Source organism: Aquibacillus albus, from assembly GCF_016908325.1.
Taxonomy (GTDB): Bacteria; Bacillota; Bacilli; order Bacillales; family Amphibacillaceae; genus Aquibacillus_A; species Aquibacillus_A albus.
On the sequence record NZ_JAFBDR010000021.1, the window covers coordinates 1 to 57671 of the forward strand.

At 37.3% G+C, this 57671-nt stretch carries 50 protein-coding genes and 3 riboswitches (1 of these 53 running past the window's edge); of the genes, 39 read left to right on the forward strand and 11 right to left on the reverse strand.

Going from position 1 to position 57671, the window contains the following annotated elements; genetic code table 11:
- Nucleotides 1-137 precede the first annotated feature (137 nt).
- Both JOC48_RS15970 and cudC read right to left on the reverse strand, forming a co-directional pair.
- Nucleotides 138-1037 (reverse strand): glycine betaine ABC transporter substrate-binding protein, encoded by a 900-nt coding sequence (locus tag JOC48_RS15970; protein ID WP_204501364.1) that lies wholly within the window; start codon nucleotides 1035-1037, stop codon nucleotides 138-140.
- 182 nt (nucleotides 1038-1219) lie between these two features.
- Entirely contained in the window at nucleotides 1220-1771 is a 552-nt protein-coding gene (gene cudC / locus JOC48_RS15975; RefSeq protein WP_204501365.1) for a choline uptake/conversion transcriptional regulator CudC, read from the reverse strand.
- Nucleotides 1772-2060: 289 nt separating this feature from the next.
- On the opposite strand from cudC, the gene betB reads away from it, so the two are divergent.
- The gene (gene betB, locus JOC48_RS15980; protein WP_204501366.1) at nucleotides 2061-3533 is read left to right on the forward strand and encodes a betaine-aldehyde dehydrogenase; all 1473 of its coding nucleotides are present in this window, start codon (nucleotides 2061-2063) and stop codon (nucleotides 3531-3533) included.
- A 272-nt stretch (nucleotides 3534-3805) separates the two neighbouring features.
- Here the strand turns inward: betB and JOC48_RS15985 are convergent, their stop codons facing one another.
- The gene (locus JOC48_RS15985) at nucleotides 3806-5137 is read right to left on the reverse strand and encodes a multi antimicrobial extrusion protein MatE (protein WP_204501367.1); all 1332 of its coding nucleotides are present in this window, start codon (nucleotides 5135-5137) and stop codon (nucleotides 3806-3808) included.
- A gap of 285 nt (nucleotides 5138-5422) precedes the next feature.
- Here JOC48_RS15985 and JOC48_RS15990 point away from each other — a divergent pair, with 285 nt between their 5' ends.
- From JOC48_RS15990 to JOC48_RS16000, 3 genes are all read left to right on the forward strand, one after another.
- Nucleotides 5423-8074, forward strand: a complete 2652-nt coding sequence (locus tag JOC48_RS15990; protein WP_204501368.1) for a DEAD/DEAH box helicase — start codon at nucleotides 5423-5425, stop codon at nucleotides 8072-8074.
- Nucleotides 8075-8084: 10 nt separating this feature from the next.
- A complete protein-coding gene (locus tag JOC48_RS15995; protein ID WP_204501370.1) occupies nucleotides 8085-10160 on the forward strand; it encodes an ATP-dependent helicase in 2076 nt (691 codons plus the stop codon).
- A gap of 145 nt (nucleotides 10161-10305) precedes the next feature.
- Nucleotides 10306-10779, forward strand: coding sequence for a hypothetical protein (locus JOC48_RS16000; RefSeq protein WP_204501371.1), 474 nt, complete (start codon nucleotides 10306-10308; stop codon nucleotides 10777-10779).
- 85 nt (nucleotides 10780-10864) lie between these two features.
- Here JOC48_RS16000 and JOC48_RS16005 read toward each other — a convergent pair whose 3' ends face one another.
- Together JOC48_RS16005 and JOC48_RS16010 are read right to left on the reverse strand one after the other, a co-directional pair.
- The gene (locus JOC48_RS16005; protein ID WP_204501372.1) at nucleotides 10865-11713 is read right to left on the reverse strand and encodes a family 1 encapsulin nanocompartment shell protein; all 849 of its coding nucleotides are present in this window, start codon (nucleotides 11711-11713) and stop codon (nucleotides 10865-10867) included.
- 23 nt (nucleotides 11714-11736) lie between these two features.
- Nucleotides 11737-12345 (reverse strand): IMEF encapsulin system ferritin-like cargo protein, encoded by a 609-nt coding sequence (locus JOC48_RS16010; protein WP_204501373.1) that lies wholly within the window; start codon nucleotides 12343-12345, stop codon nucleotides 11737-11739.
- A gap of 245 nt (nucleotides 12346-12590) precedes the next feature.
- Between JOC48_RS16010 and JOC48_RS16015 the strand changes: the two genes are divergently transcribed.
- From JOC48_RS16015 to JOC48_RS16025, 3 genes are all read left to right on the forward strand, one after another.
- Entirely contained in the window at nucleotides 12591-13640 is a 1050-nt protein-coding gene (locus JOC48_RS16015) for an ABC transporter substrate-binding protein (RefSeq protein WP_204501374.1), read from the forward strand.
- Nucleotides 13641-13804: 164 nt separating this feature from the next.
- The gene (locus tag JOC48_RS16020) at nucleotides 13805-14821 is read left to right on the forward strand and encodes a FecCD family ABC transporter permease (RefSeq protein ID WP_204501375.1); all 1017 of its coding nucleotides are present in this window, start codon (nucleotides 13805-13807) and stop codon (nucleotides 14819-14821) included.
- On the forward strand, nucleotides 14814-15854 hold the full coding sequence (locus tag JOC48_RS16025) for a FecCD family ABC transporter permease (protein WP_204501376.1): 1041 nt from the start codon (nucleotides 14814-14816) through the stop codon (nucleotides 15852-15854). Before JOC48_RS16020 ends, JOC48_RS16025 begins: the two co-directional genes overlap by 8 nt.
- A 276-nt stretch (nucleotides 15855-16130) precedes the next feature.
- Here JOC48_RS16025 and JOC48_RS16030 read toward each other — a convergent pair whose 3' ends face one another.
- Nucleotides 16131-17180, reverse strand: a complete 1050-nt coding sequence (locus tag JOC48_RS16030) for an NAD(P)/FAD-dependent oxidoreductase (RefSeq protein WP_204501377.1) — start codon at nucleotides 17178-17180, stop codon at nucleotides 16131-16133.
- 136 nt (nucleotides 17181-17316) lie between these two features.
- Between JOC48_RS16030 and JOC48_RS16035 the strand changes: the two genes are divergently transcribed.
- The 4 genes from JOC48_RS16035 to JOC48_RS16050 all read left to right on the forward strand — a co-directional run bounded on the left by JOC48_RS16035 (nucleotide 17317) and on the right by JOC48_RS16050 (nucleotide 21258).
- Nucleotides 17317-18162 (forward strand): ABC transporter ATP-binding protein, encoded by an 846-nt coding sequence (locus tag JOC48_RS16035; RefSeq protein ID WP_204501379.1) that lies wholly within the window; start codon nucleotides 17317-17319, stop codon nucleotides 18160-18162.
- Nucleotides 18113-19111, forward strand: a complete 999-nt coding sequence (locus JOC48_RS16040) for an iron-hydroxamate ABC transporter substrate-binding protein (RefSeq protein ID WP_204501381.1) — start codon at nucleotides 18113-18115, stop codon at nucleotides 19109-19111. Before JOC48_RS16035 ends, JOC48_RS16040 begins: the two co-directional genes overlap by 50 nt.
- Nucleotides 19112-19243: 132 nt before the next feature.
- A complete protein-coding gene (locus JOC48_RS16045) occupies nucleotides 19244-20251 on the forward strand; it encodes a FecCD family ABC transporter permease (protein WP_204501383.1) in 1008 nt (335 codons plus the stop codon).
- Nucleotides 20248-21258, forward strand: coding sequence for a FecCD family ABC transporter permease (locus JOC48_RS16050; RefSeq protein ID WP_204501385.1), 1011 nt, complete (start codon nucleotides 20248-20250; stop codon nucleotides 21256-21258). Before JOC48_RS16045 ends, JOC48_RS16050 begins: the two co-directional genes overlap by 4 nt.
- 138 nt (nucleotides 21259-21396) lie before the next feature.
- Here JOC48_RS16050 and ymzB read toward each other — a convergent pair whose 3' ends face one another.
- Nucleotides 21397-21753 (reverse strand): protein YmzB, encoded by a 357-nt coding sequence (gene ymzB, locus JOC48_RS16055; RefSeq protein ID WP_204501387.1) that lies wholly within the window; start codon nucleotides 21751-21753, stop codon nucleotides 21397-21399.
- Nucleotides 21754-21893: 140 nt separating this feature from the next.
- Here ymzB and JOC48_RS16060 point away from each other — a divergent pair, with 140 nt between their 5' ends.
- Nucleotides 21894-23111: a hemolysin family protein gene (locus tag JOC48_RS16060; RefSeq protein ID WP_204501394.1), complete on the forward strand. Its 1218-nt coding sequence runs from the start codon at nucleotides 21894-21896 to the stop codon at nucleotides 23109-23111.
- Nucleotides 23112-23252: 141 nt separating this feature from the next.
- On the forward strand, nucleotides 23253-24620 hold the full coding sequence (locus tag JOC48_RS16065; RefSeq protein WP_204501396.1) for a TrkH family potassium uptake protein: 1368 nt from the start codon (nucleotides 23253-23255) through the stop codon (nucleotides 24618-24620).
- Between the two features lie 114 nt (nucleotides 24621-24734).
- Here JOC48_RS16065 and JOC48_RS16070 read toward each other — a convergent pair whose 3' ends face one another.
- Complete coding sequence (locus JOC48_RS16070; RefSeq protein WP_204501398.1) at nucleotides 24735-25463, reverse strand: MOSC domain-containing protein; 729 nt, start codon at nucleotides 25461-25463, stop codon at nucleotides 24735-24737.
- A 172-nt stretch (nucleotides 25464-25635) separates the two neighbouring features.
- Between JOC48_RS16070 and JOC48_RS16075 the strand changes: the two genes are divergently transcribed.
- The 9 genes from JOC48_RS16075 to JOC48_RS16115 all read left to right on the forward strand — a co-directional run bounded on the left by JOC48_RS16075 (nucleotide 25636) and on the right by JOC48_RS16115 (nucleotide 38375).
- A complete protein-coding gene (locus JOC48_RS16075; RefSeq protein ID WP_204501400.1) occupies nucleotides 25636-26835 on the forward strand; it encodes a betaine/proline/choline family ABC transporter ATP-binding protein in 1200 nt (399 codons plus the stop codon).
- Complete coding sequence (locus JOC48_RS16080) at nucleotides 26828-27679, forward strand: ABC transporter permease (protein ID WP_204501402.1); 852 nt, start codon at nucleotides 26828-26830, stop codon at nucleotides 27677-27679. The genes JOC48_RS16075 and JOC48_RS16080 overlap by 8 nt, the downstream gene beginning before the upstream one ends.
- A 109-nt stretch (nucleotides 27680-27788) precedes the next feature.
- A complete protein-coding gene (locus JOC48_RS16085) occupies nucleotides 27789-28721 on the forward strand; it encodes a glycine betaine ABC transporter substrate-binding protein (RefSeq protein WP_204501403.1) in 933 nt (310 codons plus the stop codon).
- Between the two features lie 236 nt (nucleotides 28722-28957).
- Nucleotides 28958-29920 carry an AAA family ATPase gene (locus JOC48_RS16090; RefSeq protein ID WP_204501404.1) on the forward strand — a complete coding sequence of 321 codons (963 nt, stop codon included), beginning with the start codon at nucleotides 28958-28960 and terminating at the stop codon, nucleotides 29918-29920.
- A gap of 17 nt (nucleotides 29921-29937) precedes the next feature.
- Entirely contained in the window at nucleotides 29938-31185 is a 1248-nt protein-coding gene (locus JOC48_RS16095; protein WP_204501407.1) for a DUF58 domain-containing protein, read from the forward strand.
- On the forward strand, nucleotides 31185-33383 hold the full coding sequence (locus tag JOC48_RS16100) for a DUF4129 domain-containing transglutaminase family protein (protein WP_204501409.1): 2199 nt from the start codon (nucleotides 31185-31187) through the stop codon (nucleotides 33381-33383). The genes JOC48_RS16095 and JOC48_RS16100 overlap by 1 nt, the downstream gene beginning before the upstream one ends.
- A gap of 75 nt (nucleotides 33384-33458) precedes the next feature.
- A riboswitch (purine riboswitch) is annotated at nucleotides 33459-33560 on the forward strand.
- A gap of 54 nt (nucleotides 33561-33614) precedes the next feature.
- A complete protein-coding gene (gene guaA, locus JOC48_RS16105; RefSeq protein WP_204501411.1) occupies nucleotides 33615-35162 on the forward strand; it encodes a glutamine-hydrolyzing GMP synthase in 1548 nt (515 codons plus the stop codon).
- A gap of 192 nt (nucleotides 35163-35354) precedes the next feature.
- Nucleotides 35355-35456: riboswitch (purine riboswitch) on the forward strand.
- 81 nt (nucleotides 35457-35537) lie between these two features.
- Entirely contained in the window at nucleotides 35538-36851 is a 1314-nt protein-coding gene (locus JOC48_RS16110; RefSeq protein WP_204501413.1) for a solute carrier family 23 protein, read from the forward strand.
- A 303-nt stretch (nucleotides 36852-37154) separates the two neighbouring features.
- Entirely contained in the window at nucleotides 37155-38375 is a 1221-nt protein-coding gene (locus tag JOC48_RS16115) for a dicarboxylate/amino acid:cation symporter (protein WP_204501415.1), read from the forward strand.
- 101 nt (nucleotides 38376-38476) lie between these two features.
- Here JOC48_RS16115 and JOC48_RS16120 read toward each other — a convergent pair whose 3' ends face one another.
- Complete coding sequence (locus JOC48_RS16120) at nucleotides 38477-38914, reverse strand: Hsp20/alpha crystallin family protein (RefSeq protein WP_204501417.1); 438 nt, start codon at nucleotides 38912-38914, stop codon at nucleotides 38477-38479.
- Between the two features lie 185 nt (nucleotides 38915-39099).
- On the opposite strand from JOC48_RS16120, the gene JOC48_RS16125 reads away from it, so the two are divergent.
- The 16 genes from JOC48_RS16125 to JOC48_RS16200 all read left to right on the forward strand — a co-directional run bounded on the left by JOC48_RS16125 (nucleotide 39100) and on the right by JOC48_RS16200 (nucleotide 54528).
- Nucleotides 39100-39711, forward strand: coding sequence for a DUF2179 domain-containing protein (locus JOC48_RS16125; RefSeq protein ID WP_204501419.1), 612 nt, complete (start codon nucleotides 39100-39102; stop codon nucleotides 39709-39711).
- Entirely contained in the window at nucleotides 39641-39868 is a 228-nt protein-coding gene (locus tag JOC48_RS16130; protein WP_204501421.1) for an NETI motif-containing protein, read from the forward strand. Before JOC48_RS16125 ends, JOC48_RS16130 begins: the two co-directional genes overlap by 71 nt.
- 94 nt (nucleotides 39869-39962) lie before the next feature.
- A riboswitch (purine riboswitch) is annotated at nucleotides 39963-40062 on the forward strand.
- Nucleotides 40063-40372: 310 nt separating this feature from the next.
- Nucleotides 40373-40864, forward strand: coding sequence for a 5-(carboxyamino)imidazole ribonucleotide mutase (gene purE / locus JOC48_RS16135; RefSeq protein ID WP_204501422.1), 492 nt, complete (start codon nucleotides 40373-40375; stop codon nucleotides 40862-40864).
- Complete coding sequence (gene purK / locus JOC48_RS16140; RefSeq protein ID WP_204501424.1) at nucleotides 40851-41993, forward strand: 5-(carboxyamino)imidazole ribonucleotide synthase; 1143 nt, start codon at nucleotides 40851-40853, stop codon at nucleotides 41991-41993. Before purE ends, purK begins: the two co-directional genes overlap by 14 nt.
- A 22-nt stretch (nucleotides 41994-42015) precedes the next feature.
- Nucleotides 42016-43308, forward strand: coding sequence for an adenylosuccinate lyase (purB, locus tag JOC48_RS16145; protein ID WP_204501432.1), 1293 nt, complete (start codon nucleotides 42016-42018; stop codon nucleotides 43306-43308).
- Nucleotides 43309-43425: 117 nt separating this feature from the next.
- Complete coding sequence (gene purC / locus JOC48_RS16150; protein WP_239584426.1) at nucleotides 43426-44139, forward strand: phosphoribosylaminoimidazolesuccinocarboxamide synthase; 714 nt, start codon at nucleotides 43426-43428, stop codon at nucleotides 44137-44139.
- A complete protein-coding gene (gene purS, locus JOC48_RS16155; RefSeq protein WP_204501441.1) occupies nucleotides 44136-44387 on the forward strand; it encodes a phosphoribosylformylglycinamidine synthase subunit PurS in 252 nt (83 codons plus the stop codon). The genes purC and purS overlap by 4 nt, the downstream gene beginning before the upstream one ends.
- Nucleotides 44384-45067 carry a phosphoribosylformylglycinamidine synthase subunit PurQ gene (gene purQ / locus JOC48_RS16160; protein WP_204501446.1) on the forward strand — a complete coding sequence of 228 codons (684 nt, stop codon included), beginning with the start codon at nucleotides 44384-44386 and terminating at the stop codon, nucleotides 45065-45067. The genes purS and purQ overlap by 4 nt, the downstream gene beginning before the upstream one ends.
- The gene (gene purL / locus JOC48_RS16165; protein ID WP_204501453.1) at nucleotides 45051-47276 is read left to right on the forward strand and encodes a phosphoribosylformylglycinamidine synthase subunit PurL; all 2226 of its coding nucleotides are present in this window, start codon (nucleotides 45051-45053) and stop codon (nucleotides 47274-47276) included. The genes purQ and purL overlap by 17 nt, the downstream gene beginning before the upstream one ends.
- Nucleotides 47252-48664: an amidophosphoribosyltransferase gene (purF, locus tag JOC48_RS16170; RefSeq protein WP_204501456.1), complete on the forward strand. Its 1413-nt coding sequence runs from the start codon at nucleotides 47252-47254 to the stop codon at nucleotides 48662-48664. Before purL ends, purF begins: the two co-directional genes overlap by 25 nt.
- A gap of 27 nt (nucleotides 48665-48691) precedes the next feature.
- Nucleotides 48692-49714 carry a phosphoribosylformylglycinamidine cyclo-ligase gene (gene purM / locus JOC48_RS16175; protein ID WP_204501457.1) on the forward strand — a complete coding sequence of 341 codons (1023 nt, stop codon included), beginning with the start codon at nucleotides 48692-48694 and terminating at the stop codon, nucleotides 49712-49714.
- Nucleotides 49714-50298, forward strand: coding sequence for a phosphoribosylglycinamide formyltransferase (gene purN, locus JOC48_RS16180; RefSeq protein WP_204501458.1), 585 nt, complete (start codon nucleotides 49714-49716; stop codon nucleotides 50296-50298). Before purM ends, purN begins: the two co-directional genes overlap by 1 nt.
- A gap of 26 nt (nucleotides 50299-50324) precedes the next feature.
- Nucleotides 50325-51857: a bifunctional phosphoribosylaminoimidazolecarboxamide formyltransferase/IMP cyclohydrolase gene (gene purH, locus JOC48_RS16185; RefSeq protein WP_204501459.1), complete on the forward strand. Its 1533-nt coding sequence runs from the start codon at nucleotides 50325-50327 to the stop codon at nucleotides 51855-51857.
- A 71-nt stretch (nucleotides 51858-51928) separates the two neighbouring features.
- On the forward strand, nucleotides 51929-53185 hold the full coding sequence (purD, locus tag JOC48_RS16190) for a phosphoribosylamine--glycine ligase (RefSeq protein ID WP_204501460.1): 1257 nt from the start codon (nucleotides 51929-51931) through the stop codon (nucleotides 53183-53185).
- Nucleotides 53186-53312: 127 nt separating this feature from the next.
- Complete coding sequence (locus tag JOC48_RS16195) at nucleotides 53313-54224, forward strand: NERD domain-containing protein (RefSeq protein ID WP_204501461.1); 912 nt, start codon at nucleotides 53313-53315, stop codon at nucleotides 54222-54224.
- A gap of 49 nt (nucleotides 54225-54273) precedes the next feature.
- Entirely contained in the window at nucleotides 54274-54528 is a 255-nt protein-coding gene (locus JOC48_RS16200; RefSeq protein WP_204501462.1) for a hypothetical protein, read from the forward strand.
- Nucleotides 54529-54617: 89 nt separating this feature from the next.
- Here the strand turns inward: JOC48_RS16200 and JOC48_RS16205 are convergent, their stop codons facing one another.
- Nucleotides 54618-55682, reverse strand: a complete 1065-nt coding sequence (locus JOC48_RS16205) for a DmpA family aminopeptidase (RefSeq protein ID WP_204501463.1) — start codon at nucleotides 55680-55682, stop codon at nucleotides 54618-54620.
- 152 nt (nucleotides 55683-55834) lie between these two features.
- Complete coding sequence (locus JOC48_RS16210) at nucleotides 55835-56047, reverse strand: YgaP family membrane protein (RefSeq protein ID WP_239584427.1); 213 nt, start codon at nucleotides 56045-56047, stop codon at nucleotides 55835-55837.
- Nucleotides 56048-56135: 88 nt separating this feature from the next.
- Between JOC48_RS16210 and JOC48_RS16215 the strand changes: the two genes are divergently transcribed.
- Nucleotides 56136-57671 carry the 5' portion of an adenine deaminase C-terminal domain-containing protein gene (locus JOC48_RS16215; RefSeq protein WP_204501465.1) on the forward strand. It continues 207 nt past the right edge of the window, so only the first 1536 of its 1743 coding nucleotides appear in the window; it begins with the start codon at nucleotides 56136-56138; its stop codon lies off the right edge, out of view.

A 57671-nucleotide genomic window follows, 5' to 3' on the forward strand; every position in this document is an offset into this window, starting at 1 on the left:
TATGTCGTATCTCCTCCTTACCGGAAGAATACGCTATTAATTATTAAAATTTAAGGCCTTTTTTTAAAAGTGTCCTTGACATAGGGACCACTTTACTCTAAAAGTGAGACACTAGCTTCTTTATTTCTTGCAACTATTTACTTTACCCATTCACCAATTAACTCTTCGTTTTCATCGATCCACTTCTTAGCCCCATCAAGAGGGTCTTCTGCACTTTCTACATAGTCGATAAGCTGGCCAATTTGCTGATCATCCATCTTCCAATTTTTAAACCACTCGCTCACTTCTGGATAATCTTCTTCAAATCCATGTCTTGTAGCATGGTGAATTTTTTCTACACCACCGAATGTGTTTTGCGGATCTTCTAGGAATTTCAAGTCATATTTGGAGAATACCCAGTGTGGGCTCCAAAGTGGTGCCACGATTGGTTCTTCATTTTTAACAGCTTCTCCAATTCCCGCTAACATTGCAGGTTCAGAGCTTGGAAGTAGTTCAAACTCAAGATTATAATCTTCAATTAATTGTTCAGTTACTTCCATCGTACCTGCACCAGGGTCAAAGCCAAAAATTTCACCATCAAACAATTCTTTATGTTCATTTAAGTCTTCTACACTATTAACTTCTTCTAAATAGGTTGGAACAACAAGTCCTACTTTTGCATTATCAAACCAAGTAGCTTCTGAGAAATTAACAGTATCTTGATATTCTTCCAAATAATTGGAATCTTGGACCGGTAACCATATTTCTAAACTAGCATCTAGCTCGCCACTTTCTAAAGCCTTCATCGTAGTACCCATATTCAATACACTTAACTTCACGTTATAACCTTTATCTTCTAAAATTGCTTTCCACATATTTGTTACTGCAATATTTTCAGCCCAGTTAATTTGGCCGATCGTTAATTCTTCATCACTTACCTCTGTTTCTGCACCTGCTTGTTCACTGTTTGTTTCCCCACTAGCGCTTCCGCATGCTGTCAGTACAGCAACCATTAGCAGCGCTAAGATAATACTAAGTTCTTTTTTCCAGTTGTTCATGTTGAAAAACTCTCCTTTGTTTAATATTTTAATTTAAAACATTCCAAACGTTAAATGTATTAAGAAATATTTTAACGATAACACAAAACGAAGCCATCTCTTATTTAAAGAGATAGTGTAACATTCATATACAGGGTAGTCTATAGCTATCTTTCTATAGACTACCTGGTAACTTCTTCAAATTAATCTTGCTGATCTTTAGGTAAAAACTCAAATATCTTACCACTCCTTATACTTGCAACTAAGTCTTCTAACCAGTGATAGTATGTTTTAGATTCTTCTAATTGATCATAGTATTTTTTTGCCTCTGCAACAATTCCTGGTGTGCTAGAGGAATCTTTTATAACATCAATTAAATCTTCTTGTGCTTCCTCAATTGCTTCCATATTCATTTTTATTTCTCGTTCCCACATTTGACAATAAAACACCATAAAGGAACGGAAGAAATTTTTCTCAGCTACATAGGTATGTTTCCTAGAACCGCGTGTAAATGTTTTTTTCACCATTTCTATTTCTTGGAGCCTACGGACACTAGTACTCATACTTGGTTTACTCATTTCGAGCTCCTTACGCATTTCATCAAGAGTCATCTGATCTTTAAAGTACATCGTAGCGTATAAATTTGCTGCAGCTGGTGTTACACCATATAAATCCATTGTCTCTGCAATGGCACCAATGACTTTATCTTTTGCTTCTTCTATTTTACTTATGGATCGTTCAGTAGATTCACTCATAAAGTCGCTCCTTTAATATAAAGTAAAGCGTGTTAAATATTTTTTAAATCTTCTTTACATACTTTATGTTACCGTGTTCAGATAAAATGTCAAATGGAAAAACGTGATTTTAACCAATTGCAAATGGCTCTAACCTAGTTATAACAACCATTCTAGTTAATTTTAATTCTTTCTAAACTTTTCTGTTTTCAATAATTTTTGACAGCTGTAATAAGACATGTTACCATCTTCAAAACGTTAAATATATTTTTAATAAAATTAATTTATAGGGAAATTGGAGTTGATAGATTTGAGTCTAAAACTACAACAATACATTCATGGTACATGGGTGAATGCGAAATCGGGTAATACACGTGATATTATTAATCCATTTAACCAGGAAGTTATTGCTACTGTTCCTGAAGGTGATGAGGCAGATGCAAAAGCAGCAATTGCTGCAGCAAGAGCAGCATTTGATAACGGAGAATGGTCTTCTACTCCAGCAACAGAGCGAGGGGCTATCGTAAGGAAAATTGCTGAATTAATAGAAAGAGATAAAGATGAACTTGCTAGATTAGAATCATTAGATACTGGAAAAACAGTAGAAGAAAGCCGTGGAGACATGGATGATATCGCTGGAGTATTTCGCTATTATGCAGAGATTGCGGATAAAGATGGCGGGGAATTGATTGATTCTCCAGTACCAAACTCTACTAGTAGAGTCGTTCGTGAACCAATTGGTGTATGTGGTCAAATCACACCGTGGAATTACCCATTACTTCAAGCATCTTGGAAACTAGCTCCAGCGCTTGTGACTGGAAATACTTTAATAATGAAGCCAAGTGAAATTACACCACTTACTACGATTAAAGTATTCGAACTAATGGAAGAGGCAGGAGTTCCTGCTGGTGTTGCTAACCTAGTACTTGGTGCTGGTAATACAGTTGGAGCAGAGCTATCTAGTAACATTGATGTGGATCTCATTTCCTTTACAGGTGGAATTGTAACTGGAAAGAAAATTATGCAAGCGGCAAGCGTTAATGTGAAGAAGCTTGCCCTTGAACTTGGTGGGAAAAACCCAAACATCATCTTTGGAGATGCTGATTTCGAGACAGCAGTTGACCAAGCATTAAACGGGGTATTCTTCCACGCAGGACAAATCTGTTCCGCTGGTACAAGACTGATTGTCGAAGAAAGTATTCACGATGCGTTCGTTAACGCACTTGTTGAGCGAGTTAAAAAATTTAAACTAGGAAGCGGATTTGAAGAAAATACACAAATGGGGCCACTTATTTCAGCTGAGCACCGTGAGAAGGTAGAAAAGTATGTAGAAACGGGTATTAAAGAAGGTGCTACATTAGCAGCTGGTGGCAGTCGTCCAGAAGATCCAGAACTACAAAATGGTTTTTTCTATCTACCTACAATTTTCACAGACTGCACAACAGATATGAGCATTGTTCAAGATGAAGCTTTTGGTCCTGTTATCACGGTTGAGAAATTCCGTGCAGAAGAGGAAGCAGTAAAGCTTGCTAATGACTCTATCTACGGACTTGCTGGTGGCGTTTGGACAAACGATATTGTGAAAGCTGAACGTTGTGTAGCAAAGATGCGAATGGGTACTGTTTGGATTAATGAATTCAACCTTTATTTCCCACATGCACCATGGGGGGGATTTAAGCAGTCTGGTATTGGACGCGAATTAGGACGATTAGGTATGGAAGAATATACAGAAACAAAGCATATATTCCAAAACCTTAAACCTGAACCAATCAATTGGTTCTAACTACTATTATTCATTTACTGTAGAGCTTGAATGACAAGTTCATCTACAACCATTTTTTAGGCTTATTGCAAAAAGTAAAAAAGTGCCATACCCATGGGAAAACGTACGCATAGGGTATGGCACTTTTTTTGTTGTCTTTCCTACTGCATTAATCTATTCTTCTTTATCCTTCTTTTTATTTATTGGAATAAAATCTAAAATTTCCTTTGTTTCACTCCTTGGAAATAGGAACAAGAACTCCCTTTTGCCTAGAAAAAAATCTTAAGCATAATCTATCTTTCATAAGGATAGATTCTTGTAAAAAGTGATGTTTTCTCTTCTTCACTTGGCGCATTTCCCATTCTTTTAAATACAATGATGACAACGATTAAACCAATAACTTCCCCTAACGAAGATGCAACAGATCCATTTAAACCGTTCCACTCCGGAAAATAATTAACAAGAAGTAGTAACGCAATGATTACCGTAGTAAGATTTAGGATTTGTGCGATAAGTATTTTGTTTGTTTTTCTTCGTAACATGAAAAAACCAGTCATAAAATCCACCCAAGGAAAAACAATTGCTTTAACAATAAAAATTTGTAGTACATTTATCGTCGCTCCTGCTAAGGCCTCATCCGCGCCCATTACGACACCCATAAACCAGGATCCAATAGGAGTAAAACAGAGAATGCTAAGTAATAGGCATGGTATAAAACTTATAACGATGGTAAATCTGGTTACTTTTCTTCCATATTTCTCATAAAATTGTAGTACTAATTGATGTGTATAGGAAAAAAAACTTAATACCATTCCAATTATGCTAATAGCAAGAGCAAAGGAGGCTATCGCCATATCCTTATCACTTGTTTTGGATAAAAAGACATAAATGACTGGAATTAAGAAGGTTTGAGAAATAAAGTAAAATAATAATGGGAAATAAAACCGAGTAATTCCCTTCATATTCAGTTTTGAACGGCTACTTTTTTTTCCATTTAGCAAGGACTGTCCTTTCCAAACACTAATAATGGATTCTACAGCCATTCCAATTAAAAAAATCATTGCTCCAGTAAGACTTGTTATGTACCCAGAAACAACAAATAAATAAGAAGCAATAAACATTGTCGCAAGTCTTACGACAACCATAATGGTTAGCCACTTTGTTTTCTGCTCCCTAATAATTATTCCTTCGTATATCCCTCTAATTCCAGAGAGTACCATAACTATCGATAGTATTTTAAACGTATTTGACACAGTTTCAACCATATTAGATTCAGCATTAAACCAATGAACAAACACCCAATCACCAATTGGTGTGAATCCTAAAATAAAACAGACTAGTAAAACAGCAGCCACAACATATAGTAAAAATAGGAAAAGCACTTTAAACGACTTTTTATTCTTAACCAATGCAGAGCATGTTTGTCTAAAGATGATTAACGGCTTTTCTATGATGCCAAAAATGGACATAGCAACAGCATAACTAGCGATAATAAAGGCCGCATTTTCCCCTCTGCTCATCGTCCCATTTATAATTACATGTGTAATGGCAGTTAAACTTGCTGAAAATCCTAAAGGAATAAAGAATGCTAAAAGATGTTTATAGGAAAGCCCCTCACTTCGCAACGTATCTTCCGCCTTTCGACTTAACTCTTTTATTACCCAGCGTTAAGAAGTTATTGTACTTCATGTCCTATTTTTTATACCTTTCTCATTGGGTGTCTGAAGATATTTATAGCGAGAGTCGTTGATTGCATCGTACAAGCACTTAAATTAGTAGAAATAAACTTCCTTTCTATAGCATATTATGATAAAATAAGAACAAATGTTCGAATTAAAAAAGTGAATCGTGAATTAAAGGATAAATAATTGATCAAACATCCTCTATAACGGTATGAAGGAGAAATGTTCATGAACGACTTCAATCAATTTGAAAATCGAATCATTGCAAAAAAAATAGCACCAGAGCGAAAAGCTAACTATAGAAATTTTCCAGACAGACTATTAAATAGTTTACAAGGTTATCTGAAAGAAAATAAAATTAAGCAATTGTATAGTCACCAGGCGGAGATGTTCGAGAAAGCGTTGGATGGGAAAAACATTGTCATTACTACGTCAACAGCAAGTGGTAAAACACTAAGTTTTTTATTGCCAGTCGTACAAGAAATATTGAAAAATCCCATGACACGAGCAATCTTTGTCTATCCCACAAAAGCACTAGCAAATGATCAATACCGCAATATCCAGCCTCTTTTAGATTACTTTGGGAAAAATAAAATACAAGCAGGAGTCTATGATGGAGATACTCCTGTCAATGAACGAAGTAGGATAAGAAATAGTGCAAATATTATTCTAACGAATCCTGAGATGATCAATACCGCATTTTTACCAAATCATAATAACTTTGGGTTTAACTTTATCTTTTCAAACTTGAAATACGTGGTCATAGATGAACTACACACGTACAGAGGCACCTTTGGCTCGCACTTGTCCAATTTAATCAAACGTTTAAACAGAATCTGTACCTATTATCATGCGTCACCTCAATATTTGTGCAGCTCTGCAACAATAGCAAATCCAGTTGAATTAGCAGAGAAGATTACTGGTAAACGTTTTTCACTAATAGATCAGGATGGTTCGCCGGCACCAGAAAAGCATTATTACATATGGCAGCCACCGATGATTAAAGGAACAGATTACCCTGTAAGTCCTGCTCAAGAAGCTACGGAATTGTTACCTGAACTAGTGATGCAGGATAACAGCTTTATTGCTTTTTGCAAAGCGCGTAAAACAGTCGAAGTGGTACTAAAGGAAGCGAGAGATAAATTAAAGTATGACGGAACAAAAGTACAGGACTATTCTCATTTAATTTCTGGTTATCGAGGCGGGTATAAACCTAAAGAACGAAAAGAAATAGAGAATAATATGGTGAACGGTAATTTGAAAGGGCTTGTTTCAACCAATGCTTTGGAACTTGGCATTGATATCGGTAGTGTTGAATCGACTGTTTTAGTAGGGTTTCCAGGTACAAGGGCTTCGTTTTGGCAACAATCTGGACGTGCAGGGCGTAGTGGCGTAGGCTCATCTACTTTTTTACTTTTAGATAATCTTCCATTTGATCAATACATCGGGATTAATCCGGAATGGCTTTTTTCAAACGGAAGTGAAAATGCCGTTGTCGATACCAACAACTTATTTATTCAACTCGCCCATGTTCGAGCTGGTGCAGCTGAAATTCCACTTTCATTAGATGATATATCTATCTTTCCACAGCTTGGAGAAATCGTTCCTGTTTTAATCAAAGCCGGGGAGCTCAGAAGTGAAAATGGGAAGTTCACTTGGATCGGACCTTCATTTCCAGCAGGGGACTATAGCTTAAGAAATATGGATAAAGAAAGATATAAACTGGTAAATAAAATCGATGCAACGGTTCTTACTGAAATGGACGAACTACAAGCGTATAAGGAAATCCACCAAGGTGCGATTTATTTGCATGATGGGTTGCTTTACCAAGTTGAGAATTTAGATGTGGAAAATAGAGTAGCATACGCCGTTCCGATGGATGCCAATTACTATACCGCATCACATAGTGGCACAGCAGTTGCTAAAATAAAGGATTTTAAGGACGATGACATCGGAAGAACGAAGGAATATTTTGGCGATGCCAAAGTGACGGAATCCGTAACGGGTTATAAAAGGATTCAATTTCATAACCATCAAAATTTAGGCTATGAAGAGCTTACCAAACCTTTATCAAAAGCGTTTGAAACAGAAGGTGTTCGGTTACTCATACCTAAAAATGTGGATGCCCTTTTTAGGAAATTAGTACCTAATACGGGGATAGACATACCAACTCAGTTTTGGAAGACTTATTTTGGTGGGATGAGTTATGCACTATTAAATGCGACATTGATGTTAACGATGGCTACCAAGGAAGATGTAGGTACTTCTATGTTAGAAGAAGCGATTAATGATGAGCGCACAACCTCCATCTGTATTTATGATCGATATATCGGTGGATTGGGGTATGCGGAAAAGGCATTTGATCATATTTCGGAAATTATTGATAATGCGGTAAAAATGGTAAGCGGATGTAAGTGTAACGAAGGATGTCCGGCTTGTATCGGAGATTATAATCTCGATAAGTCAATTGTTCTATGGGGGTTAAATAATTTATATGAACAATTGGCTCCACCGAAGGGTATGAAAGTACCAGTAGCTGCTCCACAAGTAGTTGTAGAAAAGAAATTTGATTTCCTGGAATTGCAAGACGAGTGGAGCAAGTTTACCAGCTTCATGAAAGAAACTGGAGAATATTTATCAGAATTTCTATCGAGTGTACAAGCTGTAAAAATAGAAGGCTCTACATTATTTCTTATCCTAGATAATCCTTTTTATAAAGAGTGGATGAATGAGAGCGATAATAAAGGCAAGCTGAAAAATATGATTAACCATTATGTCAACACACCAAAGGATTTTGCCATTGACTTTAAAACTGCACCGAAGGGAAATGTAACAACTAGAGACAAAATTTCAAGACGATATTCAGATTTAACAAGATAGGCGGGGTTCTATGATTAAAACGGATACGATGCTTCGTAAACTAAATAATTATCAAAAAGATGCTGTTTTAGATAATAGTCCTGCACTGCTTCTAAATGCTCATGTCGGAAGCGGAAAAACAACCGTTCTCATATCAAAAGTGATGTACCTCCGTTTCGTAAAAGCGATTGATTTAAAGGATATGGTCGTTCTCACGTTTACGAATAAAGCTGCCAAGGAAATCAAGGATCGAATCAAAACGGAAAACTCAGAAATAAAAGATAAAGACATGCCTTATTTTGGCACGTTTCATCATGTTGCGTCTAAATTGTTGTCTCAATCCTTGCCTGTTGAAGATATTGGTTATACCAGTGATTTCACCATTATGGACCCAGATGAATTAATGGAAATGGCGTATCGATTAATGATTGAACATCGATTTAACATTAAATTTAAGAATAAACTCCCAAATCGGATTGAAGCAATAAAGAACGGAATTACGTTGTATGGAAATATGAAACGAGAAGATGATATGGCAGCATTATGGGAGTGTATGGTAGAAGAAAAACAAAAGCAAAATAAAATGGATTTCGATGATTTAATTATTAATGCAACGAAACTATTGAAAATAGGATTATTTACACCGAAGTGGATTATTATAGATGAATTCCAGGATTGTAATGCGGCCCAGTTAGCATTCATGAAAGAAATGTGTGGAACTGACACGAAGCTGTTCGTCGTCGGCGACCCTAATCAGATTATTTACTCGTGGCGGGGGAGCGAGAAAAATATATTTACGACTTTTAAACAAACCTATGATGCCAAGGAAATGACGCTACCGATTAACTATCGATCAAGCTCCACGATCCTTGATGCAGCTAAGCAGTTTTTAGCAGATAGCTCAGAGCTAGAAGGGGTACGAGAGGAAGGGAACAAAATCGTCGTTAAAAATCACTATAATCCGTTTAATGAAGCCAAATATTTGTGTGATCAAATAAAAAACCTACAAAGAGAGGCTGCTGTAAACTATAGAGATATTGCCATCTTTTACCGTACCCAAAGACAATCAAAGACGATTGAAGATGCACTGGTCAAAGAAAGAATACCAGTAGAGGTTTCCATGAAAAAGTCATTAAAAGATGTTCCTGTTCTCAGGTGGTTTGTCAGTTTGCTGAAGGCATCGATCAATAGCAATGATAAGAACAATATCATTACTGCGTTAAATAATAAGGAGTTCGGTGAAGGTCTTTCTTTTGCGAAAATAAGAGGGTTATGGAAGTCGGAGGATTCGTCTGTTTTACTTGATAAAATAATTGGCTTTGAAGCATGGTGCAATCCTACGAAAGTAGAAAATATTTCAGAGATCTATGATTACTTTGAACTGGATAATTACCTTTCACCAACATCATCCACTTATCTAGAAAATAAAACATTTATTTTAGATTTCATCGATAGTATGAAGCATTATATCGACGATAAAAAGCTAGCTCTAACCGAAGGAATGCTGGAATATCTCAATTCATCTACATTGTATGGCTTAAATATCTTGAAAGATTCAATCGATGTAGAGGATGATAGTGTCAAACTGATGACATTACATGCCTGCAAGGGATTGGAATTCAATCATGTCTTTATCGTTGGCGCTAATGATGGATTAATTCCATTGCGTAGTTCTTCAACTGAGGCGTATGAAGAGGAAAAGCGGTTATTTTTTGTAGGAATCACGAGAGCTAAAGATGATTTGGAAATCTCCTATTATACCAATCCGGACAATTATCGCGTGCTGGAAGGGCCAAGTGATTTTGTTTATATGCTGCCAAGTCATTTGGTTGCTAAAGAAGAAAGTAAGGCCCGTCTTGTGGATCTACAATCGATTAGAAAAGAGATCCAAGAAAATCAAGTGAAAAGTGCCCAAATTCAAGAGAGTACGCCGATAGAGGGAGATGATCCAGAAGAGAAATCTAGTGACGAAAAACGTGTGAAGCATGAAAAATATGGAGAGGGAATCATTGAGTCAGAAGATGCAGATTCCATCACAGTTATATTTGATGCTTATGGCAGCAAAACATTCTCTAAGTTTTTTACTACGTTAGAGTATTTGTCGTAAATGAAAGTACAAGCCCGTTTAGTTCCGAACGATTTATATTAAAATCAAATTCTTAGTTGTCCACAGTACTTATATTTCAAGCACACGAATAAAATGCAGTAAGTGAGATTCGTTCTCATTAATTCTCTTTTATGGAGGGCGGAAAATGGGGCATTCGATTAACGGCTATCATGATTTTTTCACAGTTATTTCGAATGAACGGAAAATTGGCGGGGTAATTGAGGCAGAGGAAATTCGACTTCGTTCAGGAGAAAAATTCCAATCTCCGGTTTTTACTCATATTGACTATTCAGGCTCAACGTTTTATACAATTTGTTTTATTACTAATACGGGCACAAAAATCATAACTCATGTAGATGATATAAGTACAATCAAATCACCTGTTCACAAACGAGTACAAGATATAAATAATGAGTACTATAGAGAAATAAAAGTGAAAGAAAAACTAAAATACTTGAAACGATTATGTCAAGTAGACCAAGGTGCTTATATGAAGCCATTTGTTGAGGAAGCTATGCTTATTATTAATGACATAGGTTATAAAAATGTGAAGCAATTAAATGATTTAAATATTGAACGATTGTCAAATGAGAAATGTAAAGACTCTAAAATAGCATAAATACTTATATATCAAAGGTATAAGAGCCAGAACCGAAGGGCTATCTAGTTATTCGCCCTGTGGTTCCGGCTCTTATTTTTGTTCTTTAGTCATTTGGATTTTCTAATGTACATATGGCACTCGGACGTTTAATTCTTGGCACGATACACTCATAGATTCTAAATAAGTAGTTCATATTTTCGCTATCCATAAAAGCTGTTTCAATATCTTCCGCAATGGCAAGATCAAGATTGTGTCTTCCAGTTGCAATTAATAGTCCGGTCTGTCCCTTTAGAACTGGTGATTGGAAAACACCATCGGTTACTAATTCACGAACATGTTCGATTTCAAGAACATTTGTCCCTTGATGAACACGGTGAAGTAGTGCATAGAGATCAGGAGATAATACTAAAGCATATGGTCCGCTATGTCCCATTTGAAGTAATTTATTTCTTGCCTCAACAATGTCATTAAATGCGTTTCCAGATTTCATCCAATCAGAACGAATATGAGATAAATGTCCTTTTACGTTGGAAAGACCGGATATATTAAATTCGGTTGAACCATTAAAGATTAGATCATCTTCTAATAGTGCACATTGTGTAACAGCATTTGCAGCTTGCGAAAAATCAACTGGAATGTCTAATGCTCTTGCTTGCTCTAAATCACGCCAAAATAAATTAAAATCTTTATATAGCAATGGAATGGTTAAGTGAATACGTTTGGTTGAGTTAGATGTTTCTAAATCTTCTCCATGAAAACTTAGCTGCCCTTTCCCTGTTTCATCAAAAACATCATTGATAACAGATTGTACCCCTTGTCCTAATGGGCCATAAATATCAATGAAGCGTCTTCCAATCAGGTTTCGACGTGCATTTTCAATGACAATTTCATCAAGTTTTTCCCATTCTTGTTCTGATAACGGAGCATCATGGTATTTTTGTACTTTATTCATAAAGATATGAGCCCTCCTATGTTTTAATATTGTTTTTTTAGACTACCTACTGTTAATCGTTTCATTGGTTTATTCACGGATGCTTGTTTGTTATCCGTGGGTTGAGAAGTACCTTCATTTGTTGTATATTTTTCAACCTTTAAGCTTTCGTTAACGTCATGCTTTTCATCGGTTGGTACGGAGCCAGGAGCTGATGCAGCACCATCAAAGGTATCATTTAGTTCCGTTAAGATCGTTTTTATAGATTGATAATCTAAATCAGTAGAATTCCGCATTTGTGTCAAGCTCTCTGCATGCTCTGTATCTTTAAATGTAAATAATGCTAAATCAAGGTGCTCTAAGAAATTATGCAGTCCAAATTTTTCAAGACTAATATCCTGTAATATATGTACAAATTCGAAATTCTCTGCTGTTCTCGAATTTTCATTTTCAATAAAATAGTCCATCTTTGGTAATAAGGCGTTTAATCGATCAAGACGCTGTTCTTCCTCTTCATAAATATGGTGATAATAGAGCCTTTCATGATCATCTTTTGCATTTTCAATACGTGGAGTTAAAATAGCCATAAACTCGTGAATGTTATCTCTAGTTCTTAAAAATATTTCTTTTAACTCAGTAAAAGAGTTAATCATGTTTCACTTTCCTTCCTTTTTAAATTTTTAACAGAAATATCTAACTCTATCGAAGTTGCTACTTACTTATAAGAATAGCATAGTACCTGATAGTAATTAAACTAATACTAATTTCTTTGCCTAACGTTAATAATATTAAACTTTATGATTTTGTTATTGATTTTGTCAGCTAACCGTTGTATAATCACTCCTAGTGATAATGATTATCAATATCATAAAATACATAATAAGGAGAGGAATAAAATATGTTTACAACATATTCTTTAAGAAGAAAATGGTCATTTTCTTTACTTGCAATTTTTTTAAGCCTTGTATTGGCTTTAGTTGGTTGTGGTAATCAAGAGGCAGAAGGTAATGAAGATGCGGATCAAACGGAGAACAATCAAGAAGCTGAAAATAATCAAGAGGATGAAACAAACGAAGAAGAACAAGCTGCTGAGACAGAAAATGTTCGCACAATTGAACATGCAATGGGCACAACGGAGATTGACGGAACTCCTGAGAGAATCGTTACTTTATACCAAGGTGCAAATGATGCTGCTATTGCTTTAGGAGTAACGCCGGTTGGAATAGTTGAATCTTGGATAGAACAACCTGTTTATAAGTATCTAAGAGATGAATTAAGCGAAGTTCCAATTGTTGGTCTAGAGACTCAACCCAATTTAGAGGAGATTGCAAAATTAAATCCAGATTTAATTATCGCTTCCAAATTACGACACGAAGAAGTGTATGATCAGTTGTCACAAATTGCTCCAACCGTTTCCCATGAAACTGTATTTAAGTATAAAGAGACAGTTGAGTTAATGGGTAGCGCAATGAATATAGAAGACAAAGCTGATGAGGTTCTTTCTGCATGGGATGAACGAGTAACTGACTTAAGCGGGAAGCTTGAAGAGAAGTTAGGTGACCAATGGCCACTAAATGTTTCCGTTCTTAACTTTAGAGAAGATCACGCTCGGATTTACAATACTGGTTTTGCGGGATCCATATTAGATGAGCTTGGATTTACACGTCCGGAAAATCAACAGATTGACGATGCAGTAACAATGTTAAATGATAAAGAAAGTATTACTGAAATGAACGCTGATGTTTTCTATATTTTTATGGATGATAGCGAAGCAGTACAACAAACCTATGAAGAGTGGACGAATCATCCGTTATGGGCAGATCTGGATGCTGTAAAAGCTGACCAAGTATACCAAGTGGACCTTGCAACTTGGAACATGGCAGGAGGTATTTTAGCAGCAAACTTAATGCTTGATGATATTTATGATAGATTTGATTTAGAAAAATAATGATAAGGATAGGAGGGGGTATATCTTCCTCCTTTCTTTGTTTATATTGCTCAGAATTTAAACGTGATTGACAGTATAAATTAAGACTTTCACCATTACGACCTGGCGATAAGTCAATTTTTTCTAATATCTTCTTAATTAATTCGAATAGGGAAGAGGATAAAATGGGTAATTTATTTGCTAGTACAAATTCAAAAGTAGTAGGTTTATTTTTTAGTCTTATCATATTTTTATTTTCTTTTATTTTAAGTATCGTATTGGGAAAGACCCCTATTACCTTGCAAGTTGCTATCGATGCTTTTTTAAATTATGATGAGTCCGTTACTGAACACATTATTATAACGACTTCACGATTGACGAGAGCAGTGATTGCAGCTGTAATTGGTGCCAGCCTCGCAATAGCAGGTACTCTCATGCAAGCATTGACAAGAAATCCACTTGCAGCACCTGATATTTTTGGAATTAATGCGGGCGCTCTATTCTTCATCGTTTTCTCAGCAACGTTTTTTTCTGTTAATTCATTAGTTCATTATATGTGGATAGCTTTTATTGGAGCAGCGGTGGCAGCTATACTTGTCTATTTTCTTGGCTCTATTGGGCATGAAGGATTGTCACCAATTAAAATAGTATTAGCAGGTGCAGCTATTACCGCCCTATTTGTTTCTTTTACACAAGGGTTATTAGTTATTGACGAGCAAGGGATACAAAGTGTTTTATTCTGGTTGGCAGGATCTGTTGCAGGAAGAAGTATGGATATGCTTTTACCGGTATTACCATTTATAATTTCAGGAGTATTAGTAGCTTTATTTTTAGGTAAAGCCATTAATATTTTGATGTCGGGTGATGATGTAGCAAAGAGTTTAGGTCAGAACGTAATTTTAGTAAAAGTTATGATTGGTATAGTAGTCGTTTTTCTAGCAGGTGGGTCAGTAGCGGTTGCAGGGTCAATCGGATTTATTGGTTTAATCGTGCCCCATATTGTACGTGGCATAATTGGGACCGATTATAGGTGGGTGATCCCCTTTAGTGCTTTAATTGGAGCAAGTTTACTACTTTTAGCAGATGTGGCAGCAAGGTTTGTTATTATGCCCCAAGAAATGCCGATAGGTGTAATGACTGCATTTTTGGGAACTCCATTTTTTATTTATATTGCACGTAGGGGGTTAACAAGGAATGACTAAGTTTATTTCGGTAAGAAGTAAATCAGGTTCTATTTCATGTCAATTAAATAAAAAGACATTATATATATTTACTATCCTTTTTTTGTTTTCATTGTTGATTTTTGTCATTAGTTTATCAGTTGGAAGTAGTCACATCCACCCACTAGCGGTTATCAAACACTTATTTGGTTATGGAAGTGGTGAATATGACTTTACTATAAATACTCTGAGGTTACCAAGAGTTTTACTTGCCTTTCTCGTTGGTTCTGCATTAGGTGTTTCAGGATTAATCTTGCAAGGAATTGTACGCAATCCTCTTGCTTCTCCAGATATTATCGGGATAACAGGAGGAGCCTCTGTGGGAGCGGTTATATTTATTGTTTATTTTGTAGGTGCAATCAGCATAAAGTTGATGCCTCTAGCGGCTTTATTAGGAGCGACAATTGTTTCCATTATAGTTTATAGTTTGTCATGGAAAAAAGGAGTTACTCCGATTCGTCTTGTACTGATAGGGATTGGAGTAGCGGCAGCTGCGAACGCTATAGTAACGATGTTTATTGTTCTCAGTGATACATTTGCTACAACGAGAGCTTATCTTTGGTTAACGGGAAGTCTGTACGGAGCAAATTTGCAAGATGTGCTTTCTATGTTACCATGGGTTCTTATTTTTATTCCTGTTTCACTTTTATTTTCTAGAACAATGGACGTTAAAGAGTTAGGAGACGATGTGGCTTTAGGTCTTGGTGTAAATGTGCAGCTTCAACGACTGCTATTATTATTTATTAGTGTGTCATTAGCAGGAGCAGCTGTAGCTTTTGCAGGAGGTATTGGATTTGTAGGCTTGATTGCTCCACATATCGCTAGAATGCTTGCTGGTCGTTCATTTGCCGGTCTTGTACCGACCTCAGCATTAATAGGTGGAATCATTGTAATGGTCGCGGATATTGTTGCAAGGACAGCATTTTTACCACTCGATATTCCTGCTGGTGTATTTACTTCCGGAATTGGTGCTCCATTTTTTATTTATTTGTTATATAGGAACCGAAACATGTAAATATACTTTTAAATGAAGAGAGTTTTAGAACAAGTAGTGAAGGGCGTGAGTGTGTTAGTAGCGAGGTCTCTGAACTTAGGTTATAGTGATCATTTAATTATTGAAGATCTCAAGTCTGAAACTTCCTACTGGAGAAATAACGGTATTCGTTGGTCCCGCTAGGTGTGAAAAGTCTACACTATCACGTTCACTTGCCCCTCTTTTAAACCCAAAATCAGGTTACAATTAACTGTTTTGTTAGAAATACCGGAACGTCCAGTAGTTATCTCTTTCCCATTATTTTATCCATTGACGAATAAGCTCTCTATTTCTTTTTTTAAATATTTCATTGTGTGAAGAAACCATTCCAACAGCAGTTGCATCGGGCTCTATAAATTGTTTTGCTTTATTGACAGCATTAGCAGCATCTTGAAAGGCTCCGGCTATTAAATTTAACTTTCCTTCATGTGTTAAGATATCACCTGCTGCAAATAGACCTTGAATAGAGGATTCACTCATTGTACTCCCATCTATAAAATAATTGTCCACTAAGTTAATCTTTAACGGAGTATTTTCAAGGAGAGAAGCATCGCGATCAAATCCATGGTTTACGATTACATCATCAATGTCTACATAAAATACTTTATTGGTTTCCTGATTGGTCAATTCAACCGTTTTTATAGACACACGGTCAACACTAGAAAGTAGCTTTGTAATTTTTGTTTGGAGCATGCAATCAACTGAGCTGTTTAATAATTTCGTGATATTGGATTCATGACCAGTTAATGTATCTTTCCGATGTGCAAGGTACACTTTTTTAGCAATTGGTTCTACCTCATTAGCCCAATCAATTGCAGAATCTCCTCCTCCTGAAATAATCACTGTTTTATCCTTAAAGTAATGTAATGATTTAACTGTATAGTGTAAGTTAGAGATTTCATATTTTTCTGCACCTTCAATTTCCAGCTTATGCGGCTTTAATATTCCACTACCAGTTGCAATAATGATGGTTTTAGAGAGATGTTCGCTGCCTGAAGCTGCTTTTAAAACAAACACCCCGTTTTCATTTTTTGAGATCGACGTCACTCTTTCATTTAACACAACTTCTGGATCAAAGGTTAATCCTTGGTTTACAAGCTGCTCAATTAATTGAGCACCTGTGATAGGGGGTAATCCTCCAACATCCCATATCATTTTTTCAGGATATACATGGATCTTCCCGCCAAGCTGCGGCTGGAATTCAATTACCTTTGTTTTCATTTCACGAAGTCCACTATAAAAGGATGAATAAAGCCCGGCTGGTCCACCACCAATTATTGTTACATCAAAGATTTCATTTTCATTCAACGTTCTCACTCCTCCATGTATGTATGCGCATATAAAAATAACGGTTGACAAACTTTAGTATTATAGTATTATTGTAAGCGACATTGATAATCATTATCAACAAAGTTTTTAAAAAACTTCAAATGGAGGATTCTTTATGGTTCGCCTATTTACAGATCAATTACATATTGGCTACGGTGAACGCTTAATTGTAAAAGATATGACGATTGAAATTCCCGATCAAAAAATTACAACGATTATTGGTTCAAATGGATGTGGGAAGTCAACGTTACTTAAGGCTATTACGCGGATTATCTCCCATCAATCTGGTACCATTATTTTAGATGGCCAAAGTATTTCAAAGGAAGGTACAAAAACCCTCGCGAAAAAAATGGCGATCTTACCGCAAACACCTGAAAGTGCTGCTGGACTAACAGTGGGTGAGTTGGTCTCTTACGGCAGGTTTCCTTATCAAAAGGGGTTTGCGCGCCTAACAAAAAAAGACTTAGAGGTCATTCACTGGGCTCTTGAAGTGACGGGAATTGAGGAGTTTAAATATCGTCCTGTCGATGCATTATCAGGGGGACAACGTCAACGTGTATGGATTGCAATGGCATTAGCACAAGAAACAGACATGATTTTCCTTGATGAACCAACGACATATTTAGATATGGCTCATCAGTTAGAGGTTCTTGAATTGCTGGAAAAGTTAAATGAGGTCCAAGGGAGAACAATCGTTATGGTTCTTCATGATTTAAACCAAGCAGCACGTTTTGCGGACTATATTATTGCGTTAAAAGATGGTCAAATCGTCAAAGAGGGCACAAGTGAAGAAGTCATTAAGCGAGACGTGCTTAAAGATGTGTTTCAAATTGATGCTGAAATAGGCCGAGATCCTCGAACAAATAAACCGATGTGTGTAACGTACAATTTACTTAAAGGGGAAGATTTACATGAAAAAGCTACTAGTACCATTTCTACTGCTGTTCATACTTATTCTTAGTGCATGTGGAAATAATTCATCAGAAGAAAATACAGAAGAAACAAATAACCCTGCAGAAGGTGCAAGTGAAACAACAGAAGACACATCCGAATCAACAGAAAATGAATCTAGTGAAACAGAGGCTGAAGAAGAAACATCAGGTACCATTACGTATGAATCTGAAAATGGACCTGTTGAAGTGCCAGCGGATCCACAACGTGTAGTTGTACTCTCCTCCTATGCCGGGAATGTTATGGCGTTAGACGTTCCGATAGTTGGGGTAGATGCATGGTCAATGGGGAATCCGCTTTATGAAGAGAAGCTAGAGGGTGTTGAAGAAGTATCAGAGGAAAATCTAGAAAAAATTATCGAGCTTAACCCAGATTTAATTATCGGACTAGCTAGTACAAAAAACCTTGATAAAATAAGTGAAATTGCCCCAACTGTTACGTTTACTTGGGGGAGCCATGATTACTTAACACAACATTTAGAAATCGGTAAAGTGTTAAACAAAGAAGAAGAAGCGCAAGCATGGATTGATGATTACAAACAACGCGCACAAGCTTTAGGGGAAGAAGTTAAAGCTGAAATTGGAAAAGATGCAACAGTAACTGTTATTGAAAACTTTAATAAGGACTTATACGTGTTTGGAGATAATTGGGCACGCGGAACAGAGTTGCTTTATCAGGAAATGAAACTGAATATGCCTGAAAAGGTAAAAGAAACGGCTTTAGAACCTGGATATTATACACTCTCTTTGGAAGTTCTTCCTGAATTCGTAGGAGATTACTTAATTGTAAGTAAGACGGAAACAGATACTTCATTCTTGGAATCTGAAACATACAAAAACATTCCTGCTGTTAAAAATAACCAAGTTTTTGTAGCAGATGCAACGAAGTTCTATTTTAGTGACCCACTTACGTTGGAATATCAGCTAGAATTCTTTAGAGAAAATTTTCTTGGTAACTAATTAATCGTAGGCTTAATAGCAAGGCTACAAGGCTAGGATAACTAGGATGACTCATATTTGGGTCATCCTATACTTGTTATTATGACCAAGTTTTGATACATCCTCATTCTTAAAAAGAAAGATGCGATAAATATGGTAAAACGATCAACTTCCATTCCATTTTTATATAAATTTCTCATAGGTCTCTTTGTACTTATTAGTTCCTTTTTTATTTCAATGGTGGTAGGTGCGGCTGATACAAGTCTAAAAGATGCATGGAACGCTATTATATCTAACACAGTGACTGACACAGTTATTATGCTGAATGAAATTCGTTTACCACGTGTAATAGCCGCTATATTTGTTGGTGCTGCTTTAGCAGTTTCAGGAGCAATTATGCAAGGAGTTACGAGAAATCCTCTAGCAGACCCCGGTTTACTAGGTTTAACAGCAGGTGCCAATGCGGCCCTTGCTTTAACCATTGCTCTTATTCCTTACGCTAACTATTTTTGGATTACAATTGTGTGTTTTATAGGTGCTGCGGTAGGTACGATTTTAGTTCTAGGAATTGGCTCGATGAGAAGAGGTGGATTTTCTCCATTTCGGCTTGTGTTAGCAGGAGCTGCAGTATCTGCGTTCCTTCATGCTATTACGGAGTGGATTGGCCTTTATTTTAGGATTTCGAAAGATGTTTCGATGTGGACTGCTGGAGGGTTAATTGGAACCACATGGGGGCAGCTTCAAATGATTGTCCCCTTTATAATCATTAGTATTGTCATTTCTATTTTTCTAGCGAAACAGCTAACCATACTTAGTTTAAATGAAGAGGTTGCAATAGGATTAGGACAAAATATAATTAGAGTGAAATATATGTTGTTCATCATCATTATTTTATTAGCAGGTACATCTGTGGCATTAGTAGGTAACATAGCGTTTGTTGGCTTAATGATTCCTCATATCGTTCGAGGGATAGTTGGAACGGATTATCGTTTTATTTTGCCTATGTCAGCTGTCGCTGGTGCAACGTTCATGCTATTAGCTGACACACTAGGCAGGACGATTAATGCACCTTTTGAAACACCTGTTGCCGCCATCGTATCTATTTTGGGGCTTCCTTTCTTCCTGCTAATTGTTAGAAAAGGAGGAAATGCATTCTCATGATTGATCCTAACCTTATTAAAAAGCAACGCATTATCCTTCTTTTGTTAATAGGGGCTATATTCCTAACAATGATTGTTAGTATGGGTTTGGGCTATTCAAGTGTATCTTATGATCGGTTAATCCCAATTATTTTAGGAGAAGGGACATTTAAAGAAGAATTTGTCCTATTTTCTATTCGATTACCACGAATATTTATTACATTGTTGGCGGGGATGGCGCTGGCGGTCTCAGGTGCTATCTTACAAGGAATAACCAGAAATGACCTGGCTGATCCAGGAATAATTGGGATAAATGCTGGAGCTGGTGTGGGAATTGCAGCATTCTTTTTATATTTTCCAATCGAGGCTGGATCATTTGTCTATGTGCTTCCCTTGGTTGCCTTTATAGGTGCTTTGCTTACAGCTTTTCTCATTTACATTTTTTCTTATAGTAAGCAGAGTGGTTTACAGCCTGTTAAGTTAGTTTTGATAGGAATTGGTTTTTCCATGGCTTGTTCGGGAGCCATGGTTATCCTTATTTCTTCTGCAGAACGCCAAAAGGTAGACTTTATTGCGAAATGGTTAGCAGGGAATATATGGGGAACAGATTGGCCATTTATTTTAGCTATTCTTCCTTGGATCATAATTCTTATCCCGTTTACTTTATATAAAGCAAACCGGTTAAATCTATTGGGGTTAAGTGAACCAGTTGCAATTGGAGTCGGGGTATCTATAGAAAGAGAGAGGCTTGTTCTGTTATTAACAGCTGTAGCTTTAGCAGCGGCTGCTGTGTCTGTAACAGGCGGTATTGCCTTTATTGGTCTAATGGCTCCACATATTGCAAAAAGCTTAGTGGGTCCTAGAAATCAACTGTTTATGCCAATTGCTATTCTTGTCGGTGGATGGCTGTTGTTACTTGCTGATACAATTGGACGTAATATAGTTGAACCTGCTGGGATCGCTGCAGGTATAATGACTGCCTTAATTGGGGCTCCATATTTTATTTATCTATTATTACGAAAATCATAAACAAGTGTTATTGAGGCAGTATATAAAGAAAAGGAGTAAGAAGTGAGAATAGAGCTTAGGGAGCTTCACTGCAACTGCTGAGTGTCAATTTGGTGTTTGCTCCCGTTTTTACTCAATTGCTATAGATAACCTATATTTTTAACTATCCGATACAAGCTCTATCGTATACGTAGCTCTATCCGTAATTAAGGAAAATTTTGATTCATTAAACTGATATAATGTAGAATCTTCTAGTGGTATTTCATAATGAGCTGATGGAAGCTGTTGAAAATCCTGTCCATCGGTATGAATTTTCCCTGGCCCATTTAATTGTAAAGCATGCATAGGCTCATAATCATCGATTCTTCTTGTGTCTCTTGAATAGGAAATGGAGTTTAGCTCCATTAATGTATCATCATAGTCATGCAGTTCACGTTTTGAAATTCTAATTTTTTCTCCGTTCCATTGTTGTAACAATTCATTAAATTCTTCAACTGATAAGTACTGCTGCTTCATCATAATCCCTCCTATATTTATACTTTCCAAGCAAGACGTAATAATACAGTGATTTTTATATAAAAAAATTTATGTTGAATAAACGATTGCAATATAAAGCACGATAACTATACGAAGAAAAATAGAGGGGGAACAATCTAATGATTCTTGCAATCCTCTTTTTAATATTTGTTTCCTTTTTCTTTTCCGGAAGTGAAACAGCACTAACCGCCACGAATAGAATGAGGCTTCAAACGAAGGCAAAAAATAATGATAAAAAAGCGCAAAAGCTTTTAGATATGATTTCTAAGCCAAGTCAATTTATAACCACAATACTAATCGGAAACAATATTGCGAATATATTACTTCCGACACTGGTAACAATGCTAGCGATTGACCAAGGGTTCAGCATTGGCATCGCTTCTGCAATATTAACGATTGTTATTATTATTTTTTCAGAAGTTATCCCTAAATCTGTAGCAGCAGCTTTTCCTGATCGAATTTCTCTACTCGTCTACCCGGTTATACGGTTTTTTGTTATCATTTTCAGACCTATTACGGCTGTACTTAATGGGATGACGGGAGTAATCACACGAGCACTTTCTAAAGGACAAAATGATGACGTGTCTGTATCAAAAGAGGAATTACGAGCAATGGTTGATATAGCTGATTCAGAAGGAACGTTTAAGGAGGAAGAATCGCTTCGAATTAAAGGGGTACTTGATTTTTATAATTTAAATGTCAAAGATGTATTAAAAACACCTAGAGTAAAAATCGTAGCGCTTCCGAGCACAGCATCTTATGAAGAGGTTAGGGATATTGTGATTAAACACCCATTTTCACGATATCCGTTATATAAGAAGGATATTGATCACATCACTGGTGTGTTTCATGGTAAGTATTTGATCCCGTGGTCAACAGAACCAGAAAGATCCCTGAAATCCTACAGCGATATGGACCCTTTAATCGTGTATGAATTTCATTCGATTGAATGGGTTTTTCGGCAGATGACGAAAAAGAAAAAGCATATGGCTATTGTAATAGACGAATATGGTGGAACAGAAGGAATACTAACACATGAGGATATTATTGAAGCTATGATTGGTTTAGAAATTGAAGACGAAACGGATAACCATGATTCAATTGTTGAAAAAATTACAGACACCGAAATTATTTGCGATGGGAAAATTACACTACATCGATTAAATTCAACGTTTGATACAGACATACCAGAGGAAGAGGATGTACTTGCAGGGTATATTCTAAAAGAATTAAATGAGTTTCCTAAAGAGGGTGAAACATTGGAAAGAAATAATCTGACGTTTAAAATTCTTGAAATAGAAGGTAGAACAATTAAAAAGGTTCAAATTATTAAATAGTTCTGTTAGAAATAGCTTATCTGTGTATGCGGGGTAGGCTATTTTGAGGTTCTCAGGAAGAGGAAAAAAATTATCGTTTATAGATAGAGCTTTTATGTTAAACTAACAAATAGTTTAGCGAAAAAGAGGTTAAAAGATACCATGAAACTTTTATCAAAGGAAAATAAGATTTCTAATCAATTATCTACCATCCATCTCATTGTGATTTATTATTTACTGGCTATAAGTATTTCTACCTTATTACTTAGTATACCGTTACTTCATAGTCCGGGAATTGAACTTTCGTTTATTGATACCCTATTTACTGCCGTAAGTGCGATAAGTGTCACTGGGTTAACTGTTGTCTCAACTGCAGAAACCTTTAATGCCTATGGGAAAATTGCCATTGCTTTTATCTTGCAGTTAGGTGGAATTGGGATCATGACCCTAGGAACCTTTATTTGGGTTCTGTTGGGGAAAAAGATTGGGTTACGTGGCAGGCAACTAATTAGAATTGATCAAAATAGTAGAAATTTGTCTGGTCTCGTTAAATTAATGTTAAAGATTTTTAAAATCATTCTAGTCATTGAATTGGTTGGAACGATAATTTTAAGTACATATTTTCTTAATTATTTCGATACTTGGCAAGAGGCTTTGTTACATGGTTTTTTTGGTGCTGTTAGTGCAACGACAAATGGTGGTTTTGATATTACAGGTGCATCATTGATTCCGTTTGCTAATGATTATTTTGTTCAATTTGTAAACATTATTTTAATTATATTAGGTGCAATTGGATTTCCTGTTTTGATTGAAGTACAAGAATTAATGAAGGGGATGTACCAAGACACCAATGATAAATATAAGTTCTCCCTATTTACCAAGCTGACTACATTCACGTTTGTGGGACTTGTGCTGATTGGATGGCTATTAATTTATTTATTAGAACGAAATGCTTTTTTTGCAGACAAGACTTGGCATGAAACGTTGTTTTATAGCTTGTTTCAATCTGTAACATCGAGAAGTGGCGGATTATCCACCATGGATGTAAGTGAATTTTCCATGCCTACACTGATATTGACTTGTGGTTTAATGTTTATCGGTGCATCTCCAAGTAGTGTTGGTGGAGGTATTCGTACGACAACGTTCGCGATAATGCTTTTGGCTATATATAACTATGCAAAAGGAAATTCCTCGATTAAGGTGTTTGGAAGAGAAATTGACCCAGAAGATATTTCAAGATCTTTTATAGTCATTTCAACGGCTACGATGCTTTGTTTTATTGCGACAATCACCTTAGCATCATCAGAAAATTTACCAATTATAACGATTTTATTTGAGGTTTCATCTGCGTTTGGGACGACGGGATTGTCGATGGGGATTACCCCAGATTTGTCTACTTTTGGGAAATGTGTCATTATGTTTCTTATGTTTATAGGAAGAATCGGCATTTTTTCTTTCTTGTTCATCTTAAGAGGAAAAGAAACGAAGGACATCTATCACTACCCTACAGAAAAAGTGATTATTGGATAATGGAAGAGAGCGTTAAACTTTTTGATATTAACGCTCTTTTTCCTTGGTACCAAATTTGGAGCAAAGGATATAAAAGATTAGTAAAACTATTTCCAGGTTAAGTTTCATAAAAAGTTATTCAACAAGATGAACTTCATCATCCACGTGAATGTCACCCGTTTTTATCACAGAAGCATAAACGCCAAAATTATTTTTTCTTTCTTTTATAATAGTTTTATGCAAACTCGCATCTCGTTCTGCATTATCCGGATCAACAGTAATAATCATACACCTTTTACAATAATTAACTAATTCAATTTCTACTTCACTTCCTATTTTTATTCGTCTGCCAATCCATTCTTCTTCTATAAAAGGGATTTTGTCTTTTAATGAAATAAATAAATTAGGACGAAAGCGTCTAAAATCGACTTCGTTTTTCCCCCATATTTCTCTCAAATGATCTAAAGAAGCATCTGTTACAAGTAGAATGTGTTCTACTGCAATTGGCCCAATAGGTACATGGGAAGGAGAATACTCAGTAGTAGAAATTTTTCGTTTCGATTTGTTTTCCAGCTCTCTAATTAATTCTTCATCTTCCCAATCAAAAACCTTACCCTCTGGTGTCATGACTTCTACTTTAGGATATTCCTCTATTAATTCTTCTCCTACAAACCTGGCTTTATATCGAACCATTTCTGGGAACTGTGTAATCGTTAAAAAATTCTCTTTTTTTGTTTCATCTAAGTAAGCATGGCTACGGTCCCCGTATAAACCATAGTCCATTATTTTTGATTTTTGTACAAATTCTCCGTCAAAAGATTTTACAGGATGACGAACAATTTCCTTGATGTGACCAATTAACATTTCCTTCACTCCTATCATTCTAATTTAATTTGCTATAAGTATAACAATCTTTCTGCTGATTATAAAAAAGGCGGGTTTAACCGGCTTTTTATTTATGCCCATTAATAATAATACGTTTACTGTTAATAATAAAAAAGTATAGCAAATAATCGGAAGTAATGAGGTGAAATTAGTGCCGATCATTAAAGTAGAAAACCTGTCAAAAGTGTTTGGCAGGAATGTAAAAGATGCATTGACACTTTTAGATGAGGGGTTAACGAAGGAAAAAATATTACAAGAAACGGGTTGCACGGTTGGTGTTAACCGCGCTTCATTTGAAGTAGAAGCAGGTGAAGTGTTCGTTATTATGGGTTTATCTGGTAGTGGTAAATCAACTTTGGTACGACTCATAAATCGGTTAATTGAGCCAACAGAAGGAAGCGTCTATGTAGACGAAGAAAATTTGGCAAAGATGAACAAAGAGGATTTGCGCCGTGTTCGTCGCGAAAAGCTCAGTATGGTGTTTCAGCGGTTTGCTCTATTCCCACATCGAACAATTTTAGAAAATGCTGAATTTGGACTCGAAATTCAGGGTATCGATAAAACGGAAAGAAGTAAGAAAGCTAAAGAATCTCTTGAACTTGTAGGTTTAGGCAGTTACCTACATCAATATCCAGAGCAACTTTCTGGTGGGATGCAACAGCGTGTGGGCTTAGCGCGTGCGTTAGCCAACGATCCAGAAGTACTATTAATGGATGAGGCTTTCTCTGCACTTGATCCTTTAATTCGTAAAGATATGCAGGATGAGTTGTTAGAGTTACAAGAAAGTATGCAAAAAACAATTATCTTTATTACCCATGATTTGGATGAAGCACTTCGTATTGGGGATCGCATCGCATTGATGAAGGACGGTAGCATTGTTCAAATCGGTACACCAGAAGAAATTCTTGTAAATCCTGTCAATGATTATGTAGAAAAATTCGTTCAAGACGTTGACCGATCCAAAGTATTAACAGCTGAACATATTATGAAGCGACCAGAAACGATTAATATCGAAAAGCATGGACCACGTGTCGCTTTAGAACGAATGAGAGAAGAAGGCTTATCGAGTATTTATGTAACCGATGGTAAACGAAATTTAAAGGGTTATATAACTGCAGATGACGCATCAGACGCAAGAAAACAAGGGATCCAAGATTTAAATCAAATATTAAAAACCGATGTACCGACTGTTCAAAAAAATATATCCATGCATGAAATATTTGATATTATTCACAATTCTCCAGTACCAATTGCTGTTGTTGAAGACGATAAGCTACTTGGAATTATCGTTCGAGGAGCAGTAATAGCTGCACTAGCCGGTGAAGGTGAGGTGAATTTAGAAAATGCTTGATTCAATTCTTAATTTTATACCTAAAATTCCGATTGCAGAAGCGATAGAAACCATTACCGAGATTATTCAAAATACTTTTTCTTTTCTATTTGAACCGATAAAAAGTGGCGGTAACGACTTTATGGAGTGGTTGGCTGAAATATTAGCTGACATACCTGCTGTCATTGTCATCATTGTCGTCGCTGTCTTGGCATTTTTCATCAGCGGAAAACGATTTGGTTTAGCAGCGTTCTCTTTGGTTGGGCTTTGGGTTATTTATAACCAAGGTTTATGGGAAGAACTGATGAGTACATTTGCACTCGTATTAATATCAAGTGTCTTATCAATTATCATTGGTGTTCCTGTTGGTATTTTGATGTCTAAGAGTAAAACAGCTCAGAACATTATTACACCAATATTAGACTTTATGCAGACAATGCCAGCATTCGTTTATTTGATTCCAGCTGTAGCATTTTTCAGTATTGGAATGGTAGCAGGTATTTTTGCATCCTTGATTTTTGCTACACCACCTACCGTTCGTTTTACAAACTTAGGTATTAGGCAAGTATCAAAAGAACTAATAGAAGCATCTGAAGCATTTGGTAGTACAGGTTCACAAAAGCTTCTTAAAGTAGAACTGCCGATGGCTAAAAGTACGATTATGGCAGGTATTAACCAAACAGTAATGCTATCACTATCCATGGTAGTAATTGCGTCCATGATCGGTGCACCTGGCTTAGGAAGAGAAGTGCTTTCAGCTCTTCAAAGAGCTCAAGTAGGACCAGGTTTTGTTGCAGGTATTGGTATTGTCATATTAGCGATTATTATTGACAGGTTCACACAACACTTAAACACACAAAAATAATTAGTTTTCAACTTCTCTTTATTGAAAAGCTAACAATATAGAGCAAATGGATAAAGAGTGGCAAAAAGAAATATAGAATAATAATAAAAATAAGGAGTGGTATAACAATATGTTTAATATTAGATGGAAAAGACTAGGGGTAATTGCTGGATTATCTTTATCTCTCGTAGCTGCTGGTTGTGGACAAGAAGATCCAGAAGATGCTGCTGATAATGCAAATGAGGGTGGGGATGAGCAGACGACAAATATTAGTGAAGAAATCGATTATACAATTACTGGTATTGAGCCTGGTGCTGGACTTACGCAAGCAACGGATAATGCTTTAACTGAGTATGAAAACCTTGCTGGCTGGGAACATGAAAAAGCATCAACAGCTGCCATGTTAACTGCACTAGGGGATGCAATTGATAATGAGGAACCAATTATCGTTGCCGGGTGGTCGCCTCACTATAAATTTGCAAAATATGACTTAAAGTATTTAGAAGACCCAAAAGGTGTTTTTGGTGAGGTAGAACACATTGCAACAATCGTAAGAAAAGGTTTAAAAGAAGATATGCCTGAGGCTTATACGATCCTTGACAGACTCCAATGGGAACCAGCTGACATGGAATCTGTCATGCTTGCCGCACAAGAAATGGAATTTGAAGAGGCTGCCCAGCAGTGGGTGGATGAAAATCAGGATACAGTTGCAGAATGGACAGAAGGTGTAGAGCCTGTAGATGGTACTTCAATAGAGTTAGTATTAACTCCTTGGGATACAGAGCGATCTTCGGCAAATGTTGCAAAAGTAGTATTAGAGCAACAAGGTTTTGATGTTACGCTTACTCCAGTTGACCCGTCTATTATGTTTGAGGCGATTGCAACTGGTGACGGTGATGCTTCTCTTGCTCCATGGATGCCTGCGACGCACGGTGCTTTCTATGAAGAGCATGAAGGTGACTTTGAAGATCTAGGCGAAAACTTAGTAGGTGCTAGGATTGGACTAGTTGTACCATCCTATATGGACATTGATTCCATTGAAGACCTTGAACCTGCAGAGTAAATATAATGAACCAAAAATAGAGGCTTTCCCATAAGGGTCAGACTCCCTCATTCTAATTGAGGGGTCTGACCCCTTTGCTTTTGTGAAAAATCCGTAAATTTCCTGCGATTCCAACTCAATCTGCTTGCGTTACCCTCTCCTGTTTGTAGTATAGTTATACTAAGAATACGTGTGTTTATAAATACATCTGAGCAGCTTTGAATGTGTAGATAAAACAGGAAGGGGTTTGGCAATTAATGACGCAGCAGATTTTTTTGTATAATTCCAAGGTAAGTAAAATCTTGAGAAATATAAATAAAGTAATGATTGGAAAAGAAGAGGTAGCTACATTAAGTTTGGTAGCGCTGTTAGCTGAGGGGCATGTGTTGTTAGAAGATGTTCCTGGTGTTGGGAAGACGATGCTGGTAAGAACACTATCCAAATCTGTTAACTGTGAATTTAAGCGTATCCAGTTCACACCAGATTTGTTGCCATCTGATGTCACTGGGGTTTCCATCTATAATCCAAAAGAAATGGAATTTGAATTCCGAGGCGGTCCGATATTAGGTGATATCGTTCTTGCTGATGAAATAAACCGTACATCACCAAAGACACAGTCGGCGTTATTAGAAGCAATGGAGGAAATGAGTGTAACCGTTGATGGAAGGTCAATATCTCTTAATCAACCATTTTTCGTGATGGCTACGCAAAATCCTATAGAATATGAGGGAACTTATCCATTACCTGAGGCACAATTAGATCGCTTTTTACTTAAATTAAATATGGGTTATCCAAGTCAGGAACAAGAATTAGAAATGTTGGAACGTACTTCGAAGGAGCATCCGATTCAAACGATTGATTCGGTCATGACCAAAGAAGAATTAATTTCAATTCAAAAGGAAGTTAGGGAAGTCTTTGTTGACAAACCGGTCCAACAATATATTGTAAGTATAGTTACAAAGACGAGAACACATCGTTCTGTTTATTTAGGTGTAAGTCCGAGGGGTTCGATTGCATTGATGAAGGCAGCTAAAGCGTATGCGTTCATCCATGGTCGTGATTATGTAATTCCAGATGATGTAAAATACCTTGCCCCATTTGTACTAGGTCATCGAATCATTCTAAATTCAGAAGCGAAGTTTGAAGGGATAACTCCGGGTGTAGTTGTTAATGAGATTTTAGGAGCGGTACCGGTACCTGTAAGAAGGGAATACCCTTAATGCGTCTTAATATTAACATGGCACTTAAATATTTGTTCGTTGTCATTTTATTTGGTGTGTTTTATTCATATGCAATGTTTCAGGGGGGATTTGTCAGCTGGTTTTTGTTTTACAGCTTTTTACCTCTTGTTATCTATATGTTTTTGTTATTAGCCTATCCCATTTCAAACTGGCATGTTTCCCGAAGTCTTTCCAAGCAAGTTGTTCAGGCTGGTGATCAAGTAAAGATAGAATTAGAAATTAATAGAAAGTTTGGTTTTCCCCTTTATTATCTCGTTGTGGAAGAGTTTTTTCCTTCCTCCTTACAGCAAAAGCACGTGACAAGAAAGAACTATCAATTTTTAAATGAGCCTCAAGCACTCACTTTAAAAAGGCAGGTTAAAAAGGTTACTTTTCCATGGTTTAAACGTACGATTCGTTTTCAGTATTCTTTGACTGATTTACCAAGAGGTGAGCACCGTTTACGGGCATTACGTGTGAAAACTGGTGATTTTTTTGGTTTTATTAAAAAGGAGTATGTATATGAGGTAAATAATTATATTCTAGTATACCCTCCAAAACGGAAAGTTCTTGTAAAAGAAAAAGTAAACAGTTTTGATGAAGGGGCTTCACCGACTTTTCAAGTGAATATGAAAAATTCTAATATCGTATCAGGCATTCGGGAGTATATGCCAGGAGATCGTTTTTCATGGATTGACTGGAAAGCTACAGCTCGAAAAAATACAGTAATGACAAAGGAATTTGAGCAAGAAAAAAGTTCTAGTATGTTACTGCTATTGGATGCGACCGATTACCAAGGCATCAATAAGATTGGATTTGAGGCTAGTGTTGAGCTGACCTGTTCTATTTTAGAATCTTACCGGAAGCGGACAGCTCAGCTTGCTTTTATTTCGTTAGGAGAAGAGCAGGTGTTTTTTCCTTTAAATCAAAACCCTGGAAAAGACAGTTTAATCATGAGCTTCTTGGCTACCGTTCAACCAGGGGGGAATACAGCTTTTCCTCAGTTATTAATGGAACAAAGCAAAAGAATTCCAAATGGACTTGTCATCATGTTAGTCACCACCAACGTAAGTCAGTCAGTTAAACAGTCAATCGATCAGCTTAGGCAGAAAAGTAAACGTGTTATGATTTACTTAATTAAGCCAAAAAACCAATTATTAGACGCTGATAATCGTTTGATTCAGCAGATGAAAGTGGAAGGAACTCAAGTGAATGTTTTAACAGAGGAACAATTAATAAAACAGGAATTTGAGGTGAACATGTAATGGAGGGGTCGTCTCGAAATATTTATCAATCGATCATTTATCTATGTGGCTTTTTGCTTTTTTGGGAGTGGTTGCGTCCGCTTAGCACTATTTCAGATACAGGCAGCTTATCTGTGTTTGTTGGTTACACGGCATTCTGTTTCTTGATCTCGATGCTAAAGTTAAAAAGCTGGCTTTCGTTTTTATTGAAATTGGCTGGTCTTCTATTTGTTATTGATGTCTTGTTTATATCAGAGAGAATGTTTAGTAAAGGTTGGTTTTATCTGATATATGTTCATGGACAATTTAATGTGGAGATGATTCTTAACCAACAGTGGAATGAAATGACGCCGATGTTTCGGAGCTTCTTATTTCTCCTGCTATTATGGTTAATGAGTTATCTTTTATATTATTGGTTTGTTATAGCAAAACGTATATTTTTGTTCATATTGCTTACGTTTATTTATATAACGATACTAGATACGTTCACCATGTACGATGGCAGCTTAGCCATCATTCGGATTTTTGTTGTTTCCTTAGTCGCTATGGGAATAAATGGTGTTGCTAGCTTAATAGATCGTGAATCAATTAGTCAGTTTGGTTTGAGGAAAATCACTGCTTGGTTTCTACCATTGCTAGGTGTCATTCTTTTTTCCATGCTTGTAGGCTTTGCTTCACCTAAACTGGATCCGCAATGGCCAGATCCAGTTCCATTTATTCAAAGTACAGCAGAAAATGCTGGTTTTAATCGCGGAAACGTAGTCCAGAAGGTGGGTTATGGGGAGGATGATTCCCAGTTAGGAGGATCATTTATTCAAGATCATTCCCCTGTTTTCCAGGCTGCCACTTCCCAAGATAATTATTGGAGAATAGAATCTAAGGATTTCTATTCAGGCAAGGGCTGGGAGCAATCAACGCCATATAACTATCAAGAGCAGTCCGATGGAAGAATTATGTTAAAGACCTTTCGTGACGGTATTGACACTACAGAGCGCCGTGCAATGGTACGCATGGAAGAGGACGCGAATTTGCCTAAGGTTGTTTATCCATATGGGATAAGACAAATTCAAGGGATGGGACAGGACACGAACTTTTTATTAGATGAAGTGACTGGCTCCATTCAGCCGGAACAGTCTGGTTTCAATGGATATGATATTACTTATCGTTACCCTTCTTTTTCTATTGATAAATTACAAACATCTAGTGAAGAGGATCCAGAAGGAATTAAAGACCTCTATTTACAGCTTCCAGATGACTTACCTGAACGGGTAAAAGATTTAGCGGAGCAAATAGTGGTTGAGGAAGAGACAAGGTATGATAAAGTCACAGCGATTGAACAATATTTTAGCTTGAATGGCTACACCTATCAAACAGAAAACGTAGCAGTTCCTGAAGAAGATGAGGATTATGTTGATCAATTCTTGTTTGAAACAATGGTCGGTTACTGTGACAACTTTTCGACTTCTATGGTTGTTTTGCTAAGGTCTTTAGACATCCCGGCTAGATGGGTAAAAGGCTTTACAAATGGTGATTTACTAGAGGAACAACCTCAAGTTCCGGATGGTTTGGACGTGTATCAAATTAGCAATTCCAATGCACACTCATGGGTAGAGGTATATTTTCCTGATGTTGGATGGGTACCTTTTGAGCCAACGGTAGGATTTGCGAGCCCTGTAGACTTTTTTGAAGAAACAACTGCAGATCCAAGTGATAATGATTCAGATGTAGAAAATGAACAAGAGGATGAAGTAGAACAAGAGCAGGAAGAGGAAGAAGATCTGACTGGGAATTTTCAGGATTTTGAAGACGACTCCGGCCAGATGGGAGAAACATTCTCAGAAGAATCCTCTACGAAAATTTGGAGTTGGATAATCACGATTGCAGTTATTTTAGCCGTTTGCTTTACACTATATTTCACTCGATATCGATGGGTAAGTTATTTTATTTTAAAGCATTATAAACAACGGGAAGATAAAAGTGTTTCTCAAGATGCCTATCACTATCTGCTTAAAATATTAGAGCGTAAGGGAATAAAGCGTGAGCGAGGGCAAACGTTACGTGAGTATGCTAAATTTGTAGATGAAAAATTTGAATCAACGGAAATGAGCAGGTTAACCCATTATTATGAACGGACAATATATAGAAATGAAGACAATTCTGGGCAATGGGATAAAATTTCTGAGTTGTGGGAAAATTTAGTTAAACGCTCACTGTCTTGACCAGAGATATACGGAATGTTATATATATTTAATAGTGCTTTTTGAACATCCACTAATAGTAATGTTTTAAAAAGCTAACGATCACTAATTATCCTTCATATATACTCGAAAATAAGGTTCGAGAGTTTCTACCAGAACACCGTAAATGTTCTGACTATGAAGGTGGAAGTCAACGACCAGATTTCTGCCTTTCATTTGAAAGGCAGATTTTTCTTTTCGACATAGAAGGAGATGAATGTATTGGAATTAAATAACGAAATGGTATTAGTACTTGATTTTGGAAGTCAATATAATCAACTAATTACGAGAAGAATCAGAGAATTTGGTGTATATAGTGAACTTCATTCTCACCGTTTAACAGTGGAAGAAATCAAAGAAATGAATCCGAGTGGAATTATTTTGTCAGGTGGACCACATAGTGTTTATGATGATAACAGCTTTCGTTGTGATGAAAGAATTTTTGATTTAGATATCCCTGTGTTAGGCATTTGTTATGGGATGCAATTAATGACACAGCATTTTGGTGGAAACGTACAAAGAGCGAAAGAAAGAGAATATGGAAAAGCTGATATTGAATTAGCTGGGGATCCGCTATTGTTTAAAGGAACTCCGAAAACGCAAACCGTTTGGATGAGTCATAGTGATAAGATTATTGAACCTCCTCAAGGGTTTACAATTGGTGCAACAAGCACATCAACACCAGTAGCAGCGTTTAGTGATGCAGAGAGACAATGTTATGGAGTACAATTTCACCCAGAAGTTAGAAATACGGAATACGGAAATCAACTCCTAAAACAATTTGTTTTTGATGTATGTCAATGTAAAGGCGATTGGTCAATGGAAAGCTTCATAGAACAAGAAATCGATAAAATTCGAAAGCAGGTAGGAGATAAAAAAGTACTATGTGCTCTAAGTGGTGGCGTCGACTCTTCTGTTGTTGCTGCTTTGATTCATAAAGCGATTGGAGATCAATTAACTTGTATCTTTGTTGATCATGGATTGCTTAGAAAAAATGAAGGCGACATGGTTATGAAGACGTTTCGGGATGAGTTCCAAATGAACATTATTAAGGTCGATGCTGAAGACCGCTTCTTATCAAAGCTAGAAGGTGTTTCTGATCCAGAACAAAAAAGAAAAATTATCGGAAATGAGTTTATTTATGTTTTTGATGATGAGGCGGATAAAATTAAGGATATTGATTATCTTGCTCAAGGAACGCTTTATACTGATATTGTAGAAAGTGGAACGGAAACGGCTCAAACTATTAAATCCCACCATAATGTTGGTGGTCTTCCGGAAAATATGCAGTTTGAGTTACTAGAACCATTAAACACACTATTTAAAGATGAAGTACGTGCTTTAGGTACAGAGCTAGGAGTTCCTGAAGATATTGTTTGGAGACAACCTTTCCCAGGTCCGGGTCTTGGAATCCGGGTGCTAGGCGCGATAACAAAAGATAAGCTTCAAATCGTTAGAGAATCAGATGCAATTTTAAGAGATGAAATCAAAAATGCTGGTTTAGACAGAGATATATGGCAATATTTCACCGTTCTCCCTGACATTCGGAGTGTTGGTGTAATGGGGGACGCACGTACGTATGATTATACAATTGGAATACGTGCAGTCACTTCAATTGATGGCATGACATCTGATTGGGCGCGAATTCCATGGGAAGTACTTGAAAAAATATCTACTAGAATTGTCAACGAAGTAGAACATATTAATCGTGTTGTTTATGATATTACAAGTAAGCCACCAGCAACGATAGAGTGGGAATAATTACTAGGTATAAAATTTCACAAAACAGTTCATGCTTATAAAACCCTTTAAGCATGAACTGTTTTTGGATTTGAATGCTGATTCTGACAAGAACTAAAGGGTATTTTGCCGAACAATGTTGTCAGGAAATGTAACAAACATTCGTTTTTTGCTTGACTCTCAAATGAGTCATTAGTATTATATTACTGTATTGATAAATTTATAGAAATCCGTCGTATAATTTTGGGGATATGGCCCATGAGTTTCTACCTGACCACCGTGAATGGTTTGACTACCTAGGAATGTTGAAATACATATTGTATCTACAAATTTCTTTTAGATTAGATGGTAGTACTTTTGGTCTTTTTAATGGCGGGAAATATGGGAGGATTTGTCGTGAATAAATTTTTTCAGTTTGAGGAATTAGGTACAAATTTTCGTACTGAGTTTATCGCAGGATTAACAACCTTCTTATCCATGGCTTATATTTTATTTGTAAACCCGATTATCTTGGGAGCAGATGGAGCGACCGGTATGGATCAAGGAGCTATCTTTACCGCGACAGCAATTGCAGCAGCTGTAGGTACACTTATAATGGGACTATATGCAAAATATCCTGTAGCATTAGCTCCTGGTATGGGTTTGAACGCATTCTTTGCTTATACAGTAGTATTAGGATGGGGTATTCCGTGGGAAACAGCTTTAGCTGGTGTATTAGCTTCAGGTCTTATATTTATTGTTTTAACACTAACAGGACTTCGTGAATTAGTTATCAATGCTATACCTGCTAATTTAAAATTCGCAGTAGGTGCTGGTATTGGTTTGTTTATTGCTTTTATCGGTTTCCAAAACTCAGGCATTATTGTTGCTGATGATGCAACAATGGTTGCGTTAGGTGACTTAACGAGTGGACCAACACTACTTGCTGTATTTGGTTTGATTGTTACCGTAGTTTTAATAGCTTTAAATATTAAGGGTGGCGTATTCTACGGTATTATTATTACATCTATTGCAGGAATGATTGGTGGCTTAATTGCTCCTCCAACAGGTGTTGGTGATATCGTTGGTCCTGTTCCAAGTTTAGCGCCAACATTTGGACAAGCATTTGCGCATTTTGGAGATATTTTTACTGGACAGATGCTAGTAGTTATTTTAACTTTCTTATTTGTCGACTTTTTTGATACAGCGGGTACGTTAGTGGCTGTAGCAACAAAAGCAGGATTGATGAAAAATAACAAATTACCACGTGCTGGTAAGGCATTGTTTTCTGACTCAGCTGCAACAGTAGTTGGTGCAACGCTAGGTACATCTACAACAACTTCCTATGTAGAGTCAACCACTGGGGTAAGTGCTGGTGGACGTTCTGGTTTTACAGCGGTAGTAACAGCAGGATTCTTTATTCTTGCATTAGTCTTTTCGCCGTTATTAGGAATTATTACAGCTGAAGTAACTGCACCTGCGCTAATCGTTGTTGGTGTATTAATGTGTACTGCGCTGAAGGATATTGAGTGGGATCGATTTGAAGTAGCTGTACCTGCATTCTTGACAGTGATTACAATGCCACTTGCCTATAGTATTGCAACTGGTATTGCGATGGGATTCATTTTCTATCCGATTTTAATGGCAATCAAAGGAAAAACAAAAGATATTAACCCAATTATGTGGCTGTTATTTATTGTATTTCTCCTTTACCTTATTTTCTTACATTAGATATAAATCTGAAAAAGCTATGGCTGATTTATCAGTCCATGGCTTTTTTGTTTCAACACCGAACTTTAACACAGCCAAAAAAAGATAGAGTAATAATTAGAAAGCAATGTGATAATATAATAAGAGAGATTAACAATAAAACATCTTAGTTGACATTTTCAGCTTATTTATATTGTAATATATAGAGGATTCTTTCCAGTTTTATACGCCATTGTTAGCCTTGCTAAAGCTACGAAACAATCATCAAACGATAAAGTGAACTTGTTATTAGAAACCGCTTTCAAAACACAAGGAGGTTGATCGATGAAGTTAACAAGCAAGATTTTTAGTGGTCTTATTTTAGGTGCTGTTATTGGTCTTATTTTACATTTTTCTGCGCCTGCTTTGTTCGAAACACTTGACGAGTATTTATTTAGTCCACTTGGAACGATATTTTTAAATTTAATAACAATGCTAGTTGTGCCAATTGTATTTTTCTCGATTACCTTAGGAGTTGTTTCACTTGGAGATCCGAAAAAACTTGGAAGAATTGGTGGAAAAACAATTGGTTTTTTTCTAGTCACAACGACAATTGCGATTTCCATTGCACTAACGATGGCCTATATCTTCCAGCCCGGTAATGTAGATGTAAATACAACTGGTGCCGATTTTGAAGCAAATGAAGCACCAAGTGTTGTCGAAACATTTACCAACATTATTCCAACTAATCCTGTTCAAGCGATGACAGAAGGTAATATGCTTCAAATTATTTTCTTTTCCATTTTTGTAGGTTTAGCTTTAGCAGTACTAGGTAAGAAAACGGAGGGTATTACAAAATTAGTCGAACAAGGAAATGAAATCATGATGTATCTTGTTAATCTCATCATGAAATTTGCTCCGTATGGGGCATTTGGTTTACTAGCTTCTGCGATAGGTAGAATGGGATTAGAAGGTGCAATGGCTATGGGATCATACATGCTTGTAGTTTTAGGTGCTATCCTAATTCATGCTATTGTTACTTACGGTTCAGCCGTTTCTGTATTAGGTAAAATGAGTCCAGTTAAATTTTTCAAAGGATTTATACCTGCAATGACCGTTGCGTTCAGTACGTCAAGTAGTGGAGCTACCTTACCAGTCTCCATGAAGACGGCACAAGAAAACCTTAAAGTTTCAAAACCTATAAGTAGTTTTGTGCAGCCGTTAGGAGCAACCATTAACATGGATGGAACGGCAATTATGCAAGGGGTAGCAACAGTATTTATTGCGCAAGTGTATGGATCTGATTTATCTTTTGCACAGTTATTAATGGTTGTACTAACTGCAGTATTAGCAAGTATTGGTACTGCTGGTGTTCCTGGTGTTGGGTTGATTATGCTTGCAATGGTTCTACAACAAGTTAATTTGCCTGTAGAAGGTATTGCTCTAATCATCGGTATTGACCGTGTACTTGATATGACACGTACTGCACTAAATGTTACTGGTGACGCAGCATGTGCTTTATTTGTATCGGAAACGGAAAAGAAGCGTAGTGGCGAAACTGCATAGGAACATATGGAAAAGGGTGACGTAATAAGTCACCCTTTTTACTACGAATTTATAAATTAATTGTTCCTGTATTCTAACAATTGTAGTGCGGTTTGTTTTGTTTAGGCGTCTTCTTCTAAGTTTCGAATTTGCAGTCTGTTTTTTTTGTGTTTATCTGTAATTAAACGATGTAGCCGAAGAACCATAAGACCATATTGGTAGGTTGCATCAATTTTGTCACTACGAACAGGGTACGGCAACTCAACCTTCCGCTCAAATGCCCCATGGATAATCTCGTCCTTAATTACTTGGCCTCCAGCATGTTGAATGTCAATCACACCTTTTAATTCTAAAGTTGCATAATCTACAAAAGCGTCTATTTTTTCTAAGTCTTTTACTCCTGGAAGATTTACATAACAAATCAATTCATTCTCGAATTTATACAAGTTAATTTGTGGTACGGGAGGTTTTAGTACGTCTTCAAATTCATTCCAAAAGCTTTGGCCAAAGAAATGATCCATATTTTTTTTCCAATCACTCATATTTTGAAAGGGATCCAACGGAATTTCCTCCTTTGTTCATGGTAACTATAGGTATTTTAAGGATCTATTTGTATAGAAATAGAAGAATACGATATATTGTATGCATGGCTTTTTTATAGGTGAATATCATATCCTTAATGATTAACTTGAAGCCCTGAACCTAATTAAGAATAATAAAAGTAGGAAAAATAGGAGGGTCTATTTTGTTAGAAAACGCAATTGTAATGATTATAATTGTTTTATCCGTTAATGTTTTTTACGTATCATTTTCAACACTTCGAGTCATCTTAACTTTAAAAGGGAAAAGATATATTGCAGCAGCGATTGGCATGTTTGAAATTACGATTTATACGTTAGGACTAGGTTTAGTATTAGAAAATTTAGATCGAATAGAGAATTTAGTGGCCTATGCATTAGGTTACGGTATTGGTGTAATTGTTGGTTCGAAAATAGAAGAAAAACTAGCACTAGGTTATATTACGATTAATGTAATTTCATCTAATCCAGATATAACATTTACGAAACAGTTGCGTGATAAAGGCTATGGTGTAACAAGCTGGTATGCATATGGAATGGATGGGGATCGATTAGCGATGCAAATCCTTAGCCCTAGAAAATATGAATTAAAGTTATATGAAACGATAAAGCAAATTGACCCGAAAGCTTTTATTATTGCGTATGAACCGAAACAAATTCACGGTGGTTTTTGGGTGAAGCAGGTAAAGAAAGGAAGACTATATAAGAATGCGAAAAAATCAGAAGAAAAAGTCTCCTCAAAAGAAGCGGTACAAGATACAGAGCGGCGAAACGATTGACCAATGTATGGAACGCATGAAACGAGAAGGTTATACACCGATTCGCAGGACGGAAGAACCGATATTTCAAGAAGTAAAGAAAGATGGAGAAATTACCTATGAGCCTGTAGATAGAACGGTAATATTCGATGCGGTTCCGGTAAAAACCGAACATTAAAAAATAAACATAAATATATTGTTCGATATTTGTTGACAGTATGAAATATGAATTGTTATTATAGATATGCACTGAATTAGTGGATCGATTATTTAAATAAATAAAATGGTTACCTCATATAATTTCGAGAATATGGCTCGATCGTCTCTACCCATCACCGTAAATGATGGACTATGAGGGAGGATGGATCATTGTGTGTCTTTTTTATACTTGGTTGGAAGTATTTGAAAATATGGCACGAATCAATGATTATTTATTCATGCATATTTATTGATTTGTATGTGCCTATTCATCTTCTCTCAGGAGTAGATGAGTAGGCATTTTTTCATAGACTAAAATATGTATTCAAAAAGGATTGAGTGAGAGTTTCAAGGCAGCGAAGCTTTAAGAAGCGAAAAAGCAAGTTATTTGTAATTTTTACCGGACTTTTTGAACAACCTATAAAAATGAATAAAAAATTATTTCTTATATAATGTTACTAATAAAAAGAGAAGAGGGTTTTTAATGACTATGGTTGGAGTGGTTATGGGAAGCATCTCTGATTGGGAAACAATGAAACATACGTGTGAGGTTCTAGATGAGCTTAACATTCCTTATGAAAAAAATATTGTTTCGGCGCATCGGACACCAGATGATATGTTTGAATATGCAGAAAATGCGAAAGATAAAGGGTTGAAGGCAATAGTTGCTGGAGCTGGTGGAGCTGCACATTTACCAGGAATGATAGCTGCTAAAACAACATTGCCTGTTATTGGAGTTCCTGTCGAGTCAAAAAGCTTAAAAGGAATGGATTCTCTTTTATCTATTGTGCAGATGCCTGGTGGTGTCCCGGTTGCAACTGTGGCGATAGGGACTGCAGGAGCAAAGAATGCTGGTTTATTAGCTGCTCAGATTATTGGTTCTTTTGACGATAATGTTAGTGAGAAACTTGTAGATTATCAGCGTAAATTGAGAGAAAAGGTAGAAGAAATGAGGGAGCAACTTGAGTCAAAATAAGATACTACCAGGTGGAACCATTGGAATTATAGGCGGAGGACAGCTTGGAAGGATGATGGCTACAACCGCAAAGCATATGGGATATCGGATTGTTGTGTTAGATCCAACACCAGATTGTCCAACAGCGCAAGTAAGTGACGATCATATTGTTGCAGACTATGGAGATCACGAAGCGATCGCGTCATTAATGGAAAAAAGTGATGTTATTACGTACGAGTTCGAGAGTGTTGATGTCGATGCTGCAAAAAAAATCGAAAAAAAGGGCCTTTTGCCACAAGGCTCGAATTTATTGAAGATTACACAGGATCGAGAACAGGAAAAAACAATTATGGTTAAAAATAAGTTGCCTGTGGCACCATTTGAAATCATTCATAATGAAAATGAACTACAGAAGGCGCTGGATAAGGTAGGAACACCATCTGTATTAAAAACGTGTACGGGGGGCTATGACGGAAAAGGACAGTTGAAATTAACGTCAGCTGAAGATAGGGGTGAAGCTCGTCAGTTTGTCGAAAAAAATGGTCGTTGTATTCTTGAAAAGTGGGTTCCTTTTGAAAAAGAAATTTCTGTCGTCTTTACCCGTGCGAAAAATGGAGATATATCTTTATTCCCGTTAGCCGAAAATGAACACAAGGATCATATTTTACATCAAACAACAGCTCCGGCAGTGGTCTCAGAGTCAATCCGAGAACAAGCGTTACATGCAGCTGAAGTGATTGCGGAAAGTATGGATATTGTTGGTACTTTCGCTGTTGAGATGTTTGTATGTGAGAATGACATTTACATTAATGAAATGGCGCCTAGACCGCACAATTCAGGACATTATACGATTGAAGCTTGCAATGTTTCGCAATTCGAACAGCATATTCGAGCAATTTGTGGATTGCCTTTAGTACCGATTCGATTCCACGGTTCGGCAATCATGATTAATTTACTTGGTGAGGATCTAGAAGCGTGTTTTTCTTCGATAGATCATTTACGAGATGCTCATATCCATGTTTATGGAAAGGAAGAGATTAAACCGAAACGGAAAATGGGACACCTTACCTTTGTAGGAAATGCGTTAGAGGAATTACATCAAGTAATAGAAAACTATAAAATCACAACAAATAAAGAAATAGTTAGGTGAAAAATCTGGGAGGTACAACAATATGATTGGTCGTTATACTCGTGAGGAAATGGGCTCGATTTGGACAGAAGAGAATAAATTTAAAGCTTGGTTAGAGGTTGAGATTTTAGCGTGTGAAGCATGGAGTGAGCTAGGAATAATCCCGAAAGAAGATGTCGTAAAATTACGTAAAAATGCTTCTTTTGATATTGAGCGTATCTATGAAATTGAGCAGGAAACAAGACATGATGTCGTGGCATTTACACGTGCTGTTTCAGAAACGTTAGGGGAAGAGAAAAAATGGGTCCACTATGGTCTAACTTCTACGGATGTAGTTGATACTGCATTATCTTACTTGTTGAAACAGGCGAATGAAATCATAAGAGCGGATATTGAGCGATTCGTTGATATATTAGCTGAAAAAGCAAAAGAGCATAAGCACACGGTGATGATGGGAAGAACACACGGTGTTCATGCGGAACCAACAACATTTGGGTTAAAAATGGCCCTTTGGTACGAAGAAATGAAACGAAATTTAGAACGTTTTAACGCTGCTGCAAAAGTGATTGAAACAGGGAAAATGTCTGGTGCAGTTGGAACATATGCCAACATTGACCCGCATGTAGAAGCGTATGTTTGTGAAAAATTAGGATTAACTCCGGCGCCGGTTTCGACGCAAACATTGCAAAGAGATCGTCACGCACAATATGTTTCAACGTTGGCTTTGATTGCGAGCTCTATCGAAAAGTTTGCAACAGAGGTTCGTGGCTTGCAAAAAACGGAAACTAGAGAAGTAGAGGAATTTTTCGCGAAGGGTCAAAAAGGATCTTCGGCTATGCCGCACAAGCGAAACCCGATTGGTTCAGAAAACATGACAGGAATGGCAAGAGTAATTCGTGGTTATATGATGACTGCATATGAAAATGTATCCTTGTGGCATGAACGCGATATTTCCCATTCATCTGCAGAGCGTGTAATCTTACCAGATGCAACCATTGCTTTAAATTATATGCTTAACCGTTTCTCAAATATTATTAAGAATTTGACGGTATTTCCTGAAAATATGAAAGCAAATATTGATAAAACGTATGGTGTTATTTTCTCTCAACGTGTATTGCTTACTCTTATAGATAAAGGAATGAGTAGAGAAGAAGCATACGATCTTGTTCAACCAAATGCGATGAAGGCTTGGGAACAGGGCATTCATTTTAGAGAGCTTGTCGAAGGTGAAGAAAAAATTACTTCTCTTTTATCAGACGACGAAATTGCTGATTGTTTCGATTACACGTATCACTTGAAAAATGTTGACCGTATTTTTGACAAAATTGGTTTGTAATACGTGTTCAAAAGTCTACAAAATTAGAAACAAGCCAACGAAAAGGTTCGCCGTTATCATTTGGCGACTTTTTGAACAACCTTGTAATGCGAATAACTCAATTTGGGGTGAATGATAATGAAGGGCAAGCTTTTATATGAAGGAAAGGCGAAAAAAGTTTATACAGTAGAAGGAAACGATGCACAATTAATCCTTTCCTATAAAAATGATGCAACGGCATTCAATGGTCAGAAAAAAGCTAACTTTGAAGGCAAAGGGAAATACAATAATTTAATTGCAGCAAAGGTGTTTGAATTTTTACATGCAAAAGGGGTTGCTACCCATTTCGAGCGCAGTTTAAATGATACAGAGCAGTTAGTTCAGAAAACGAACATTGTTCCGCTTGAGGTTATTGTTCGAAATATTGCAGCAGGAAGCATTACGAGACGAATTGGGATCGCAGAAAAAACTGTTTTTGATCCGCCGTTAGTTGAGCTCTGCTATAAGAAGGACGAATTTGGAGACCCGGTTATAAATGATCAGCACGCACTTATTTTAACGGATATAACAGAGAAAGAGCTCCAACAAATGAAAGAAACAGCCCTTACGATAAATGGTTACTTAAAAGAATTTTTCCTTAGTGTAAATCTGACATTAGCTGATTTTAAATTAGAATTTGGTCGTAATGCGAATGGAGAAATTGTTTTAGCAGATGAAATTTCACCAGATACTTGTCGGCTTTGGGACACAGAAACTGGCGAAAAAATGGACAAAGATGTGTTCCGTGAAGATTTAGGCGATCTGTTAGATGTTTACGACAAAATTCTCAAACGACTGGAGGCAGCAAAATGAAAAAAGTAAAAATCTATATCACATTAAAACAAGGTGTTTTAGATCCTCAAGGAAAAGCGGTGCAAGATTCCCTTCAAACATTAGGATATGACGGGGTAAAGGAAGCACGAGTTGGTAAATATATGGAATTAACAGTCGAAGATGGCGAAAACGTTGAGAAAAAAGTAGAAGATATGTGTGCAAAGCTGTTAGCCAACCCGGTAATAGAAGATTATGAGTATACAATTGAGGAGGGTGTAACCCAGTGAAATTCGCAGTGATCGTCTTCCCTGGATCCAATTGTGACCGTGACATGTACTATGCTGCAAAAGATGCGTTAGGAGAAGAGGCGGAATTAGTTTGGTATCAAGATGCTGATTTAGCAGAGTATGACGCGATTTTACTTCCGGGTGGATTCTCATATGGAGACTATTTGCGTTCAGGTGCCATCGCTTCTACCTCACATGTAGTTGCAGAAATTAAAAAGCAAGCCAAAAAAGGTGTACCTATTTTAGGTGTTTGTAATGGATTCCAAATTCTTTTGGAGTCTGGACTTTTACCTGGTGCGATGTTAAGAAACCAAAAGTTAAAGTTCATGTGTCACTATCAAGAGTTAATTGTGGAAAATAACAAAACGATGTTTACGACGGCTTATCAAGATAAAGAAAGCATTTCACTTCCAATTGCGCATGGGGAAGGGAACTATTATTGTGATCAGGAAACGTTAAAGGAATTACAAGCAAACAACCAAATCGTATTTACCTATGCAGATAATCCTAATGGATCGATTAGTGACATTGCTGGAATCATAAATAAAGAAGGAAATGTACTTGGTATGATGCCTCACCCAGAGCGTGCAGTCGAAGATATTTTAGGTAGTGCCGATGGACTGAAGCTGTTTCAATCAGTTTTAAATAATTGGAGGGAAGCATATGTTACAAACGCCTGAGATTAGCCCAGAAAAAATTGAAACGGATGCCCTTTATAAAGATATGGGGGTAACGGATGAGGAATACCAACTAATTAAGAAAATAATGGGAAGGCGTCCGAATTTCACGGAAACTGGTATTTTTTCAGTGATGTGGTCGGAGCATTGCAGCTACAAAAATTCAAAGCCGTTGCTACGAAAGTTTCCAACGAAAGGGGAACATGTTTTACAAGGACCTGGAGAAGGGGCTGGTATTGTAGACATAGGTGATGGACAAGCGGTCGTTTTTAAAGTTGAAAGTCACAATCATCCATCTGCAGTAGAGCCATATCAAGGAGCGGCAACAGGCGTTGGTGGTATTATTCGTGATGTATTTTCTATGGGTGCTAGACCGATTGCGATTTTAAACTCTTTGCGCTTTGGTAATTTAACCTCTGGTCGTGTGAAATATTTATTTGAAGGTGTTGTCGATGGGATTGCCGGGTATGGAAATTGTGTCGGTGTTCCTACGGTCGGCGGTGAAGTTCAATTTGATAATAGCTATGAAGGAAACCCTCTAGTTAATGCAATGTGTGTCGGCATTATTGATCAAAAGGATATTCAAAAAGGGATTGCAGCTGGTGTTGGTAATACCGTTATTTACGCTGGAGCTCGTACTGGTAGAGATGGTATTCATGGGGCTACGTTTGCATCAGAGGATTTATCGGAGGAGTCGGAGAGCAAGCGCCCATCGGTTCAAGTTGGCGATCCATTCATGGAGAAGCTGTTGATCGAAGCTTGTTTAGAAGTTATTCATGAGGATGCGCTAGTAGGAATCCAAGACATGGGAGCAGCAGGTCTTACGTCGTCGGCCAGTGAAATGGCGAGTAAAGCAGGAACAGGCATGGAAATGGATTTAGATTTAGTTCCTCAACGAGAATTAAATATGACTCCATATGAATTAATGCTTTCGGAATCACAAGAGCGTATGCTTCTAGTCGTAAAACAAGGACAAGAACAAGAAATTATCGATGTATTTAAAAAGTTCGGTTTAGAAGCAGTAGCAGTTGGAAGAGTAACAGATGATAAACGGTTCCGATTACTCCATAAAGGAGAAGTTGCTGCGGATATTCCAGTTGACTCGCTTGCCGAAGATGCACCAGTTTATCATAAACCATCCAAGGTTCCAGCATATTTTGAAGAATTTCAACAAATGGAAGACTATTATCCAGTTGTAAAAAATCATAGTGAAGTACTGAAGACTTTATTGCAGCAACCGACGATCGCAAGCAAAGAATGGGTTTATGATCAATATGATTCAATGGTTCAAACGAACACTGTAATTACTCCAGGTTCTGATGCGGCTGTCTTAAGAGTTCGTGGAACAAACAAAGCGTTAGCGATGACGACAGATTGTAATTCTCGTTATATTTACCTTGATCCAGCAACTGGCGGTAAAATAGCAGTAGCGGAAGCAGCTAGAAATATCGTTTGTTCTGGTGGAAAACCACTTGCTTTAACAGATGGTTTGAATTTTGGAAATCCAGAAAAGCCGGAGAATTTTTGGCAAATGGAAAAAAGTGTGGAAGGCATGAGTGACGCTAGCTTGAAGCTTAACACACCAGTCATTAGTGGAAATGTTTCGCTATATAATGAATCGAACGGACAATCTATTTTTCCAACACCAGTTGTAGGGATGGTTGGATTGATTGAATCACTAGATCATATTACGCCATCGTTCTTCCAACAAGCTGGTGATGCGATTTATCTAATTGGTGATACGAAAGCGGAGTTTGGCGGAAGTGAGCTGCAAAATGTTTTAGAAAATAAATATTTTGGAAAAGCACCAGCGATTGATTTGGACATCGAAGAAAAACGTCAAAACCAATTATTAAAAGCAATTCAATCCGGTGTTATTGCTTCTGCACATGATTTGGCAGAAGGCGGGTTAGCAGTAGCGCTTGCTGAAAGTTTATTTGATAAAGAATTGGGCTGTGAAATAAAGGTCGATGGGGATTTGACAGTTAAGCTATTTAGTGAATCACAATCTCGTTTTCTTGTATCTGTGAAGCCTGAGCATCAAGATGCGTTTGAAAAACTAGTGGAAGACGCAAATTACCTTGGTAAAGTAACAGATTATACGGATATAAAAGTAGAATCAAGTGGTGAGCTAGTAGTTGATGAGCCTGTCAAAAATTTAAAAGCACTGTGGAAAGGGGCTATACCATGCTTGCTGAAATCAAAGGATTAAACGAAGAATGTGGTGTGTTTGCGATATGGGGTCATGAAAAAGCAGCAGAAATGACTTACTATGGCTTACATGCGCTGCAACATCGTGGGCAAGAAGGTGCCGGAATTGTAACAAGTGATGGAGATAATCTCCATTTGCATAAAGGAAATGGCTTAATTAATGATGTATTTCAACAAGACGAATTTTCGCGATTAAAAGGTACGGCTGCTCTAGGCCATGTGCGTTACGCTACACAAGGTGGCGGTGGCTATGAAAATGTTCAGCCACTTGTGTTCCGTTCCCAAAAAGGAAGTATGGCTTTAGCACACAACGGGAATCTTGTGAATGCTTATATGTTAAAAAACCAGCTTGAGGCACAAGGAAGTATTTTACAAACAACGTCCGATACAGAAGTACTTGCCCATTTAATTAAAAGAAGTGGTCATATGGGGATGGAGGATGCGATTGGTTCTGCACTAGGTATGATAAAAGGTGCCTATGCTTTTGGGCTGCTTACGGAAGATCAATTGTTTGTTGCTCTAGATCCTAGAGGATTAAGACCGCTATCGATCGGCATGCTAAATGGCGCTTATGTCATTTCTTCAGAAACATGTGCTTTTGATATTATTGGGGCTACCTATATACGAGAGGTTCTGCCCGGAGAGTTGATAACGATTGATGATAATGGCCTAACATCGAGGAGGTTCGCCTCTCCGTTACAGCGGACACTTTGTTCCATGGAGTATGTTTACTTTTCACGACCGGACAGTGACATTAACGGATTAAATGTTCATGCGAGTCGTAAAACAATGGGAAAAGAATTAGCGAAAGAAGCACCTATTGAAGCAGATGTTGTTACAGGTGTGCCAGATTCTAGTATTTCCGCAGCGATTGGTTTTTCTGAAGCTACGGGAATTCCTTACGAGCTAGGGTTAATTAAGAACCGATATGTTGGACGGACATTCATCCAGCCTTCACAGGAATTGCGGGAGCAAGGTGTAAAGATGAAATTATCTGCAGTTCGGGGAATCGTAGAAGGAAAGCGTGTCGTTATGGTCGATGATTCGATTGTACGAGGAACGACAAGTCGACGTATTGTACGTCTTCTAAAAGAAGCTGGAGCTACAGAAGTACATGTTCGAATTGCTTCACCACCAATAGAAAATCCTTGCTACTATGGCATTGATACGTCAACAAAAGGTGAACTTATTGCATCGAACAATTCTGTAGAAGAAATAAGGGAATTAATTGGTGCAGATAGTTTAGCTTATTTAACGGCGGAAGGTTTAGAGAACTCGATTGTAAAGGGTAAAGATTCAACTGAACATGGCGTTTGTCAGGCTTGTTTTACAGGGAATTATCCAACTGAAATCTATCCAGACACTGTTTTACCAGCTTATAAAGGGTAAAATTACTAATTGTTAGGGGCGAAGCTGATGAGTGATATATACAAACAGGCTGGTGTTGACGTTAACGCTGGTTACCGTGCAGTAGACTTAATGAAAAAGCATATAAAACGAACCAACCGACAAGAAGTTATCGGGGGGGTTGGTTCCTTTGCAGGTTTGTTTGACTTATCCTCTTTTTCATATGAGGAGCCTGTTCTAGTGTCAGGTACAGATGGTGTCGGGACGAAATTGAAGCTGGCATTTGAAATCGATAAGCATGATACGGTTGGAATCGACTTAGTTGCTATGTGCGTGAATGATATTGTTGCACAAGGAGCGGATCCGTTATTTTTCCTTGATTATATCGCTTGCGGGAAAAATGAACCGGAAAAAATAGAACAAATTGTTAAAGGCATTTCTGATGGATGTGTCGATAGTGGCAGTGCGTTAATTGGCGGTGAAACAGCAGAGATGCCAGGTATGTACAAGGACGGAGAGTATGATTTAGCGGGTTTTGTCGTAGGAATTGCAGATAAAAAACAACTGATTACTGGCGAAGATATTGAAGCTGGTGATAAAGTTATCGGCATTGCTTCTAGTGGCGTTCATTCCAATGGCTTTTCATTAGTTAGAAAAATAGTTGCTGATAATAACCTTGACCTAGCGAAAACCTACACCGATTTGACAAAACCATTAGGAGAAGAACTACTTACACCAACAAAAATCTATGCAAAAGCAATGAAACAATTAAAGCTAGATCTTACGATTAAAGGAATCAGTCATATTACTGGTGGAGGCTTCTATGAAAATATACCTCGGGCCCTTCCTGGTGAATTTGGAGTAAAGGTTGATGCACAATCTTGGAAAATCCCAGCTGTTTTTTCATTTCTCCAATCACAAGCAAAGCTTTCGTTTGAAGAGATGCTCGGAGTTTTTAATATGGGAATTGGCATGGCAGTTGTTGTTTCAGCACACGAGGCAGAGATGGCGTTACAGCTATTAGAGGATATCGGTGAAGAAGCTTTTCTCATTGGTGAAGTCGTCGAAGAGTCTGGAGTGACGTTAAGCTAATGGAAAAAACAAATATTGCTGTTTTTGCTTCTGGAACAGGTAGCAATTTTGAAACAATTGTGAAAGCAATGGAGGCGGGACGTTTGGATTGCAACGTCTCCCTTTTGGTTTGTGATAAGGCGGATGCGAAAGTGTTAGACAAGGCAAAAGCATTTAACATCCCGACCTTTGTATTTAATCCAAAAGACTATGATTCTAAGGCTGATTTTGAACAAGAGATTATCACACAGCTTGAGGCAAAACAGATAGAATGGATTGTTTTAGCAGGATATATGCGATTAATTGGAACAACATTACTGAGTCAATTTGAGTCAAAAATTATTAACATTCACCCTTCTTTATTGCCATCATTTCCTGGAAAGGACGCAATTGGGCAAGCTTTAGAAGCAGGAGTAAAAATCACTGGTGTTACGATTCACTATGTAGATGAAGGAATGGATACTGGGAAAATAATTGAACAAGAAGCTCTTCGAGTAAGAGAAAAGGAAGATCGCGATTCTTTACAACAACGAATTCAGGAATTAGAGCATCGTTTATTTCCTGAAACAATACAGAGATTAGTTTCAAACAACCTCGAAAAATGAATAAAAAAGGTGGAGGGACACAATTTATGAAAAAACGAGCTTTGCTTAGTGTGTCAGATAAAAGTCAGTTAGTGGAATTTGCAACAGAACTAGATAAACTTGGCTATGAGTTAGTTTCAACAGGTGGTACGTTAAAGAAATTACAATCTGCTGGGCTTCCTGCTATTTCCATTTCAGAGGTAACGAATTTTGATGAAATTATGGATGGACGTGTAAAAACACTACACCCGAATGTCCATGCAGGTCTTTTAGCAAAACGTGATGATGAGAGTCATCTACAGCAATTAGAAGAGCGCGATATTTCTCCGATTGATATTGTCGTTGTTAACCTTTATCCATTTAAACAAACGATTGAACAAGAAGGCGTTACGGAGGAGCAAGCGATTGAAAACATTGACATTGGCGGTCCGACAATGCTTCGTTCTGCTGCGAAAAACTTTCAGGCAGTTACGGTCATTGTTGACCCTGCTGACTACATGCCAGCAGTGGAACAATTAAAATCAGGCAATTCGTCCGTAGAATTTCGTAAACAGCTTGCAGCTAAAGTGTTTAGGCATACAGCTAATTACGATGCAATGATTGGAAATTACTTTACAACCATTACAGAACAGCAAGATCCTGAAACGTACACAGCAACTTATGAAAAAGTTCAGTCCTTGCGTTATGGAGAAAATCCTCATCAAAAGGCTGCCTTTTATAAGGAACCAATTGTCAAAGGTGCATCACTGGCTAACGCAAAGCAGCTTCACGGTAAGGAGTTATCCTACAACAATATCCAAGATGCAAATGCTGCATTAGAAATAGTCCTTGAATTTAGTGAACCAGCAGCCGTTGCGGTTAAGCACATGAATCCATGTGGTGTTGGAATTGGTCAAACGATTTCACAGGCATATGCAAAAGCGTATGAAGCAGATCCGGTTTCCATTTTCGGTGGAATTGTAGCGTTAAATCGTGAAGTGGATGCTGAGACAGCGAATCAATTAAAAGAAATTTTCCTAGAAATAGTCATCGCACCATCCTTCTCAGAGGAAGCGATTGAAATTTTAACAGTGAAACCAAATATTAGATTGCTGGAAACACCGATAGAAACTGCTACTTCTAACGATAAAAAGGTGGTTAGTGTGCTTGGAGGATTACTTGTACAAGACAAGGACTTTGGCACGATTACTGCAGATGATGTAACGATTCCGACAGAAAGAAAACCAGATGAGGAAGAGTTAGCAGAACTATTATTTGCTTGGAAGGTTGTTAAGCATGTGAAGTCCAATGCGATTGTTGTTGCAAAAGGTGATCAAACACTTGGTGTTGGAGCTGGTCAAATGAATCGTGTCGGAGCTGCAGCTATTGCGTTAGAGCAAGCTGGTGACAAGGCAAAAGGAGCAGTGATGTCATCCGATGCATTCTTCCCAATGCCTGATACAGTGGAAACAGCAGCTAAAGCTGGAATCAAAGCAATCATCCAGCCGGGTGGTTCAAAGCGTGATCAAGATTCCATTGATGCTTGTAATGAGCACGGAATTGTTATGGTGTTTACTGGCATGCGCCACTTTAAACACTAAGAAGTTGAAAGGTTCAGCAAAACCATTAAACAAAGTGAGAAGTTAAGTTTTCCTAATGAGAGAGGGATATGATGAAAGTACTAGTTGTTGGTAGTGGTGGACGAGAGCATAGTATAGTGAAAAAATTAGCAGAAAGTGATCAGGTTTCCAGCATCTATGCTGCACCTGGGAATGGTGGCATTGAACAAGATGCCACTTGTGTAAACATTGGTGATAGCCAAATTGAAGAATTAGTTGCTTATGCAAAAGATAATGCGGTTGACTGGACGATTGTTGGCCCGGAAGTTCCGTTGAACGCTGGAATTGTTAATGCTTTTCAGAAGGAAGGATTGAAAATTTTCGGTCCTAAGGAAGAGGCTGCGCTAATTGAAGGAAGCAAGGATTTTGCAAAAGGATTTATGAAAAAGTATCAGATTCCGACTGCAGCATATCAAACTTTTTCAGATGTGGATGAAGCGAAGCAGTATATTGAAAAGCAGGGGGCACCAATCGTTATCAAGGCAGATGGATTGGCTGCTGGTAAAGGGGTAGTAGTTGCGACTACTGTTAGACAAGCGTTAGATGCGGTTGAAAATATGCTTGTCGAAAATCAATTCGGTGATGCCGGCAGTAGGGTTGTAATCGAAGAGTTTCTTGATGGAAAAGAATTTTCGTTAATGGCTTTTGTTAATGGTGAAGATGTCTATCCAATGGTGCCTGCTCGTGATCATAAGCGTGCCTTTGACAATGATGAAGGTCCAAACACTGGTGGGATGGGAGCATATGCACCAGTGCCGGATTTAGCAAAGGAAAACGTCGATATTGCTATTGAAAAAATTTTAAAGCCGACAGTAAAAGGTATGGTTCAGGAAGGTCGCTCCTTTACTGGCGTGTTATATGCAGGTTTAATCGAAACTGATCAAGGCCCGAAAGTGATCGAGTTTAACGCTCGACTAGGTGACCCTGAAACACAGGTAGTTCTTCCGTTATTGGAGAATGATCTGATTCAGGTTGTGCAGGATGTAGTCGAAGGGAAAGATCCACAGCTGAAGTGGAAGGACGAATATTGCATTGGAACAGTCGTTGCTTCCAAAGGCTACCCTGGTTCTTATGAGAAAAATGTACAGTTGCCTTCTGTTGTAGAAGAAGACGGTAGCTTCGTTATCCACGCAGGTACGAAGAAAGAGGATGACGGCTTTGTTTCTAGTGGAGGAAGAGTGCTGTTAGTTGGATCGGTACAAAAACAACAACAGCAAGCACAGGAACAAGTGTATAAGTATTTAACACGCTTTGATAACAAGGATGATTTTTTCTATCGAAGTGATATTGGTTTTAGTACCGGGAAATAGGTTGGAAAACGTGTGACCGTTGGTGGTTGCACGTTTTTTTGGTGTGAAAACCTCTCAAAATTGGGTAATATTTTCTTGTTATACATGGTAGTTTCGATTATAGTAGATATATTATTGAAGGAGGGATGTGGTTAAGATTCGATCTGAACCATTGGAATTAAAAACATTACAATGTTTAAGGGTAAGAATGGAACTCTCAGAACAAGAAGAACAGAATTTATTGAACCTCCAGCAAGGCTATCGTGGGGAATGTGCTTTTGATAGACGCGTAGAAAATTTAGGTAATCATTGTATTATTTTAAATGATTTGCTGTTAGAGCATAGTAATACGATGTTTCAGTTGGATTCACTTTTCATCACACAACAAAAAATCTACCTGTTTGAAGTGAAGAACTATGAAGGAGATTATTACGTTGACGGCGATCGATGGTACATGAAATCTGGCAAAGAAGTTAAAAACCCCTTGCTTCAGTTAAAGCGAAGTGAAACACTCCTGCGGCAGGTACTCCAGCAATTGAAAATTAACCTCCCTGTTGAATCCTACTTGGTTATGATTAACCCTCACTTTTTTCTTTATAATACTCCGATAGATCTTCCTATTTTATTTCATTCACAACTAAATCGTTTTTTAAGTAAATTAAAGACGAATCTATTTCCATTAAACAAGAATCACAAAACATTGGCAGAACTACTAAGAGCGATACACATTGAAAAATCTCCTTATGTGCGCATACCAGATTATACTTTTGAGGGATTGAGAAAAGGGATTTTTTGTAATGGATGTGGGCGGCCGATGGAAAAGGTTAATAGGGTATTTGTAAGGTGTAGGGGATGTAATTGTGAGGAAGTTATTGATACAAGCATTGTTAGAAGCTTGGGGGAGTATAAGTTACTTTTTCCGGATCGGAAAATTACCACGAATGGAGTGTATGATTGGTGTGGTGGTTTGATTTCAAGGTATATAATAAGGAGGATATTGGTAAAGGAGTATGATCTGGTAGGAAACAGTAAAAATTCTTATTTTATTAAAAAAGAATAAGCTTAGTTTGATTTAGATGAGACTTACGGAAGTGAGCAGAGGTTAATTCATGCAGTTCATCAAGGAAAAAGGCAATGAATTAAACGAAAGAGCAAGATTCGTGCAATTCATCAAGGAAAAAGGTAATGAATTAAACGAAAGAGCAAGATTCGTGCAGTTCATCAAGGAAAAAGGCAATGAATTAAACGAAAGAGCAAGATGCGTTCAGTTCATCAAGGAAAAAGGCAATGAATTAAACGAAAGAGCAAGATTCATGCAGTTCATCAAGGAAAAAGGTAATGAATTAAACGAAAGCTCATGTTAAGTGCGGTGACCTCGGAAAAGGGAGTGAATTAGTTCCTATTTCCAAAGCAAAACAGAGAAGTGCCACAAACTTATCTGCGGCACTTCAAATTAAGACAATACCACACCAAATTTTTCAATCAAATCCTTTAAAGTCGGTCGTTGATTACCATCTCTACCAACGACATGGGTAGCAGTAATTAATGAATTTAACACAGCTTCTTCTGTCGCCTCTCCTACAGCCCGAAAAGCACCATCAATGTCTTCATCATGAATCGTTTTTATAGATAAACAGCTCCTTGGTTTATCATGCGGAATTCTGTTAGCGGTAGAAAAACCGATAGCAATTTCACCACTACCATTTGTAATTATTGTTCCTGTCCTTGATAGCCCCGTTACCGTTCGCTTTAGAATTCGATTTAATTGTCTTTCGGAAACAGGCAGGTCGGTTGCAACGATCATCATAACGGAGCCCTTGTCCTCTAATTCGCCTGATTCAAGGAGAGCATCCTTTAACCGCAAGCCAATCGGGTTTCCGTTTATTCGCAAATCGCGCAGGATGCCAAAGTTAGTGAGAGCTAATACTCCTAGCGTATATGTACCGTGATTTAGCTCCATCGTTCTAGATGCAGATCCAATCCCGCCCTTTAAAGAGTAGCATAGCATTCCTGTACCTGCTCCGACTGTTCCTTCCTGAAATTCCGATGAAGCATTATTTAAAGCTTCCCATACGTGGTCCTTACGGATAAACTTTGCTCGAATATCGTTAAGGAACATATCGTTACATTCTCCGATAACAGGATTTACTGTACCTGTTGTTCGTCCTATTTCAGGATTTTGTTCGAGAATGTGATCGATTAGTGCATCAGAAGCTGTTCCGACATTTAATGTATTGGTTAGCAAAATAGGTGTCTCCAGTGTACCTAACTCCTGCATTTGAATCGAACCCATTGTTTTCCCGAATCCATTAATGACATGAGTGGAAGCAATTAATTTCTCTCTAAATATATTGCCTTGATGGGGTAAAACCGCAGTCACCCCAGTTTGCATGTCACCTTTACTTAATGTGACATGTCCGACTGTAACCCCTTTTACATCCGTAATTGCATTATATTGTCCAGGCTTTAATTCACCTATTTTAACTCCGTAGTCCTGCATTCTTTTTTGGTTGTACATATTGATCCCCTCTTCAAGTAGTAATGGCTTACTCTACAACCTAAGTTATACATCGAGGGAGCAAGCCGTATGCATTAGTAACATTTCCTCCTTGATTTTATCACAAGAAGGGGATCGAACTCTCAGGCTTTGAAGCTTAAAAATTTTAAAAATCAGCTTTGTTTTCTTAGCTTTTGAATAATAGTTGTAACTGGACAATACCTTACGATTCCTTCAGCAACTTTCATAGCTGCCAAAATAGTTAAAATGATGTTTCCAGTTTGCCTCGAACGCTTAATCATGTTACAACAGGCTATAGTTAAAAAAGTTAATCCACAAGTGATACGAGCCAATGCATTTAAAATTCCAATGTTTTGTTTTATCAATTTTGTGACAATCCTTTCATAATGAATGCGTTTACAACGTTTGTGTGATACGATAAAAGAAATTGTTTTAAAGAGGAGACTTCTTATCATGAATGAGCATCTATATCGTTGGAGAAACCGAGAGCTAAGAGAACATGTTTCTGTTATCGATGGAACAATTTCTCCTACTCTATTGCTTAAAAATGCAATGTATTTAAATGTTTTTTTAAAACAATGGGTGCAAGCCCATATTTGGATATACCAAGACCGAATCGTCTATGTTGGTGACCGTTTACCGGATAATCTAGAACGTACAGAGATTGTTAACTGTGAAGGACAATATGTTGTACCAGGTTATATTGAGCCACATGCTCATCCATTTCAACTATATAATCCCCATGAGCTAGCAGAATATGCAGCTTTTTCAGGAACAACAACACTTATGAATGATAATTTAATGTGGCTTTATTTAACGAGTCAATCGAGTGCATTTTCATTATTGGACGACTTTACAAAGCTGCCAGTATCGATGTATTGGTGGGCTCGTTTTGATTCTCAATCTGTTCATCAAGAAGAGCAAGAGATGTTTCATAATGTAAATATAGAGAAGTGGATGAATCACCCAGCTGTAATACAAGGTGGAGAGTTAACCTCCTGGCCGCAAGTACTAGCAGATGACGATCGTATTTTATTTTTGATGCAAGAAGCAAGAAGGTTAGGTATGCCGATTGAAGGCCATTTTCCTGGTGCATCTGAAAAAACATTGGTAAAAATGAAGCTGTTAGGTACAAGTGCAGACCATGAATCAATGACTGGTAAGGAAGTTATTGACAGGCTTCGAATTGGGTATCAAGTAGGATTGCGTTATTCGTCTATTCGTCCAGATTTACCGAAGCTTCTGGCTGAAATTCATGAGCTTGGTGTACAAGATTATAGTTTATTAACCATGACGACGGATGGATCTACCCCATCCTTTTATAAAAATGGTGTCATGAATCAATGTATTAAAATCGCCCTTGAACAAGGGGTCCCAGAAATTGAGGCATACATGATGGCTAGCTTTTATGCAGCGAAACATTTTAATATGCATGAACGTCTTGGAGGCATTGCACCAGGAAGAGTCGCCCATTTAAATATTTTAGAAGCAAAAGATAATCCAACTCCTATTTCTGTGATTGCTAAAGGAAAGTGGATGAAGAGGGATGGGAAACACATTCCTTTTAAAAATAAGATAGATTGGGGAAAGTATGAAATAGAACCACTGTCTATTAATTGGGATATTGATGAACGGGATTTACAGTTTTCTATGCCAATCGGTTTGAATATGGTAAATGACGTTATTATTAAACCGTATGCAATTTCTATTGATGCCAATATAGATAAAATTCAAGGAACAGGTGATGAATCTTTCTTAATGCTCGTAGATCGTCATGGTAAATGGCGTGTTAACACGATGATTAAAGGATTTACGAATTCACTTGGAGGATTAGTAAGCTCCTATTCTACTACCGGAGATATTGTTTTTATTGGTAAATCCAAAAGTGATTTAATCATCGCATTTAACCGGATGAAAGAAATTGGTGGAGGAATCGTGTTAGTTAATGATGGTCAGGTCGTTTTTGAACTACCATTACGGTTATCTGGA

Excerpts from the sequence above, each read along its gene's own strand:
- JOC48_RS15970 (WP_204501364.1), bottom strand. The coding sequence starts at position 1,037 with ATGAACAACTGGAAAAAAGAACTTAGTATTATCTTAGCGCTGCTAATG.
- cudC (WP_204501365.1), bottom strand. The coding sequence starts at position 1,771 with ATGAGTGAATCTACTGAACGATCCATAAGTAAAATAGAAGAAGCAAAA.
- JOC48_RS15990 (WP_204501368.1), top strand. The coding sequence starts at position 5,423 with ATGAACGACTTCAATCAATTTGAAAATCGAATCATTGCAAAAAAAATA.
- JOC48_RS15995 (WP_204501370.1), top strand. The coding sequence starts at position 8,085 with ATGATTAAAACGGATACGATGCTTCGTAAACTAAATAATTATCAAAAA.
- JOC48_RS16000 (WP_204501371.1), top strand. The coding sequence starts at position 10,306 with ATGGGGCATTCGATTAACGGCTATCATGATTTTTTCACAGTTATTTCG.
- JOC48_RS16005 (WP_204501372.1), bottom strand. The coding sequence starts at position 11,713 with ATGAATAAAGTACAAAAATACCATGATGCTCCGTTATCAGAACAAGAA.
- JOC48_RS16010 (WP_204501373.1), bottom strand. The coding sequence starts at position 12,345 with ATGATTAACTCTTTTACTGAGTTAAAAGAAATATTTTTAAGAACTAGA.
- JOC48_RS16015 (WP_204501374.1), top strand. The coding sequence starts at position 12,591 with ATGTTTACAACATATTCTTTAAGAAGAAAATGGTCATTTTCTTTACTT.
- JOC48_RS16020 (WP_204501375.1), top strand. The coding sequence starts at position 13,805 with ATGGGTAATTTATTTGCTAGTACAAATTCAAAAGTAGTAGGTTTATTT.
- JOC48_RS16025 (WP_204501376.1), top strand. The coding sequence starts at position 14,814 with ATGACTAAGTTTATTTCGGTAAGAAGTAAATCAGGTTCTATTTCATGT.
- JOC48_RS16035 (WP_204501379.1), top strand. The coding sequence starts at position 17,317 with ATGGTTCGCCTATTTACAGATCAATTACATATTGGCTACGGTGAACGC.
- JOC48_RS16040 (WP_204501381.1), top strand. The coding sequence starts at position 18,113 with ATGAAAAAGCTACTAGTACCATTTCTACTGCTGTTCATACTTATTCTT.
- JOC48_RS16045 (WP_204501383.1), top strand. The coding sequence starts at position 19,244 with ATGGTAAAACGATCAACTTCCATTCCATTTTTATATAAATTTCTCATA.
- JOC48_RS16050 (WP_204501385.1), top strand. The coding sequence starts at position 20,248 with ATGATTGATCCTAACCTTATTAAAAAGCAACGCATTATCCTTCTTTTG.
- ymzB (WP_204501387.1), bottom strand. The coding sequence starts at position 21,753 with ATGAAGCAGCAGTACTTATCAGTTGAAGAATTTAATGAATTGTTACAA.
- JOC48_RS16060 (WP_204501394.1), top strand. The coding sequence starts at position 21,894 with ATGATTCTTGCAATCCTCTTTTTAATATTTGTTTCCTTTTTCTTTTCC.
- JOC48_RS16065 (WP_204501396.1), top strand. The coding sequence starts at position 23,253 with ATGAAACTTTTATCAAAGGAAAATAAGATTTCTAATCAATTATCTACC.
- JOC48_RS16070 (WP_204501398.1), bottom strand. The coding sequence starts at position 25,463 with ATGTTAATTGGTCACATCAAGGAAATTGTTCGTCATCCTGTAAAATCT.
- JOC48_RS16080 (WP_204501402.1), top strand. The coding sequence starts at position 26,828 with ATGCTTGATTCAATTCTTAATTTTATACCTAAAATTCCGATTGCAGAA.
- JOC48_RS16085 (WP_204501403.1), top strand. The coding sequence starts at position 27,789 with ATGTTTAATATTAGATGGAAAAGACTAGGGGTAATTGCTGGATTATCT.
- JOC48_RS16090 (WP_204501404.1), top strand. The coding sequence starts at position 28,958 with ATGACGCAGCAGATTTTTTTGTATAATTCCAAGGTAAGTAAAATCTTG.
- JOC48_RS16095 (WP_204501407.1), top strand. The coding sequence starts at position 29,938 with ATGGCACTTAAATATTTGTTCGTTGTCATTTTATTTGGTGTGTTTTAT.
- JOC48_RS16100 (WP_204501409.1), top strand. The coding sequence starts at position 31,185 with ATGGAGGGGTCGTCTCGAAATATTTATCAATCGATCATTTATCTATGT.
- guaA (WP_204501411.1), top strand. The coding sequence starts at position 33,615 with ATGAATGTATTGGAATTAAATAACGAAATGGTATTAGTACTTGATTTT.
- JOC48_RS16115 (WP_204501415.1), top strand. The coding sequence starts at position 37,155 with ATGAAGTTAACAAGCAAGATTTTTAGTGGTCTTATTTTAGGTGCTGTT.
- JOC48_RS16130 (WP_204501421.1), top strand. The coding sequence starts at position 39,641 with ATGCGAAAAAATCAGAAGAAAAAGTCTCCTCAAAAGAAGCGGTACAAG.
- purE (WP_204501422.1), top strand. The coding sequence starts at position 40,373 with ATGACTATGGTTGGAGTGGTTATGGGAAGCATCTCTGATTGGGAAACA.
- purB (WP_204501432.1), top strand. The coding sequence starts at position 42,016 with ATGATTGGTCGTTATACTCGTGAGGAAATGGGCTCGATTTGGACAGAA.
- purC (WP_239584426.1), top strand. The coding sequence starts at position 43,426 with ATGAAGGGCAAGCTTTTATATGAAGGAAAGGCGAAAAAAGTTTATACA.
- purS (WP_204501441.1), top strand. The coding sequence starts at position 44,136 with ATGAAAAAAGTAAAAATCTATATCACATTAAAACAAGGTGTTTTAGAT.
- purL (WP_204501453.1), top strand. The coding sequence starts at position 45,051 with ATGTTACAAACGCCTGAGATTAGCCCAGAAAAAATTGAAACGGATGCC.
- purF (WP_204501456.1), top strand. The coding sequence starts at position 47,252 with ATGCTTGCTGAAATCAAAGGATTAAACGAAGAATGTGGTGTGTTTGCG.
- purM (WP_204501457.1), top strand. The coding sequence starts at position 48,692 with ATGAGTGATATATACAAACAGGCTGGTGTTGACGTTAACGCTGGTTAC.
- purN (WP_204501458.1), top strand. The coding sequence starts at position 49,714 with ATGGAAAAAACAAATATTGCTGTTTTTGCTTCTGGAACAGGTAGCAAT.
- purH (WP_204501459.1), top strand. The coding sequence starts at position 50,325 with ATGAAAAAACGAGCTTTGCTTAGTGTGTCAGATAAAAGTCAGTTAGTG.
- purD (WP_204501460.1), top strand. The coding sequence starts at position 51,929 with ATGAAAGTACTAGTTGTTGGTAGTGGTGGACGAGAGCATAGTATAGTG.
- JOC48_RS16200 (WP_204501462.1), top strand. The coding sequence starts at position 54,274 with ATGCAGTTCATCAAGGAAAAAGGCAATGAATTAAACGAAAGAGCAAGA.
- JOC48_RS16205 (WP_204501463.1), bottom strand. The coding sequence starts at position 55,682 with ATGTACAACCAAAAAAGAATGCAGGACTACGGAGTTAAAATAGGTGAA.